At 62.8% G+C, this 57,671-nt stretch carries 54 protein-coding genes and 1 tRNA gene (2 of these 55 only partly in view); 16 read left to right on the top strand and 39 right to left on the bottom strand.

Going from position 1 to position 57,671, the window contains the following annotated elements:
* Positions 1–185, bottom strand: partial view of a glutathione S-transferase family protein gene (locus tag ACYVNQ_RS29815; protein WP_460907679.1) — the 5' portion only. It extends 487 nt beyond the left edge of the window; only the first 185 of its 672 coding nucleotides appear in the window; the start codon lies at positions 183–185; its stop codon lies off the left edge, out of view.
* Between the two features lie 215 nt (positions 186–400).
* On the opposite strand from ACYVNQ_RS29815, the gene ACYVNQ_RS29810 reads away from it, so the two are divergent.
* From ACYVNQ_RS29810 to ACYVNQ_RS29790, 5 genes are read left to right on the top strand one after another with little or no spacing between them, the layout of a single operon-like run.
* Positions 401–2,029: a 3-hydroxyacyl-CoA dehydrogenase gene (locus ACYVNQ_RS29810; RefSeq protein WP_460907677.1), complete on the top strand. Its 1,629-nt coding sequence runs from the start codon at positions 401–403 to the stop codon at positions 2,027–2,029.
* Positions 2,026–2,814, top strand: a complete 789-nt coding sequence (locus tag ACYVNQ_RS29805) for an oxepin-CoA hydrolase, alternative type (protein ID WP_460907675.1) — start codon at positions 2,026–2,028, stop codon at positions 2,812–2,814. Before ACYVNQ_RS29810 ends, ACYVNQ_RS29805 begins: the two co-directional genes overlap by 4 nt.
* An 11-nt stretch (positions 2,815–2,825) precedes the next feature.
* Positions 2,826–3,542: a histidine phosphatase family protein gene (locus ACYVNQ_RS29800; protein WP_460907765.1), complete on the top strand. Its 717-nt coding sequence runs from the start codon at positions 2,826–2,828 to the stop codon at positions 3,540–3,542.
* Between the two features lie 34 nt (positions 3,543–3,576).
* On the top strand, positions 3,577–4,701 hold the full coding sequence (locus ACYVNQ_RS29795; protein ID WP_460907673.1) for a phosphotransferase: 1,125 nt from the start codon (positions 3,577–3,579) through the stop codon (positions 4,699–4,701).
* A 37-nt stretch (positions 4,702–4,738) separates the two neighbouring features.
* A complete protein-coding gene (locus tag ACYVNQ_RS29790) occupies positions 4,739–5,977 on the top strand; it encodes an acyl-CoA dehydrogenase family protein (protein WP_460907671.1) in 1,239 nt (412 codons plus the stop codon).
* Positions 5,978–6,249: 272 nt separating this feature from the next.
* Here the strand turns inward: ACYVNQ_RS29790 and ACYVNQ_RS29785 are convergent, their stop codons facing one another.
* The 27 genes from ACYVNQ_RS29785 to rpsO all read right to left on the bottom strand — a co-directional run bounded on the left by ACYVNQ_RS29785 (position 6,250) and on the right by rpsO (position 32,631).
* The gene (locus tag ACYVNQ_RS29785) at positions 6,250–6,702 is read right to left on the bottom strand and encodes a MaoC family dehydratase (protein WP_460907763.1); all 453 of its coding nucleotides are present in this window, start codon (positions 6,700–6,702) and stop codon (positions 6,250–6,252) included.
* A 53-nt stretch (positions 6,703–6,755) separates the two neighbouring features.
* Positions 6,756–7,211: a MaoC family dehydratase gene (locus tag ACYVNQ_RS29780; RefSeq protein WP_460907669.1), complete on the bottom strand. Its 456-nt coding sequence runs from the start codon at positions 7,209–7,211 to the stop codon at positions 6,756–6,758.
* A gap of 57 nt (positions 7,212–7,268) precedes the next feature.
* Entirely contained in the window at positions 7,269–8,465 is a 1,197-nt protein-coding gene (locus ACYVNQ_RS29775; RefSeq protein ID WP_460907667.1) for an acyl-CoA dehydrogenase family protein, read from the bottom strand.
* 13 nt (positions 8,466–8,478) lie between these two features.
* Positions 8,479–9,675 carry an acyl-CoA dehydrogenase family protein gene (locus tag ACYVNQ_RS29770; protein WP_460907666.1) on the bottom strand — a complete coding sequence of 399 codons (1,197 nt, stop codon included), beginning with the start codon at positions 9,673–9,675 and terminating at the stop codon, positions 8,479–8,481.
* 85 nt (positions 9,676–9,760) lie between these two features.
* Positions 9,761–10,219: a DUF1178 family protein gene (locus ACYVNQ_RS29765; RefSeq protein ID WP_460907664.1), complete on the bottom strand. Its 459-nt coding sequence runs from the start codon at positions 10,217–10,219 to the stop codon at positions 9,761–9,763.
* A gap of 372 nt (positions 10,220–10,591) precedes the next feature.
* On the bottom strand, positions 10,592–11,194 hold the full coding sequence (locus ACYVNQ_RS29760; RefSeq protein WP_460907662.1) for an NUDIX domain-containing protein: 603 nt from the start codon (positions 11,192–11,194) through the stop codon (positions 10,592–10,594).
* A 42-nt stretch (positions 11,195–11,236) separates the two neighbouring features.
* The gene (locus ACYVNQ_RS29755) at positions 11,237–11,533 is read right to left on the bottom strand and encodes a DUF2818 family protein (RefSeq protein ID WP_460907660.1); all 297 of its coding nucleotides are present in this window, start codon (positions 11,531–11,533) and stop codon (positions 11,237–11,239) included.
* A 4-nt stretch (positions 11,534–11,537) separates the two neighbouring features.
* Positions 11,538–13,010, bottom strand: coding sequence for an NADH-quinone oxidoreductase subunit NuoN (nuoN, locus tag ACYVNQ_RS29750; protein ID WP_460907658.1), 1,473 nt, complete (start codon positions 13,008–13,010; stop codon positions 11,538–11,540).
* Positions 13,011–13,033: 23 nt separating this feature from the next.
* Positions 13,034–14,524, bottom strand: a complete 1,491-nt coding sequence (locus tag ACYVNQ_RS29745; RefSeq protein WP_460907656.1) for an NADH-quinone oxidoreductase subunit M — start codon at positions 14,522–14,524, stop codon at positions 13,034–13,036.
* Between the two features lie 18 nt (positions 14,525–14,542).
* Entirely contained in the window at positions 14,543–16,615 is a 2,073-nt protein-coding gene (nuoL, locus tag ACYVNQ_RS29740) for an NADH-quinone oxidoreductase subunit L (protein WP_460907654.1), read from the bottom strand.
* Between the two features lie 17 nt (positions 16,616–16,632).
* Positions 16,633–16,938, bottom strand: a complete 306-nt coding sequence (nuoK, locus tag ACYVNQ_RS29735) for an NADH-quinone oxidoreductase subunit NuoK (protein WP_007588140.1) — start codon at positions 16,936–16,938, stop codon at positions 16,633–16,635.
* Between the two features lie 19 nt (positions 16,939–16,957).
* A complete protein-coding gene (locus tag ACYVNQ_RS29730) occupies positions 16,958–17,641 on the bottom strand; it encodes an NADH-quinone oxidoreductase subunit J (protein ID WP_460907652.1) in 684 nt (227 codons plus the stop codon).
* A 168-nt stretch (positions 17,642–17,809) separates the two neighbouring features.
* Entirely contained in the window at positions 17,810–18,298 is a 489-nt protein-coding gene (nuoI, locus tag ACYVNQ_RS29725) for an NADH-quinone oxidoreductase subunit NuoI (RefSeq protein WP_460907650.1), read from the bottom strand.
* 14 nt (positions 18,299–18,312) lie between these two features.
* Positions 18,313–19,377, bottom strand: coding sequence for an NADH-quinone oxidoreductase subunit NuoH (nuoH, locus tag ACYVNQ_RS29720; protein ID WP_460907648.1), 1,065 nt, complete (start codon positions 19,375–19,377; stop codon positions 18,313–18,315).
* The gene (gene nuoG, locus ACYVNQ_RS29715) at positions 19,378–21,720 is read right to left on the bottom strand and encodes an NADH-quinone oxidoreductase subunit NuoG (protein ID WP_460907646.1); all 2,343 of its coding nucleotides are present in this window, start codon (positions 21,718–21,720) and stop codon (positions 19,378–19,380) included.
* 105 nt (positions 21,721–21,825) lie between these two features.
* Positions 21,826–23,154 carry an NADH-quinone oxidoreductase subunit NuoF gene (gene nuoF / locus ACYVNQ_RS29710; protein ID WP_460907644.1) on the bottom strand — a complete coding sequence of 443 codons (1,329 nt, stop codon included), beginning with the start codon at positions 23,152–23,154 and terminating at the stop codon, positions 21,826–21,828.
* Complete coding sequence (gene nuoE / locus ACYVNQ_RS29705; RefSeq protein WP_460907642.1) at positions 23,151–23,636, bottom strand: NADH-quinone oxidoreductase subunit NuoE; 486 nt, start codon at positions 23,634–23,636, stop codon at positions 23,151–23,153. Before nuoE ends, nuoF begins: the two co-directional genes overlap by 4 nt.
* 197 nt (positions 23,637–23,833) lie before the next feature.
* A complete protein-coding gene (locus ACYVNQ_RS29700; RefSeq protein WP_460907640.1) occupies positions 23,834–25,087 on the bottom strand; it encodes an NADH-quinone oxidoreductase subunit D in 1,254 nt (417 codons plus the stop codon).
* 9 nt (positions 25,088–25,096) lie between these two features.
* Entirely contained in the window at positions 25,097–25,699 is a 603-nt protein-coding gene (locus tag ACYVNQ_RS29695) for an NADH-quinone oxidoreductase subunit C (RefSeq protein ID WP_460907638.1), read from the bottom strand.
* A gap of 19 nt (positions 25,700–25,718) precedes the next feature.
* Positions 25,719–26,198, bottom strand: a complete 480-nt coding sequence (locus tag ACYVNQ_RS29690; protein WP_006052903.1) for a NuoB/complex I 20 kDa subunit family protein — start codon at positions 26,196–26,198, stop codon at positions 25,719–25,721.
* 61 nt (positions 26,199–26,259) lie between these two features.
* Entirely contained in the window at positions 26,260–26,619 is a 360-nt protein-coding gene (locus tag ACYVNQ_RS29685) for an NADH-quinone oxidoreductase subunit A (RefSeq protein WP_460907635.1), read from the bottom strand.
* A gap of 179 nt (positions 26,620–26,798) precedes the next feature.
* Positions 26,799–26,883 (bottom strand) — tRNA-Leu (locus ACYVNQ_RS29680).
* A 113-nt stretch (positions 26,884–26,996) separates the two neighbouring features.
* Positions 26,997–27,404 (bottom strand): preprotein translocase subunit SecG, encoded by a 408-nt coding sequence (gene secG, locus ACYVNQ_RS29675; protein ID WP_460907633.1) that lies wholly within the window; start codon positions 27,402–27,404, stop codon positions 26,997–26,999.
* Between the two features lie 57 nt (positions 27,405–27,461).
* A complete protein-coding gene (gene tpiA / locus ACYVNQ_RS29670; RefSeq protein WP_460907631.1) occupies positions 27,462–28,250 on the bottom strand; it encodes a triose-phosphate isomerase in 789 nt (262 codons plus the stop codon).
* 247 nt (positions 28,251–28,497) lie between these two features.
* A complete protein-coding gene (locus ACYVNQ_RS29665; protein WP_460907629.1) occupies positions 28,498–29,514 on the bottom strand; it encodes an NAD(P)H-quinone oxidoreductase in 1,017 nt (338 codons plus the stop codon).
* Positions 29,515–29,643: 129 nt separating this feature from the next.
* Complete coding sequence (gene pnp, locus ACYVNQ_RS29660; RefSeq protein WP_460907627.1) at positions 29,644–31,788, bottom strand: polyribonucleotide nucleotidyltransferase; 2,145 nt, start codon at positions 31,786–31,788, stop codon at positions 29,644–29,646.
* 573 nt (positions 31,789–32,361) lie between these two features.
* Entirely contained in the window at positions 32,362–32,631 is a 270-nt protein-coding gene (gene rpsO, locus ACYVNQ_RS29655; protein ID WP_460907625.1) for a 30S ribosomal protein S15, read from the bottom strand.
* A gap of 237 nt (positions 32,632–32,868) precedes the next feature.
* Between rpsO and ACYVNQ_RS29650 the strand changes: the two genes are divergently transcribed.
* A complete protein-coding gene (locus ACYVNQ_RS29650) occupies positions 32,869–33,414 on the top strand; it encodes a hypothetical protein (protein WP_460907623.1) in 546 nt (181 codons plus the stop codon).
* A gap of 91 nt (positions 33,415–33,505) precedes the next feature.
* Here ACYVNQ_RS29650 and ACYVNQ_RS29645 read toward each other — a convergent pair whose 3' ends face one another.
* From ACYVNQ_RS29645 to ACYVNQ_RS29615, 7 genes are all read right to left on the bottom strand, one after another.
* Entirely contained in the window at positions 33,506–35,047 is a 1,542-nt protein-coding gene (locus tag ACYVNQ_RS29645; RefSeq protein ID WP_460907620.1) for a 2-isopropylmalate synthase, read from the bottom strand.
* Positions 35,048–35,438: 391 nt separating this feature from the next.
* A complete protein-coding gene (pssA, locus tag ACYVNQ_RS29640) occupies positions 35,439–36,320 on the bottom strand; it encodes a CDP-diacylglycerol--serine O-phosphatidyltransferase (RefSeq protein WP_460907618.1) in 882 nt (293 codons plus the stop codon).
* Positions 36,321–36,338: 18 nt separating this feature from the next.
* Positions 36,339–36,977 carry a phosphatidylserine decarboxylase gene (locus ACYVNQ_RS29635; RefSeq protein ID WP_460907616.1) on the bottom strand — a complete coding sequence of 213 codons (639 nt, stop codon included), beginning with the start codon at positions 36,975–36,977 and terminating at the stop codon, positions 36,339–36,341.
* A 116-nt stretch (positions 36,978–37,093) separates the two neighbouring features.
* Complete coding sequence (ltrA, locus tag ACYVNQ_RS29630; protein WP_460907614.1) at positions 37,094–38,794, bottom strand: group II intron reverse transcriptase/maturase; 1,701 nt, start codon at positions 38,792–38,794, stop codon at positions 37,094–37,096.
* Positions 38,795–39,967: 1,173 nt separating this feature from the next.
* A complete protein-coding gene (ilvC, locus tag ACYVNQ_RS29625) occupies positions 39,968–40,984 on the bottom strand; it encodes a ketol-acid reductoisomerase (RefSeq protein ID WP_460907612.1) in 1,017 nt (338 codons plus the stop codon).
* Positions 40,985–41,098: 114 nt separating this feature from the next.
* Complete coding sequence (ilvN, locus tag ACYVNQ_RS29620; RefSeq protein WP_007588180.1) at positions 41,099–41,590, bottom strand: acetolactate synthase small subunit; 492 nt, start codon at positions 41,588–41,590, stop codon at positions 41,099–41,101.
* A 112-nt stretch (positions 41,591–41,702) separates the two neighbouring features.
* Positions 41,703–43,466 carry an acetolactate synthase 3 catalytic subunit gene (locus tag ACYVNQ_RS29615; RefSeq protein WP_460907609.1) on the bottom strand — a complete coding sequence of 588 codons (1,764 nt, stop codon included), beginning with the start codon at positions 43,464–43,466 and terminating at the stop codon, positions 41,703–41,705.
* A gap of 369 nt (positions 43,467–43,835) precedes the next feature.
* On the opposite strand from ACYVNQ_RS29615, the gene ACYVNQ_RS29610 reads away from it, so the two are divergent.
* The 4 genes from ACYVNQ_RS29610 (at position 43,836) to ACYVNQ_RS29595 (ending at position 46,410) form a co-directional block, all read left to right on the top strand.
* On the top strand, positions 43,836–44,399 hold the full coding sequence (locus ACYVNQ_RS29610; RefSeq protein ID WP_460907607.1) for an RNA polymerase sigma factor: 564 nt from the start codon (positions 43,836–43,838) through the stop codon (positions 44,397–44,399).
* Entirely contained in the window at positions 44,396–44,818 is a 423-nt protein-coding gene (locus ACYVNQ_RS29605; RefSeq protein WP_460907605.1) for a DUF3619 family protein, read from the top strand. The genes ACYVNQ_RS29610 and ACYVNQ_RS29605 overlap by 4 nt, the downstream gene beginning before the upstream one ends.
* Before the next feature lie 18 nt (positions 44,819–44,836).
* Positions 44,837–45,622: a DUF3106 domain-containing protein gene (locus ACYVNQ_RS29600; protein ID WP_460907603.1), complete on the top strand. Its 786-nt coding sequence runs from the start codon at positions 44,837–44,839 to the stop codon at positions 45,620–45,622.
* 194 nt (positions 45,623–45,816) lie between these two features.
* The gene (locus ACYVNQ_RS29595) at positions 45,817–46,410 is read left to right on the top strand and encodes an RDD family protein (RefSeq protein WP_460907601.1); all 594 of its coding nucleotides are present in this window, start codon (positions 45,817–45,819) and stop codon (positions 46,408–46,410) included.
* A 15-nt stretch (positions 46,411–46,425) separates the two neighbouring features.
* Here the strand turns inward: ACYVNQ_RS29595 and ACYVNQ_RS29590 are convergent, their stop codons facing one another.
* From ACYVNQ_RS29590 to ACYVNQ_RS29575, 4 genes are all read right to left on the bottom strand, one after another.
* Positions 46,426–48,027: an ABC transporter permease gene (locus tag ACYVNQ_RS29590; RefSeq protein WP_460907599.1), complete on the bottom strand. Its 1,602-nt coding sequence runs from the start codon at positions 48,025–48,027 to the stop codon at positions 46,426–46,428.
* A 15-nt stretch (positions 48,028–48,042) separates the two neighbouring features.
* Positions 48,043–49,653 carry a sugar ABC transporter ATP-binding protein gene (locus tag ACYVNQ_RS29585; RefSeq protein WP_460907597.1) on the bottom strand — a complete coding sequence of 537 codons (1,611 nt, stop codon included), beginning with the start codon at positions 49,651–49,653 and terminating at the stop codon, positions 48,043–48,045.
* A 106-nt stretch (positions 49,654–49,759) separates the two neighbouring features.
* On the bottom strand, positions 49,760–50,716 hold the full coding sequence (locus ACYVNQ_RS29580) for a substrate-binding domain-containing protein (RefSeq protein ID WP_460907595.1): 957 nt from the start codon (positions 50,714–50,716) through the stop codon (positions 49,760–49,762).
* An 84-nt stretch (positions 50,717–50,800) separates the two neighbouring features.
* Complete coding sequence (locus ACYVNQ_RS29575; RefSeq protein ID WP_460907593.1) at positions 50,801–51,865, bottom strand: LacI family DNA-binding transcriptional regulator; 1,065 nt, start codon at positions 51,863–51,865, stop codon at positions 50,801–50,803.
* Positions 51,866–52,194: 329 nt separating this feature from the next.
* On the opposite strand from ACYVNQ_RS29575, the gene ACYVNQ_RS29570 reads away from it, so the two are divergent.
* From ACYVNQ_RS29570 to ACYVNQ_RS29545, 6 genes are all read left to right on the top strand, one after another.
* Positions 52,195–53,136 (top strand): UDP-2,3-diacylglucosamine diphosphatase, encoded by a 942-nt coding sequence (locus tag ACYVNQ_RS29570; RefSeq protein ID WP_460907591.1) that lies wholly within the window; start codon positions 52,195–52,197, stop codon positions 53,134–53,136.
* Between the two features lie 103 nt (positions 53,137–53,239).
* Positions 53,240–54,274 carry a glycosyltransferase family 4 protein gene (locus ACYVNQ_RS29565; RefSeq protein ID WP_460907589.1) on the top strand — a complete coding sequence of 345 codons (1,035 nt, stop codon included), beginning with the start codon at positions 53,240–53,242 and terminating at the stop codon, positions 54,272–54,274.
* A 21-nt stretch (positions 54,275–54,295) separates the two neighbouring features.
* Complete coding sequence (locus ACYVNQ_RS29560) at positions 54,296–55,183, top strand: diacylglycerol kinase (RefSeq protein ID WP_460907587.1); 888 nt, start codon at positions 54,296–54,298, stop codon at positions 55,181–55,183.
* Positions 55,184–55,617: 434 nt separating this feature from the next.
* A complete protein-coding gene (locus ACYVNQ_RS29555) occupies positions 55,618–56,358 on the top strand; it encodes a TetR/AcrR family transcriptional regulator (RefSeq protein WP_460907585.1) in 741 nt (246 codons plus the stop codon).
* A 99-nt stretch (positions 56,359–56,457) separates the two neighbouring features.
* The gene (locus ACYVNQ_RS29550; RefSeq protein WP_460907583.1) at positions 56,458–57,042 is read left to right on the top strand and encodes an LOG family protein; all 585 of its coding nucleotides are present in this window, start codon (positions 56,458–56,460) and stop codon (positions 57,040–57,042) included.
* A 91-nt stretch (positions 57,043–57,133) separates the two neighbouring features.
* Positions 57,134–57,671 carry the 5' portion of an SDR family oxidoreductase gene (locus ACYVNQ_RS29545; RefSeq protein WP_460907581.1) on the top strand. 209 nt of this gene lie beyond the right edge of the window, so the window shows 538 of its 747 coding nt (coding positions 1–538); the start codon lies at positions 57,134–57,136; the stop codon falls past the right edge of the window.

Raw genomic sequence — 57,671 nt, 5'->3', positions numbered from 1 at the left:
GATTCGCTCAGCGCGCCGTGTTCGGTCACGAGGAACGGTACCTTGCCGAGCGGCGAGTGCGCGAGCAGCGCGTCATGCTGGCCGGGCAGCACGACCACGTCGTCGAACGGTATCTGATGCTCGAGCAGCGCGAACTTGATCTTGTTGTAATAGTTGGACAACGCAAAACCGTGCAGTCTGATCATCCGATGTCTCCTTCGGATCCTGCGTGGGAAAGAACTGCCTCGTAGTCGATCCGCGTCGACGAAGAGGAACCAGCAAGCGGTGCGCCGGTTCGCTATCGCCTCCGGCTGACTCTAGCCTCCGGCTGACTCTAGCCTCCGGCTGATTCTAGCCTCGGGCTGATTCCAGCCTGCACGGTCGTGCTATTTTAAGACAATGTATGGAGCCGAGACAAATCATGCCTTTCGACACCTCTGGCCAGCTTCACATCGAAACCATCGGCATCATCGGCAGCGGTGCGATGGGCCGCGGTATCGCGCAGATCGCCGCGCTTGCCGGGCTCAAGGTGCGCCTGTTCGATAGCAATGCCGCTGCGGTCGGGGCCGCGCGCGATTACCTTGCAGAAACCTTCGCGAAACTCATCGCCAAAGGCAAGCTCGACGAGTTCCGCGCGCGTGCCGCGCTGTCGGCCGTCAGCGGCGCGCAAGCGCTCGCGGAATTCGCGGATTGCGATCTGGTGGTCGAAGCGATCGTCGAACAGCTCGACGCAAAACGCGCACTGTTTCGCGAGCTGGAGACGATCGTCAGCAGCCGCTGCGTGCTTGCGTCTAACACATCGTCGCTGTCGATCACGGCAATCGCGGCGGGCTGTGCCGATCCGGCGCGAGTGGCCGGCTTTCACTTCTTCAATCCGGTGCCGCTGATGAAGGTGGTCGAAGTGATCGACGGCTTGCGCAGCGACCCCGCGGCCGGTGACGCGCTGATGGACCTTGCACGCCGCATCGGCCATACGCCGGTGCGTGCGAAGGACATGCCGGGCTTTATCGTCAACCATGCGGGGCGCGGCATGAACACCGAGGGTCTGCGCATTGTCGACGAAGGCGTCGCGCGCTTCGTCGATATCGATCGCATCATGCGCGAGCAGGCGGGCTTCCGGCTCGGGCCGTTCGAACTGCTCGACCTGACTGCGCTCGACGTGTCGCATCCGGTGATGGAGTCGATCTATCACCAGTTCTACGAGGAGCCGCGCTTCACGCCGTCGCCGATCACTGCAACCCGGCTCGCGGGCGGCCTGATCGGCCGTAAGACGGGCGAAGGGTTCTACCGTTACGAGGACGGCAAGCAGCAGCTGCCTGCCGAAGCGCCGGCGCCTTCCGCGCTGCCGCAGCGTGTGTGGATCAGCCGCCGTCATCCGCAGGCCTACGAGGCCCTGGCGGAACTTGTCGCCAAAGCGGGCGTGCCGCTCGACAGCGTCGCCACGGCCGCCTCCGACGCACTGCTGATCGTCACGCCGTTCGGGCTCGACGCGACCAGTGCGGCCGTCGACGAACATCTCGATGCCACGCGCGTCGTAGCTGTCGACGCGCTATTCCCATTGATCGCCGCGCAACGCCGCACGCTGATGACCACGCCGGCCACCACACGCGCCGCGCGCGACGCCGCCCACGCGCTATTCGCCGCCGATGGCGTGCCGGTCACGGTGATCCGCGATTCGGCTGGCTTTGTCGCGCAGCGCGTGGTGGCGACCATCGTCAATATCGGCTGCGATATCGCGCAGCGGCAGATCGCAACGCCAGGCGACATCGATCTGGCCGTCACGCTCGGCCTCGGTTATCCGCGCGGCCCGCTCGCACTCGGCGACGCGCTCGGCGCGCAAACGATCCTGACGATCCTGCGCAACATGTCGACGCTGCTTGGCGACCCGCGCTACCGCCCGTCGCCGTGGCTCACGCGGCGCGCGCAACTCGGGCTTGCGCTGACGCAACCGGACGCCGCCGACATCGCCGATATCGCCCATGCAGCTACGGCAGCAGATCCATCCGAACCCGCTCTGCCCCACGCCGGGCCCCTGGAGAACTCGCAATGACCGCTGAACTGCTCGCTGCCCGCCCCGCCGAAAGCGAATCGACGCTGCTGCTCACGCTGTCGAATCCGGGCACGCGCAACGCGCTGCACCCCGATATGTACGCAGCTGGCATCGAAGCACTCGAAACCGCCGAGCGCGACGCGTCGGTGCGCGCGATCGTCATCACCGGCGCAGACCAGTTCTTCTGCGCCGGCGGCAATCTGAACCGTCTGCTCGAAAACCGCGCAAAAGACCCGTCGGTACAAGCCGCCAGCATCGACCTGCTCGGCGAATGGATCGCCACGCTGCAGGCGTCGTCCAAGCCGGTGATCGCCGCAGTCGAAGGCGCGGCGGCGGGCGCGGGCTTTTCGCTGGCGCTCGCGTGCGATCTGATCGTCGCCGCGCAAGACGCGAAGTTCGTGATGTCGTATGCGCGCGTCGGCCTTACACCGGACGGCGGCGGCTCGTGGTTCCTCGCACGCGCGCTGCCGCGCCAGCTCGCCACCGAAGTGCTGCTCGAAGGCAAGCCGATCGGCGCCGAGCGTCTGCACACGCTTGGCGTAGTAAACCGCCTCGCCAGGCCCGGCGCGGTACGCGACACCGCACTGGCATGGGCCGACGAACTCGGCAAGCTGTCGCCGGCCGCGAGCGCGCGCATCAAGACGTTGATCGGCGCGGCCGGCACGCAGCCGCTGTCCGATCACCTGAGCGCGGAACGCGACAGCTTCGTCGCGTCGCTGCATCAAGGCGACGCGGTCGAAGGCATCCATGCGTTCCTCGAGAAACGCCCCCCGAACTACAAGTGAAGTTGCCGACGATGCTCAACTATCCATTACCCAAGCGCCGCCGCATCTATCTGATGCGCCATGGCGACGTCACCTATTTCGACGATTCGGGTCACTCGATCGACCCGGACACCGTGCCGCTCAATGCGAACGGCCGCGAGCAGGCGAGCGCCGCGGGCCACACGTTCGCGGCGCAGCAGATCCGCTTCGACCGCGTGATCGTAAGCGGCATGCCGCGCACGATCGAAACCGCACAGCGCGTGCTGGCCGAAACCGGTCAGCACATCGACGTCGAAATCGAGCCTGCGTGGCGCGAGATTCGCGGCGGCAAGCTCGGCAGCATTCCCGATACCGATATCGAAGCCGCATTTCTCGGTGTGTTCGACGGCATCGTGCCCGAGGACATGCGCTTTCTTGGCGGCGAGACGATTGGTGAACTGTTCGACCGCGTGCTGCCCGCGCTCGCCGCGCTGCGTGCCGATCCGACATGGGACTGCGTCTTGCTGGTACTGCACGGCGGCGTGAACCGCGCGCTGCTGTCGCATGCGCTGTCGGCGGGCGGCCGGACTTTCTTCGGGCATCTGGCGCAGGCGACCGGCTGCATCAACGCACTCGACGTCGGCGCGGCGCCGCGCGACTGGGTGCTGCGCCTGATCAATCACTCGCCGAGCTCGCCGCTGCATCGCGATGTGCGCAATACGACGATGGAAATGCTCTACGCGCAATATATCCAGTACAAGCGCAGCTAGCCGACACAAGCGGTACCCCTGCAAGGAGGAGACAATGCCGCAAACCAGAACTGAAGCGCACGCCAGCGCCGCGGCGCAAACCGCGGCTCATACCGACTACTCCGCCTTCATCGGCACGCGCCCCGTCAGCGACCGGCAGCGCGTCGACGTCGACGCGCTCACCGCCTGGCTGGCCGCGCACATCGACGCCTTCGCCGGCCCGCTCACCCTCGAACAGTTTGCCGGCGGCCAGTCGAACCCCACCTTCAAGCTAAACACCCCATCGCGCGCCTACGTGATGCGCACAAAGCCCGGCCCCGCCGCGAAGCTACTGCCATCCGCGCACGCGATCGAACGCGAGTACCGCGTGATGCATGCACTCGGTAGCACCGACGTACCGGTCGCCCGCATGCTCGCGCTATGCGAGGACGAAAGCGTAATCGGCCGCGCGTTCTACGTAATGGAGTTCGTCGAGGGCCGCGTACTGTGGGATCCGTCGCTACCCGGCATGACAACCGGCCAGCGCGCCGCCATCTACGACGAAACAAACCGCGTGATCGCCGCCTTGCACACCGTCGAGCCGGCCGCCGTCGGTCTCGCGGACTACGGCAAGCCCGGCAATTACTTCGCGCGGCAGATCGGCCGCTGGAGCAAACAATACCTGGCGTCCGAAACCGAGCCGATCGACGCGATGCAGCGCCTGATCGACTGGTTGCCGCAGCATATGCCGAACCAACCGGGCGAACGCGTGTCGATCGTGCATGGCGACTTCCGGCTCGACAACCTGATCTTCGATGCGCACGAACCGCGCGTACTGGCGGTACTCGATTGGGAACTGTCGACGCTCGGCGACCCGCTCGCCGACTTCGCCTATCACTGCATGGCATGGCACGTCGACCCCGCGCAGTTTCGCGGCATCGCCGGGCTCGACTGGGCCGCGCTCGGCATTCCCGACGAGGCGCAGTACGTCGCACGCTACTGCGCGCGCACCGGCTTTGAAATCCGCGGCGACTGGAATTTCTACCTGGCGTACAACATGTTCCGCATCGCGGCGATTCTGCAGGGAATCATGAAGCGCGTGGTCGACGGCACGGCGGCCAGCGCACAGGCGCTCGACGCCGGCCGGCGCGCGCGGCCGATGGCCGAACTGGCCTGGCGTTATGCGCAAAAAGTCCGCTGACCGGTTTCGATCACATTCACGTTTCACGAGGGCACTGATGAATTTCGACTACACCCCGAAGGTTCAGGCGCTGCGCGAACGCTTGCTCGCGTTCGTCGACGAGCATATCTATCCGAACGAGCAGGCGTTCGCTGCCGAGATCGCGCGCAACCGGCAGCAAGGCAACGCGTGGGTGCCGACCGAACTGGTCGAGACGCTCAAGCAGCGGGCTCGCGACGCGGGCCTGTGGAATCTGTTCCTGCCGGATTCGCAACGCGGTGCGGGGCTGACCAATCTCGAATATGCGCCGCTATGCGAGATCATGGGCCGTGTGCCGTGGGCGCCCGAAGTGTTCAACTGCAACGCACCGGACACCGGCAACATGGAAACCATCGAACGCTACGGCAACGTCGACCACAAGCGCGAATGGCTGGAGCCGATGCTGCAGGGGCAGATCCGCTCGGCGTTTCTGATGACGGAGCCGGAAGTGGCGTCATCGGATGCGACCAACATCCAGACCCGCATCGTGCGCGACGGCGACAGCTACGTGATCGACGGCCACAAATGGTGGTCGTCGGGTGCGGGCGACCCGCGCTGCAAGCTGTTTATCGTGATGGGCAAGACCGATCCGGATGCGCCGCGCCATCAGCAGCAGTCGATGATCCTGGTGCCGGCCGACGCGACCGGCATCACCGTGCATCGGCCGCTGACCGTGTTCGGCTATGACGACGCGCCGCATGGCCATATGGAGATCACGCTCGATCGCGTGCGGGTGCCGGCGTCGAACCTGCTGCTCGGCGAAGGGCGCGGTTTCGAGATCGCGCAAGGACGTCTCGGGCCGGGCCGCATTCATCATTGCATGCGGCTGATCGGTCTGGCGGAGCGCGCGCTCGAACTGATGTGCAAGCGCGTGCTGCAGCGGGTCGCGTTCGGCAAGCCGATTGCCGCGCAGACGGTCACGCAGGAGCGCGTCGCCGAGGCGCGCTGTCTGATCGATCAGGCGCGCCTGCTGACGCTGAAGACCGCATACATGATGGACACCGTCGGCAACAAGGGCGCGCGCGGCGAGATCGCGATGATCAAGGTGGTCGCGCCGAACATGGCTTGCCAGGTGATCGACTGGGCGATCCAGGCGCACGGCGCGGCCGGCATGAGCGACGATTTCCCGCTCGCCTATGCGTACACGACGGCGCGCTGGCTGCGCTTTGCGGATGGGCCCGATGAAGTGCATCGCAATGCGATCGCGAAGCTGGAGTTTGCGAAGTATGCGGACGATGCGTCGTCTTCAAAGCCGTAAGACGGAGCGGCTCGCACGCGGCCATGCTGCGTGCGAGCACGAGATGCCGTCGACGACGGCATTGCGGTATGACGGGCTTAGCCAGTCTGCGTCGACAGGTGCCGGGTGTGCGTTCACAACACACGCCGACGCGCCCACTGCAGAACAGCGTATGGCGTGTCTTCGCGCCAACGCACTCACGCAGCTTCTCTGCCGCTCCGGCAGCAGCGTATCGCGCGCCTTCTCCGACGCGCTCGCGCGGGTTCTCAGCGTTTCCGCCAGAACCAGCAGCGCTAGAAATAGTGCCGCGTAATAAACTCCGCGATACACACCGGCCGCTCGCTCCCCTGCCGCTCCAGCGTCACTCTCCACGTCACCTGCACACCGCCTTCGTCGACTTCCGTGGCGTTCGCCACCGCAAAGGTCGCGCGCACCTGCGAGCCGACCGGCACCGGCGCGGTAAAGCGCACGCGATTCAAGCCATAGTTCACGCCGAGCCGCTGTTCAAACGATACCGTCTGCACCAGCAACGCCGGAATCAGCGACAGCGTCAGAAAGCCATGCGCGATCGGTCCGCCAAACGGCGACTCACGCCGCGCGCGTTCGGGATCGACGTGAATCCACTGATGATCGCCGGTCGCATCGGCGAAGCGATCGACGCTCGCCTGATCGATGTCGACCCATGCGCTGACGCGCGCGGGCGCGCCGACCAGCGCGCGCAACGCATCGGCGCTTGCGATCGGCATCGGCTCGGGCGGAGGTTCGGTGGGCCGATCCGGCGTCGACTCAGGTGATTGCGTCACGCCGCCTCCGGATGACGCAAACCGAAAATGTTCTTCGAGCGCACCGTGATCACCGTGTCGCCATCCTGATTGACGCCGTCCCACTGCGTCGACACGATGCCGCGGTCCGGCTTGCTGGCCGACACGCGCTTGTCGAGCACGACCAGCGTCATGCGCAGCGTGTCGCCAACGCGCACCGGCTTGATCCAGCGAATGTCGTCGATACCGGGCGAGCCCATCGACGTCGAATCTGCCAGCGCGCCGCGCACCAGCAGCGCCATCATCACCGAGCAGGTGTGCCAGCCGCTCGCGATCAGCGTGCCGAACGGCGAGGCAGCGGCCGCCGCGTCGTCGATGTGGAACGGCTGCGGATCGAACTGCTGGGCGAACGTGACGATCTGTTCGCGTGTGAACGTATGCTCGCCGACCTCGTAGCGCTTGCCGACTTCCATATCTTCGTAGCTAAAGCCCATCTCGTCTCCTTGCAGAATCCAGAGTTATTTGACCCGCGACCGCGACGTCGGCAGAACCTACGCGGCACTGCGCGCAAAGCCGGGCAGCGCCGCGAAGCGCGCCAGATGATGATCGACGTCGCCCAGCGTGGTCTCGATGATCGACAGACGCTTGAACAGATGCGCTGCCATCACTTCGTCGGTCATGCCCATGCCGCCGTGCAACTGGATCGCCTGCTGGCCGACGAAGCGCGCCGCCTGACCGATGCGCACTTTCGCCGCCGATACCGCGCGGCGCCGTGCGTCGGCGCGTGCGTCGGCGCGTGCGTCGGCGTGTGCGTCCGCGTGGGCGTCGGCCAGCTCGTCCGCTGCTTCGTCCGCATAACGCACGGCGGCGAGATAAGTCAGCGAACGCGCCTGCTCCGCGTGAATCATCATGTCGACCATCCGGTGCTGCAGCGCCTGGAAGCGCGCGATCGGCGCGCCGAACTGCTGGCGCGTCTTCGTATAGTCGACCGTCGCGTGGTTCAGCGCATCGAGTGCACCGAGCGCTTCCGCGCACAGCAGCAGCGTACCGTAATCCGCAATGCGTTCGAGCGTCGCTGCGCCCGCGTGCGCGCCACCCAGCCGCCGCGCAGGCGCCTGCGAGAACTTTAGCGTCGCGGCGCGCTGACCGTCGATGGTGCGATAGTCGCTGGTCTCCACACCAGACGCATCGTGCGCGACCACAAACAGCGCGATCTCGCCGTCCAGACGCGCGGGCACGATCCACTGCTGCGCCTGCGCACCGTGCTGCACGACTGATTTAACGCCGCTTAGCTGACAGGCACCGCCCGGCTGCGCAGTTGCAGCCGCTGTCGTTTCGACCGAGAAAATATCGTAGCGCGCGCCGGGTTCATGAAACGCCACCGCCAGCTTCAATGAACCCTGCGCAGCCTGTTCGAGCAGCGCCGCATCGTCGCCCTGCCCGCTGCCGGCGAGGCGCAGCGCCTCGATGCCGACCACCGTCGCCCAATACGGCTCGACCACCAGCGCACGGCCCAGCGCCTGCATGACGACCAGCATATCCACCGCGCCGCCGCTGAATCCGCCCTGCGCTTCCGGCACCGGCAGCGCCGTGATGCCGAGCTCGGCAAGTCCGCTCCAGTGCGCATCCGATACACCGCTTGCCGAATGGACGACCGCGCGGCGCGCGTCGAACGCGTATTGCTTGTCCAGATAACGGCGCAACGCGTCGGCCAGTTGTTGCTGTTCGTCGGTAAAAGCGAAGTTCATACGCCGCGCCTCATCAAAGCCCGAGCATCATCTGCGCGATGATGTTCTTCTGGATTTCGTTCGAGCCGCCGTAGATCGACGTCTTGCGGATATTGAAGTAATGCGCGGCGAGCGGCGCAGCCGCGTCGTCGCCCGTTACGCTGTGCGGGTGCTCGCCTTCGAGGAACGGCACATCGAACGGCGCCGCCAGCGGGCCGGCCGCTTCGAACATCAGTTCGGTCAGCGCCTGCTGGATTTCGGTGCCCTTGATCTTCAGCATCGACGCTTCCGGTCCCGGTCCGCGTCCTTGCGCTTCGCTCGCGACCACACGCAGCACGGTCACGTCGAGCGCCATCAGTTCGATTTCGAGGCTCGCGACCTTCGCGGCGAACACCGGATCGTCGAGCAACGGCTTGCCGTGCTTGCGTTGCGCCGAAGCGAACTGCTTCAGAAACGCCAGCTCGCGCTTCGAATGCGCGACGCGCGCAATGCCGGTGCGCTCGTGGCCCAGCAGATACTTCGCGTAGGTCCAGCCACGATTTTCTTCGCCGACCAGATTGGCCACCGGCACCTTCACATCGTCGAAGAACACTTCGTTGACTTCGTGATCTTCGTCGAGCGTGATGATCGGCCGCACCGTGATGCCGGGCGTCTTCATGTCGATCAGCAGGAACGAGATGCCCTCCTGCTTCTTCGCTTCGCCGTCGGTACGTACGAGACAGAACATCAGGTCCGCGTGCTGGCCGAGCGTGGTCCAGGTTTTCTGGCCGTTCACCACGTAGTGGTCGCCGACGCGTTCGGCGCGCGTGCGCAGCGACGCGAGATCCGAGCCCGCGCCCGGCTCCGAGTAGCCCTGGCACCACCAGTCGGTACCGGCAAGGATGCGCGGCAGGTAGTAGCGCTGCTGCGCCTCGTTGCCGTACTTCATCAGCACGGGAGCCACCATCGATACGCCGAACGGCAGCACGATCGGCGCACCGGCACGCGCGCACTCTTCGTCCCAGATATGCCGCTGCGTCGCGTTCCAGCCCGGGCCGCCATATTCGACCGGCCACGCGGGCGCAGACCAGCCGCGCGCGCCGATCAGCGCGTGCCAGCTCGCGTAGTCGTCGCGATTCAGACGTTTGTGTTGCAGAACCTTGTCGCGCAGCGTCGCAGGCAGATTCGCTGCGAGCCACGCGCGGATGTCGGCGCGAAATGCGTCGTCGGCGCTCGTGTAGTTCAGATCCATGCGCAGTCACTCCTCGCCGCGGCCACCCCGCCGCCGCCAGGAAACCGCCGCACGCGAGACCACGCTTGCGGCGGTCAGCGCAACTTCATTGCAGCGGCTCTTTCAGCGCAGCAGGAATCGGCAACGGCATCACGTCGATGCCTTCTTCGACAAGGGCTTTCGCATCTTCGGGCGTGGTGACACCGCGAATATTGCGAGCCGGCGCTTCGTTGTAGTGAATGCGCCGCGCTTCCTCGGCGAAGCGGTCGCCCACGTTCTCGGTCTTCTCCAGCACCTCGCGCAACGCACGCATCGCACGCGCCTGCAGCGAATCGGGGTTGGCGCTTGCGGCAGCGGAAGCGGCGGCGCCTGCAGCGCCTGCCGACGCTTCGCTCGCACCGGACAGATTCAGCCGCGGCGCCGACGGCAGGCGACTCACTTCAGTCGCGTTGCACACCGGACACGCAACCAGCTTCTTCGACAGTTGCGCTTCGAAGTCGTCGGCTGATGCGAACCAGCCTTCGAACCGGTGGCCGTGCGGGCACTGTAAATCTAGGACCTTCATGGAATCAGGGCTTGCGTAGGAGTTTAGCGCAAAACAGGTATTTGTGAACGGTCGTTCGCTTGATCGTTCGTTTGAACGTTCGCTTGATCGTTCATTACTAATCGGCGGCGTTTCAACTGCGCAATCGATTCGTCATGACATCGGATCGATGCGATGGACGGCCGCCGCCTATGCGCTTTCGATGAAAAATTCAATCGCGCTGCGCAATGGTACACCGTGCGCGTCGGACCTCGTTACGCGTCTGGTCGGGGCAACGTGATTCGTTGCGTCAGGCAATGTCGCCGCAGGTGCCGGCAAGACATGAAAAACGCGAGTGCCAGCGATGCCGCGTGGCATCGCATGACACTTCGCAGCGTATCGTCGGAGCCGCGCCTAGCGGCCCACCGGCGCGGGCAACTCCCACGCACCGGACAAGAATTTCTCGAGCCAGAACGTACCGATGATCGTCTTCACATCGCTGACCTTGCCCGTGCGTATCCATTCGGACAGTTCGGCCACATCCGCGGTGAACAGTTCGATGAATTCGCCTTCGTCGAGTTTCTGCCGGCCGGATGTCAGGCCACGCGCAAGATAGATATCGATGAACTCGGTCGAGTACGAGATGATCGGGTGGATGCGCGTCAGAAAGATGTACTCGCTCGCGGAGTAACCGGTTTCTTCTTCCAGCTCGCGTTGCGCGCAGGTCAATTCGTCTTCGTTCGGATCGAGCTTGCCGGCCGGGTATTCGATCATCACCTTGCCGGTCGCATAACGATACTGACGCTCGAGCAGCACGCGGTTGTTGTCGAGCAGCGGAATCACCATCACCGCGCCGGCGTGCACCACATATTCGCGCGTTGCCTGCTTACCGTCCGGCAAGCGCACGGTATCGCAGTTGATCTTCATGAACGGTCCCTCGTACACACGCTTGCTTTCGACCAGCGTTTCGGTGAGACCTTCGTGATGCTCGAGTTGCTGCTTCGGAATTCCAGCCATCTGCGACCTCTATGCGACGATGAAGCGCCGCGGCCGGAACCGTTAGCGCCGTTTGACGAGATATTGAAACGCGAAGCCTGGGAAGGCGAACACGACGAACAGGCTAAAGGTGATCGCGTAAAACTGCCAGCCCTGTTCGAAGCGGTTGCCGGCGCGCGCTTCGAGCATGAAGCCGAACGCTCCGACCACCAGATACAGCACGATCATTTCGCCGATCCTGAGCCACGCGCTTTTCTTGACGGCCTTCATCGGCACGACAGCGAACAGGCGCTGATTCAGGAACGGCAGGTTGGCGCCCGCGAGCGCCAACAACACGATAAACCAACCGGCCGCTGACATCTAATTAAAGCGGCAAGGTATGCGAGATCGCCTGCAGGCAGATCGTCATCAGCGGGCCTGGCACAATGCCGAGCAGCAGCACCGCAACGCCGTTCAGCGTCAGCAGCAGACGCTTGCTCGAATCGGCGACGATCGCGCTCGTATCTTGCGGCTCGTCGAAGTACATCAGCTTGACGATACGCAGGTAGTAGAACGCGCCGAACAGCGACGTGATCACCGCCAGCACCGCCAGCCACGTGAGGCCGGCGTTCATCGTCGCTTCGAGCACGGCCAGCTTCGCGTAGAAGCCGACCGTCGGCGGAATGCCGGCGAGCGAGAACATCATCACCATCATCACGAATGCGTACACCGGGTTGCGCTGGTTCAGGCCCTTGAAGTCGTCGAGCGTTTCGGCTTCGAAGTCCTTGCGGCCGAGCAGCATCACCACGCCGAACGAGCCGAGCGTCGTGATCAGGTAGACGATGCTGTAGAACATCGCCGAACCGTATGCGCTCGCGGCCGCGTTGGTCTTGCCGTCCACCACGCCGGACAGCAGGCCGAGCAGCACGAAGCCCATGTTCGAGATCGCCGAGTACGCGAGCATCCGCTTCACGTTACGCTGCACGATACCGGTGATGTTGCCGACGATCAGCGACAGCGCCGCGAGAATCACCAGCATTTCCTGCCAGTCCACGGCCAGCGGCAGCAGGCCCATCACGAGGAAGCGCAGGCCCCACGCGAATGCCGCGACCTTCGGGCCACCGCCGACGATCAGCGTCATCGCGGTCGGCGCGCCCTGGTACACGTCGGGCACCCACATATGGAACGGCACCGCACCCATCTTGAACGCGATACCCGCGACGATGAAGATCACGCCGAACAGCAGCACGACGTCGTTGATGCGGCCCGAAGCGACAGCCTTCAGCACTTCGTTCAGTTCGAGCGAACCGGTCGCGCCGTAGATCATCGAGATGCCGTACAGCAGGAAGCCCGAAGCCAGCGCGCCCAGCACGTAGTACTTCATCGCCGCTTCATTCGACTGCGCGGCGTCGCGGCGCAGCGCGATCAGCGCGTACAGCGACAGCGACATCAGTTCCAGACCGAGATACAGCGTCAGGAAGTTATTGCCCGAGATCATGATCAGCTGGCCGAGCAGCGAGAACATGCCGAGCAGGTAGAAGTCGCCGCGGAAGATGCCGCGGTCTTCCAGATACTTGCGCGAGTACAGGATCGACACCGCGTAGCCGAACGACACGACGGCCTTCATCACGCTCGCGAACGAATCGACCACGTACATCCGCGAGAAGTAGTAATGCTGCGCCGGGTCGAGCGCGAGCGCCGAGAACCAGACGCCGGCGACCACCGTCGAGATGACCGCGATCAGATACGTGACGCGGCGGCCGGCGGGACCCGCGAAGGTCTCGTTCAGCCACGCGACGACCACCGCGGCCATCAGCAGCGCGTCGGGTAGCAGAGCACTAATAGGGGCGTTTTGCATGATTTTGTGTTTCCTCCGCTCTGCTACTGGGACAGCGGCAGCTTCGACTGCGATACGTGGGTAAGGAGGTTCTCCACGGACGCGTGCATCACTGAAGAGAAAGGCTTCGGGTACAGGCCCATGAACAGCGTCAGCGCGGCAAGCACGATCAGCATGAAGAACTCACGGCCGTTGATGTCGATCAGCTTCTTCACGTGGTCGTTGGCGACCGCGCCGAAGTACACGCGCTTGTACATCCACAGCGTGTAGCCGGCACCGAGAATCAGCGTGAACGCGGCGCCGAACGCAATCCAGAAGTTGTACTGGACCGCGGCCAGAATCACCATGAACTCGCCGACAAAACCGGAAGTGCCCGGCAGGCCGCAGTTCGCCATCGAGAACAGCATCACCAGCGCGGCGAACTTTGGCATCGTGTTGACCACACCGCCGTAATCGGCGATCTGGCGCGTATGCATGCGGTCGTACAGCACGCCGATGCACAGGAACATCGCGCCCGACACGAAGCCGTGCGAGATCATCTGCACGATCGCGCCTTCCACGCCGAGCTGGTTGAAGATGAAGAAGCCGAGCGTGACGAAGCCCATGTGCGCAATCGACGAATACGCGACCAGCTTCTTCATGTCGGCCTGCACCATCGCGACGAGGCCGATATAGATCACCGCGATCAGCGACAGCGTGATCACCACCGGCGCGAGAAAGTGGCTTGCGTCCGGTGCGATCGGCAGCGAGAAGCGCAGGAAACCGTACGCGCCGAGCTTCAGCATGATCGCCGCCAGCACCACCGAGCCGCCGGTCGGCGCTTCGACGTGTGCGTCAGGCAACCACGTGTGAACCGGCCACATCGGCACCTTCACCGCGAACGCGAGGAAGAACGCGATAAACAGCAGCACCTGCGGCGTCATCGGAATCTGCGCGGCATGCCATGCGGCGAGCTCGAACGTGCCCGTCTGCGTGTACAGATAGATCAGGCCGACCAGCATCAGCAGCGAACCCATCAGCGTGTACAGGAAGAACTTGAACGCCGCGTACACGCGGTTCGCCCCGCCCCACATGCCGATGATGATGTACATCGGGATCAGCGTCGCTTCGAAGAACACGTAGAACAGCATGCCGTCAGCCGACGAGAACACGCCGACCATGATGCCCGACAGGATCAGGAATGCCGCCAGATACTGCGACACGTTCTTCTTGATCACTTCCCATGCGGCGATCACGACGATGATCGTGATCAGCGCGGTCAGCACGACAAACCACATCGAGATGCCGTCGACGCCGAGGTAATACGTGATGTTGAAGCGTTCGATCCACTTCGCGTGCTCGACGAACTGCAGCTTGGCCGTGTTCGTGTCGAAATCCGTCATCAACGGAATCGTCACGATGAAACTGAGGATCGAGCCGACCAGCGCGATCCAGCGCGCCGGAGCCGGATTGCGGTCGTTGCCCACCGCCAGCACCACGAGGCCGAACACGATCGGCATCCAGATGGCGATACTTAGAATCGGGTAGTTATACATGGTGTCTCCTCGCGTTCCTTATTTTCCGCCGAGCGTAACGAACAGCGTCAGGAGGCCCAACATCCCGATGATCATCGCAAACGCGTAGTGGTAGATATAACCGGACTGCAGGAAGCGGATCACACCGGCGAACCAGCCGATGAAGCGCGCGCTGCCGTTGACGATACCGTCGATCACCACCACGTCGCCTTCCTTCCACAGGCCGCGGCCGATCGCCACCGCACCGCGTGCGAAGACGATCTCGTTGATCTTGTCCATGTAGTACTTGTTGTCGAGCAGCGTGTAGATCGGCGAGAACGTCTGGCGGATCTTGGCCGGCAGTTCCGGACGCACGATGTACAGGAACCACGCGACGATCACACCGGCGAGCGACAGCCACACCGGCAGACCCGCGAACGAGTGGATGCCCATCTCGAACCAGCCGTGGAATTCCTCGGCCATTTCGCGCAGTGCCGGATGGTTGTCGGCGATGTAGATCACCTTGTCGAACGCGACGCCGTGCGAGAAGAAATCGCCGTACAGCATCGGGCCGATGCCGATCGCACCGATGATCACCGACGGAATCGCCAGCAGCACCAGCGGCACCCACACTACCCACGGCGTTTCGTGCGGCACGTGCTCGTGGCCATGGCCGTGATCGTCATGACCGTGGCCGTGGCCATGGTCTTCGTCATGCGCGTGTGCGGCGGCTTCCTTCGCCATCGGCGAGTCGGGGTGCTTCGGACCGCGGAAGCGCTCCTTGCCGTGGAACACGAGGAAGTACATACGGAACGAGTACAGCGCCGTGACGAACACGCTGGCGGCGACCGCGAAGTACGCGAAGCCCGAACCCGGCAGATGCGACAGCTTGGCCGCATCGATGATCGAATCTTTCGAGTAGAAGCCGGCGAAGAACGGCGTACCGATCAGCGCGAGCGAACCGATCAGCGACGTGATCCACGTGATCGGCATGTACTTCCACAGGCCGCCCATGTTGCGCATGTCCTGGTCGTGGTGCATGCCGATGATCACCGAGCCGGCGCCGAGGAACAGCAGCGCCTTGAAGAACGCGTGCGTCATCAGGTGGAACACGGCGACCGGGTAAGCCGACGCGCCGAGCGCGACCGTCATGTAACCGAGCTGCGACAGCGTCGAGTACGCGACCACGCGCTTGATGTCGTTCTGGACGATGCCGAGGAAACCCATGAACAGCGCGGTAATCGCGCCGATCACCATGATGAACGACAGCGCGGCGTCCGACAGTTCGAACAGCGGCGACATGCGCGCCACCATGAAGATGCCGGCGGTCACCATGGTTGCCGCGTGGATCAGTGCGGAAATCGGCGTCGGGCCTTCCATCGAATCCGGCAGCCACACGTGCAGCGGGAACTGCGCCGACTTACCCATCGCGCCGATGAAGAGGCAAATACACGCAACCGTCAGCAGGTTCCAGTCGGTGCCCGGGAAGGTCAGCGAAGCCAGCTCGTGGTTCTTCGAGAAGATCTCGCCGTAGTTCATCGAGCCGCCGTACGCGAGCAGCAGGCCGATACCGAGCAGGAACCCGAAGTCGCCGATGCGGTTCACGATGAACGCCTTCATGTTCGCGTAGATCGCACTCTCACGCGTGAAGTAGAAGCCGATCAGCAGGTACGACACCAGACCCACCGCTTCCCAGCCGAAGAACAGCTGCAGGAAGTTGTTGCTCATCACGAGCATCAGCATCGAGAACGTGAACAGCGAGATGTACGAGAAGAAGCGCTGGTAGCCGTCGTCTTCCGCCATGTAGCCGATCGTGTAGATGTGCACCATCAGCGACACGAAGGTCACCACGCACATCATCATCGCGGTCAGCGAATCGACGAGGAAGCCGACTTCGAACTTCAGTTTGCCGACCGTCATCCATTCGTAGATCGTCGCGTTGAAGCTCCCGCCGTTCTGCACGTCGAGAAACACCATCGCCGACAGGATGAACGAGATCGCCACCCCGAGGATCGTCACCGTATGGGCGCCTGCGCGCCCTACCGTCTTGCCGAACAGACCTGCGATCAGCGAGCCGGCGAGCGGTGCGAGAGGAACGGCCAGCAGCAGGTTTTCGTTGATTGTCGTGGACATAACCGTCTTACCTGAAATTAACCTTTGAGCTGATCCAGATCCTCGACGTTGATCGTGTCGAGGCTACGGAACAGGGTCACCAGAATCGCGAGGCCGATGGCCGCTTCGGCCGCGGCGACGGTCAGCACAAAAAACACGAAGATCTGGCCGTGCACGTCGCCCAGATAGTGCGAGAACGCGACGAAATTGGTATTGACCGCCAGCAGCATCAACTCGATCGCCATCAGGATGATGATCACGTTGCGGCGGTTCAGGAAAATGCCGACGATGCTGATCGCAAACAGGATCGCACCGAGCACGAGGTAATGGGCAAGACTCAACATGGTTTTATCTCCTCTGCGCTCAGGCCTTGGTGCTCGGGGCCGAGCTGGGTGCCGCCGCCGCTGGCGCCGCGGTTTCGAGCGTCTCCGGCTCGGCTTTCTCGGATTGCATCTTCACGATGCGCACGCGGTCTTCGCGGCGCACGGCCACCTGGTCGGAAATGCGCTGGCGCTTGCTGTCTTTCTGGTGACGCGTGGTCAGCGCGATCGCCGCGATGATCGCGACCAGCAGCACGAGACCGGCCACTTCGAACGCGAAGATGTAATCGGTGTAGATCACCTTGCCGATCAGACGCGTGTTCGACCAGCCGGCGGTGCCGCCGATCGCTGCGGTGGTATCGCGCACCGGCTGTACCGTCGCGCCGTAGCCGTGCCACAGGATCAACGCCGTTTCGATCACGATGATCGCGCCGACGATGGTCGCCATCGGCACGAAGCGCTTGAAGTCGCGCCGCAGCACGTCGAGATTGATGTCCAGCATCATCACGACGAACAGGAACAGCACCATCACCGCGCCGACATACACCAGCACCAGCAGGATCGCGAGGAACTCGGCCTGCAGCAGCATCCAGATCGCGGCGGCGTTGAAGAACGCCAGCACGAGGAACAGCGCGGACGCGACGGGGTTGCGCGAAGTGATCACCTTCAGCCCCGACAGCGTCAGGAGCACAGCGAAGATGTAGAACAGTACGGTGGTGAATTCCATGATTACCGGTTCTTCGTTAGGCCATCGTCAGGCATGGTCCTTTGCCTCGCCATCCGCGCGCGCCGCGCATGAACACGATCATGCTTGCAGCTTGCGTTCGAACGACAGTCAAGGAACGGCGCACCGCGTGCTAACGGGCGATGCGGCTTGCTTCGAATTGCAGTTACATCAACGGTACGGTGCGTCCGCTGCCTTGTTCGCCGCGATTTCCGCTTCGTAGCGGTCGCCGACGGCCAGCAGCATGTCCTTCGTGAAGTACAGGTCGCCGCGCTTCTCGCCGTGATACTCGAGGATGTGCGTCTCGACGATCGAATCGACCGGGCAGCTTTCTTCGCAGAAACCGCAGAAGATGCACTTGGTCAGGTCGATGTCGTAACGCGTCGTGCGGCGCGTGTTGTCCGCGCGCGTTTCCGATTCGATCGTGATCGCCAGTGCCGGGCACACCGCTTCGCACAGCTTGCACGCGATGCAGCGCTCTTCGCCATTCTCATAGCGGCGCAGTGCGTGCAGACCGCGAAAACGCGGCGAGATCGGCGTCTTTTCTTCCGGGAACTGCACGGTGATCTTGCGCTGGAACGTATAGCGTCCGGTCAGCGCGAGACCTTTCAGCAGCTCGGTCAGGAAGAACGTCTTGAAGAAGTTTTGAATCGAGGTCATGGTCGTCCGCCCTCTTATTTCCAGATATTCAACGGTGACATGATCCAGAAGCCGACCACCACCAGCCACACCACGGTGACCGGAATGAACACCTTCCAGCCCAGACGCATGATCTGGTCATAGCGGTAGCGCGGGAACGTCGCACGCACCCAGATGAATATCGACAACAACATGAATACCTTCAGCACCAGCCAGAAGACACCCGGAATGAAGGTCAGGAAACCAAACGGTGCGTCCCAGCCGCCGAGGAACAGGATCGTGGCCAGCGCCGAGATCACGATCATGTTGATGTACTCGCCGAGGAAGAACAGCGCAAACGCCATCCCCGAGTAATCGATCATGTGACCTGCGACGATTTCCGACTCGCCTTCCACCACGTCGAACGGGTGGCGGTTCGTTTCCGCGATGCCCGACACGAAGTAGACGACGAACATCGGCAGCAGCGGCAGCCAGTTCCACGACAGGAAGTGGATGCCGTAACTCGCGAACATGCCGCGCATCTGCGAACCGACGATGTCCGACAGGTTCAGGCTGCCGGCGGTCATCAGCACGACGACCAGCGCGAAGCCCATCGAGATTTCGTACGACACCATCTGCGCCGCGGCGCGCATCGCGCCGAGGAACGCGTACTTCGAGTTCGACGCCCAGCCGGCCAGAATCACGCCGTACACGCCGATCGACGAAATCGCCATTGCGTACAGCAGGCCCGCGTTGATGTCGCCGAGCACCGCGCCGGCCTGGAACGGAATCACCGCCCACACCGCGAAGGCCGGCACCACCACCATCACCGGCGCGATCAGGTAGATCCAGCGGCTGGCTTGCGCCGGCTGGATCACCTCCTTCAGCAGCAGCTTCAGCACGTCGGCGATCGGTTGCAGCGAGCCGCCGGGGCCGACCCGGTTCGGGCCGAGACGCACGTGCATCCAGCCGATCAGCTTACGCTCCCACAGGATCAGGTAAGCCACGCACAGCAGGATCACCACGGCCACCACGAGGATGCGCACCAGCGCCCATATCGTGGGCCAGGCCACGCCGAGAAGCTGGCTGCCGCCGGCGTTGATCGAATCGAACAGGGTCATTTACGCCTTCTCCACCAGCAGTTCACCGAACAGGCTGCCCAGCGCAGCACCGGCAGGCGTAGCCGCCGATACGCGGACCACCGTCTCCGCAAGATTCGCATCGCGCACGGCCGGAATCTGCACCGAGCGCTCGCCCTGGCGCACGCGCACGGCGTCGCCATCTTTCAAACCGAGTTTGTCGAACAGCGCGGCCGGCAGGCCGATCGTGTTCGCCGCGCGGGCAGCCGCCGTCAGATGCAGCGACGGCGCGCGGCGCACCAGTGCGTCGGCGTGGTAGATCGGTACGTCGGCGATGCGTTCGAAGGAACCGTTGGCGGCCTTCGCACCGTTGCCGTTGCTGCGTGCGATTGCGACGCTCGTCTTGTTCGACAGGCGCGGCGTGAGGTCCACGTCGCCGAGTGCCGCGGTGCGCACTTCTTCAGCCGTGTCGTAACTGAAGGTTTTCGCATCGACCAGGCTGCCCAGCACACGCAGCACCTTCCATGCGGGACGCGCGTCGCCAAGCGGACGCACCACACCGTTGAAGGTTTGCACCGTGCCTTCTGCGTTGACGAAGGTGCCGGCCGTTTCCGTGAACGGCGCGATCGGCAGCAACACGTCCGCGTATTCGGTGCCGGTCTTGAACGGCGACATCACGACGACCATTTCCGCCTGGTTCAGCGCGGCCAGCGCTTGCGCCGGATTAGCGGTGTCGAATTCGGGTTCGATGTTCAGCAACAGGTAGCCCTTGCGCGGCTGCTCGAACGCTTCACGTGCGTTCAGGCCGCCGGCAGCCGGCAGTGCGCCGACCAGATGCGCGCCAACCGTGTTGGCCGCTTCGGTCAGGAAGCCGAGCGCGGCGCCCGTGCTATCTGCGATCCATTGGGCCGCAGCGTGAATCCGCGCGAACTCCGGATGCTGTACCGCTGCGTTGCCGATCAGCACGACGCGCTTGTCGCCGGCGGCGAGCGAGGCGGCGATCTGCTTGGCTGCATCGGTAGCGGTCGTGCCTGCGAAGGCTTCGGGCAGTGCCACGCCACTCGCTTCCGATACCGCAGCGGCGATCGCTGCGAGTTCGTCGAGCCATGCGGACGGCGCTGCCGAGATCACTTGTGCTTTCGGGATCAGCGAGTTGTCGCGTGAAGCCTGCAGCAGCGACACCTTCGCGCCGGCCTTCGACGACAGACGCAGACGCGCGGCAAACAGCGGATGATCGCGGCGCAGCGACGAAGCGCCTACCACGAAGGCCGCGTCGATGTTCGACAGATCCGCGATCTTCATGCCGAGCCACGGCGTGCCGTTGAGAGGCGCCGAGAAATCGGTCTGACGCAGACGAAAGTCAACGTTCGGCGTGCCCACCGCTTGCGCGAGCTGCTTCAGCAGGAACAGTTCTTCGACCGTGCTGTGCGCGCTGCCCAGTGCGGCAATCGCGTTCGCGCCGTGCTGGCCCTTGATGCCGTTGAGGCCCTTCAACACATACTCGAGCGCGGTCTGCCAGTCGGTTTCGACCCACTTGCCGCCTTGCTTGAGCATCGGCGTGGTCAGGCGCTCTTCGCTATTCAGACCTTCGTACGAGAAGCGGTCCTTGTCCGAGATCCAGCATTCGTTGATTGCTTCATTCTCGAACGGCAGCACGCGCATCACGCGGTTGTTCTTGACCTGCACCACCAGATTCGCACCCACCGAATCATGCGGGCTCACCGACTTGCGGCGCGACAGTTCCCACGTGCGGGCGCTGTAGCGGAACGGCTTGCTGGTCAGCGCGCCGACCGGGCACAGGTCGATCATGTTGCCCGACAGTTCCGAATCGACCGTCTTGCCGACGAACGACGTGATTTCCGAATGCTCGCCGCGGCCCAGCATGCCGAGTTCCATCACGCCGGCAACTTCCTGGCCGAAACGCACACAGCGCGTGCAGTGAATGCAGCGCGACATTTCTTCCATCGAGATCAGCGGGCCCACGTTCTTGTGGAACACCACCCGCTTCTCTTCGCTGTAACGCGACGACGACTTGCCGTAACCGACCGCCAGATCCTGCAGCTGACACTCGCCGCCCTGATCGCAGATCGGGCAATCGAGCGGGTGGTTGATCAGCAGGAATTCCATCACCGACTGCTGCGCCTTGATGGCCTTGTCCGACTTGGTGCGCACGATCATGCCTTGCGAAACCGGCGTCGCACAGGCGGGCACGGCCTTCGGCATCTTCTCGACGTCGACCAGACACATCCGGCAGTTCGCCGCGATCGACAGTTTCTTGTGATAGCAGAAGTGCGGAACGTACCTGTCGACCTGATGCGCAGCCTGGATCACCATGCTGCCTTCAGGGACCTCGACCTTCTTGCCGTCTATTTCGAGTTCAACCATGATGGTCAATCTTCCTTAACCTGATACCGCTCAATCGTTCGCCCGCTCACCCGCCGGGCCCATGCGGCCCGCTCGCGATGACGTGTCTGCGGCGTTGGGGCTTTGTTATGCAGCGACTGTTTCCGACACCGCTGCCGCACCGGCGTGCCCGCCGACGAGGCAACGCTTGTTGGCAACGTGGTATTCGAACTCGTCCCAGTAATGCTTCAGCATGCCGCGCACCGGCATCGCCGCCGCATCGCCGAGCGCGCAGATCGTGCGGCCCATGATGTTCTCGGCAACCGAGTTCAGCAGATCCAGATCTTCCTGGCGGCCCAGACCGTGCTCGATACGATGCACCACGCGATACAGCCAGCCGGTACCTTCGCGGCACGGCGTGCACTGGCCGCACGACTCTTCGTAATAGAAGTACGACAGGCGCATCAGCGAGCGCACCATGCAACGCGTTTCGTCCATCACGATCACCGCGCCCGAACCGAGCATCGATCCGGCCTTCGCGATCGAATCGTAGTCCATGTCGGTTTGCATCATCATGTCACCGGGGATCACCGGCGCCGACGAACCGCCCGGAATCACTGCCTTGATCTTCTTGCCGCCGCGCATGCCGCCGGCGAGTTCCATCAGCGTCGCGAACGGCGTGCCGAGCGGAATTTCGTAGTTGCCCGGACGCTCGACGTCGCCCGAGATCGAAAAGATCTTGGTGCCGCCGTTGTTCGGCTTGCCGATTTCCAGATACGCCTGCGGTCCGATTTCCAGGAGGAACGGCACGGCAGCGAAGGTTTCGGTGTTGTTGATCGTGGTCGGCTTGCCGTACACGCCGAAGCTCGCCGGGAACGGCGGCTTGAAACGCGGCTGGCCTTTCTTGCCTTCCAGCGATTCGAGCAGCGCAGTTTCTTCGCCGCAGATGTACGCGCCGTAACCATGGTGCGCGTGCAGCTGGAACGAGAAGCCGGAGCCCATGATGTTGTCGCCGAGGAAGCCCGCGCGGCGTGCTTCTTCGAGCGCTTCTTCAAAGCGCCGATACTCGGCGAAAATTTCGCCGTGAATATAGTTGTAGCCGACCGTGATGCCCATCGCATACGCGCCGATCGCCATGCCTTCGATCAGCGAATGCGGGTTCCAGCGCAGGATGTCGCGGTCTTTGAACGTGCCCGGCTCGCCTTCGTCCGAATTGCAGACGAGGTACTTCTGCCCCGGGAACTGACGCGGCATGAAGCTCCACTTCAGGCCGGTCGGGAAGCCTGCACCGCCACGGCCACGCAGGCCCGACGCCTTGACGTCGGCAATCACCTGCTCGGGCGGAATCTTTTCTTCCAGGATGCGGCGCAGCTGCTTGTAGCCGCCGCGCGCGACGTAATCTTCGAGATGCCAGTTCTCGCCGTTCAGGCCGGCGAGGATCAGTGGCTTGATGTGACGGTCGTGTAGTGACGTCATTTCGAAAGCTCCTCGAGCAACTGGTCGATCTTGGCGCGGCTCATAAAGCTGCACATGCGGTGATTGTTCACCAGCAGCACCGGCGCATCGCCGCACGAACCCATGCACTCGCCCTCTTTGAGCGTGAACTTGCCGTCCGTGGTGGTTTCGCCGAAATCGATTCCGAGTTTCTGCTTCAGATAGTCGGCCGCGCTCTCCGAGCCGCCGTCCGGGCCAAGCTGGCACGGCAGGTTGGTGCAGAGCGTGATCTTGTATTTGCCGACCGGCGACGTCTCGTACATCGTGTAGAACGTCGCGACTTCCTGCACGGCCACGGCCGGCATCTGCAGGTAGTCCGCCACGAACTGCATCAGTTCCGGCGACAGCCAGCCATGCTCTTCCTGACCAACGGCCAGCGCCGCCATCACGGCGGACTGTTTCTGATCCGCGGGGTACTTCGCGACCGCGCGATCGATTTCTTTCAGGCCTTCAGCTGAGATCATTTTCAGACACGACTCTTTCAATTCCTACCGAACGAACACCTGCCGCGGGCGTGCTGCCTGATGCTGCACTTGCGTTGCACCTGCTGCTTGCCGCCTGCGACAGACCCGGCGTTCCTTTGCGTAGCGCGCGCTGTGGGATCACATTGTTATCTTGATGCGCGCGCCGCGATGATACTTGCTTGTCTAGCGGTTCACTTCTAGCGATCCACTTCGCCGAACACGATGTCCTGCGTCCCGATGATCGTCACGGCGTCGGCGATCATGTGGCCGCGCGCCATTTCGTCGAGCGCGGACAGGTGCGCATAGCCCGGTGCGCGGATCTTCAGGCGGTACGGCTTGTTTGCACCGTCCGAAATCAGATAGATGCCGAACTCGCCCTTCGGATGCTCGACTGCCGCATATGCTTCGCCTTCGGGCACATGGAAGCCTTCGGTGAACAGCTTGAAGTGGTGAATCAGCTCTTCCATGTTCGACTTCATGCCGACGCGCGACGGCGGCGCAACCTTGTGATTGTCGACCATCACCGGGCCGGAATTCTTACGAAGCCAGTCAATACATTGCTTCGCAATACGCGTGGATTGGCGCATTTCTTCGACACGCACCAGATAGCGGTCGTAGCAATCGCCGTTCACGCCGACCGGGATGTCGAAGTCGAGCTGATCGTACACTTCGTACGGCTGCTTCTTGCGCAGATCCCATTCGATGCCCGAGCCGCGCAGCATCGCGCCGGTGAGGCCAAGCTGCAGCGCGCGCTCCGGCGTCACCACGCCGATGCCGACCAGACGCTGCTTCCAGATGCGGTTGTCGGTGAGCAGCGTTTCGTACTCGTCGACGCACTTCGGGAAACGGTTAAAAAAGTCTTCGATGAAATCGAGCAGCGAACCCTGGCGGCTCTCGTTCATCTTCGACAGCGCCTTCGCGTTGCGGATCTTCGATGCCTTGTACTGCGGCATCGCTTCCGGCAGATCGCGATACACGCCGCCCGGACGGTAGTACGCAGCGTGCATCCGCGCGCCCGATACCGCCTCGTACACGTCCATCAGATCTTCGCGCTCGCGGAATGCATACAGAAACACCGCCATCGCGCCGACGTCGAGTGCGTGTGCGCCGATCCACATCAGGTGGTTCAGCACGCGCGTCACTTCGTCGAACAGCACGCGGATGTATTTCGCGCGCACCGGCACGTCGATGCCTAGCAGCTTTTCAATCGCGAGCACATAGCCGTGCTCGTTGACCATCATCGACACGTAGTCGAGACGGTCCATATACGGCACCGACTGGATAAACGTCTTGGTTTCGGCGAGCTTTTCGGTCGCGCGGTGCAGCAGGCCGATGTGCGGGTCGGCGCGCTGGATCACTTCGCCGTCGAGTTCGAGCACGAGGCGCAGCACACCGTGCGCTGCCGGGTGCTGCGGGCCGAAGTTCAGCGTGTAGTTCTTGATCTCTGCCATGGCGTTCCCTTAGTGTTTCAGACCGCCATAGCGATCCTCGCGGATCACGCGCGGCGTGATTTCGCGCGGCTCGATCGTCACCGGCTGGTAGACGACGCGCTTCTCTTCCGGGTCGTAGCGCATCTCGACATAGCCGGAAACCGGGAAATCCTTGCGGAACGGGTGACCGATGAAACCGTAGTCGGTCAGAATGCGGCGCAGGTCGGGGTGGCCTTCGAACACGATGCCGTACAGATCGAATGCTTCGCGCTCGTACCAGTTGGCCGAACTCCACACATCGACCACCGATGCGACGAGCGGAACGTCGTCGTCCGGTGCGAACACGCGCACGCGCAGCCGCCAGTTGTTCGCAATCGACAGCAGATGCAGCACCGCCGCAAAGCGCGGGCCTTCATACGCGCCGTCGCCGTACGTCTGATAGTCGACGCCGCACAGATCCATCAGCTGTTCGAATTTCAGCGAAGGATCGTCGCGCAGTTGCTGCACGACCTGAAGGTAATCGCTCGCCTTCACGACGATCGTCAGTTCGCCGATCGATTCCGTGATGCTCGCCAGGCGGCCGCCGAAGGCCGCCTCGAGATTCGCTTTGAGGGTCTCGAGTTTGCTTGCCATATTGTGGGAGGCTTAGATCTTATTGACGGGCGATGGTGTTGGTGCGGCGGATCTTCGCCTGCAGCTGGATCACGCCATACACCAGCGCTTCAGCCGTCGGCGGGCAACCCGGCACATACACGTCCACCGGCACGATGCGATCGCAACCCCGCACCACCGAGTACGAATAGTGATAGTAGCCACCACCATTCGCGCACGAACCCATCGAAATCACCCAGCGCGGCTCGGCCATCTGGTCGTACACCTTACGCAGCGCGGGTGCCATCTTGTTGCACAGCGTGCCGGCGACGATCATCACGTCCGACTGGCGCGGACTCGGACGAAACACCACGCCGAAACGGTCGAGGTCATAACGGGCGGCGCCCGCATGCATCATCTCGACCGCGCAACACGCGAGACCGAACGTCATCGGCCACAGCGAGCCGGTGCGCGTCCAGTTGATCAGTTTGTCAGCGGTCGTCGTGACAAACCCTTCCTTCAAGACCCCTTCAATACTCATTTGCTTTCCACTCCAGACGGGCAGCTAGCATAGGCCGCCCTGCAAACCGGCGATTGACCCGTCATTCCCAGTCGAGGCCGCCTTTCTTCCAGATATAGGCGAAGCCCAGCAGGAATTCGAGCAGAAAAATCATCATCGAGATGAAGCCCGGCCAGCCGATATCGCGCAACGCAACGCCCCACGGAAACAGGAACGCGGTTTCAAGATCGAAAATGATGAACAGGATGGCGACCAGGTAGTAGCGTACGTCGAACTTCATACGCGCGTCTTCGAAGGCTTCGAAACCGCACTCGTACGGGGCGTTCTTCGCGTTGTCTGGCCGATTGGGACCGAGGATCTTGCCGATACTGACCAGTGCTACGCCTAAACCGGTGCCCACGATGAGGAACAACAATACGGGGAAATAGGCTGCGAGGTTCAAGACTATCCTCTTTCGGTTGGTTCTGCAGGCCACCAGATGCCGGGAACAGACCCCTCCCGACGCGTATCACTTCGGCGTGCTAGTTGTTGTAAGCGTACGGCAAGCAGCACACTAAACGTGAAAATGCCAGCCGAAAGCGAAGCAAGCGGCTGGCATTAGAATAACGTCCTGATTAACATTGGTGCCGACGGCGAGACTCGAACTCGCACAGCTTTCGCCACTACCCCCTCAAGATAGCGTGTCTACCAATTTCACCACGTCGGCACTGTCTGCAATCCGGGAAATCAACTTATAAAAGCCGCGAATCGCTTCAAGACTTGAATTGTAACTGGTTTAAACAGTTTGTTCAACGCACAAAAGCAGGCAAACCGAAAAATTTACTTCGGCACGTTCTGGCCCGGCGCAGATGCCGCCGGCGCTGCTGCAGCGGCAGCAGATGCACCTGAAGCAGCGACGCTAGCCGATGCATTCGACGTCGCTGCTGCACCCGATGCAACCACCGGTGCAGTGGGCACGTCGCCGAGCACGCCTGCTGAAGGCTTGGCGTGGTAAGCGCCGAGATAGGTCAGCGCGAGTGTCGTGACGAAAAACACCGCGGCAAGCACCGCGGTCGTGCGCGACAGGAAGTTGGCCGAACCGGTCGCACCAAACAGGCTGCCCGATGCGCCGCTGCCGAAGGCCGCGCCCATGTCGGCGCCCTTGCCGTGCTGCAACAGCACGAGGCCGATTACCCCAAGCGCCGACAGCAACTGGACGACGATGATCAACGTTTTCAAATACAGCATTCCACTCACCTGAGTCTTTATTTAATGCGCAATGTGACAGACATTGCGCTCAATCCGTTATGCCCGCGCTGCCGCGACGGCCGCCGCGCAGATCGCGAGGAAATCACCCTGCTTTAACGACGCGCCGCCAATCAGGCCGCCGTCGATGTCGCGCTGGCGGAACAACTCTTCCGCGTTGTCGGGTTTCACACTACCGCCATACAACAGTGGCACATCGGCCACTGCATCGCCCTTGGCTGCCAGACGCGCACGCAAGAAAGCATGCACCGCCTGCGCCTGTTCCGAGCTTGCACTCTTGCCGGTGCCGATCGCCCAGACGGGCTCATAGGCCACGACAATACGCGCCGCATCCTCTACCGACAACTTCGTCAGCACTTCATCCAGTTGCTCGCCCACTACCTGCTCGGTTGCACCGGCTTCACGCTGCTCGAGCGTTTCACCGACACAGACGATCGGCGTCAAACCTGCTTCGAGCACTCGCTGCGTCTTGATGCCGACCAGCCCCGCGCTTTCCTGATGGTAAGCACGACGCTCCGAATGGCCGACGATCGCCAGTTGCGCACCGAATTCCGCAGCCATCGCAGCCGCCACTTCGCCGGTGAACGCGCCTTGCGGATGCGCCGATACGTCCTGCACGCCCCACGCGACCCGCGAGCCGTTCAGCAACACTTGCGCCTGCGAAAGATAAACGCACGGCACGCATACACCGACCCGCACGCTTTCCGGCAAGCTGCCGGCGCCCTGCGACACCGCCGTGAGAAGCACACTGTTTTCAGCGAGCCGGCCGTGCATCTTCCAGTTACCGACTACCAGCTTGGCTCGTTGCTTTGCTTGCTGTTCTGCCATCGTCTTGCCTATTGCTCTCATGTCGTGAGTGGTGGGCGAAGTCCGCTTCGTCGTTCGCCCCTCTTTTAGCCAAGATTCTTCGAACCTTCGACCGAAACCTACCCGCAGCACGCGCAAAACACGCGATTTTACTTTGAGCGGCGCAATCGGGTCAAACTCGACCGATCATGCCGCGATACAGCCGTCAAGCAGGCCACCGGGGGGCGGCCATCGACCGTGTATCCAACCTGCGCAGTCAGGCGCGCAGTTAAGCGTTATCGCCCCAATTCAGCACGAGCTTGCCGACGTGCACGCTACTTTCCATCAATGCATGCGCCTGCGCCGCATCGGCGGCCGCGAATACCTGATGCACGACCGGCTTGATGCTGCCGTCTTCGAGATGCGGCCACACATGCTCTTTCAGCTGCGCGGCGAGCTTCGCCTTGAACTCGACCGGTCGCGCACGCAGCGTCGAACCGGTGATGGTCAGGCGGCGGCGCAGCACTTCGCTCATGTTCACTTCGGCCTTCGCGCCACCGAGCAACGCGATGATCACGATGCGCCCGCCGTCGGCGAGTGCGCTTAGCTCGCGCGAGATATAGCTGCCTGCCACCATATCGAGAATCACGTCGACACCGCGATCGTTGGTCAACGACTTCACGACTTCGACGAAATCTTCGGTCTTGTAGTTGATCGCACGCTCGGCGCCGAGCGCTTCGCACGCGCGGCATTTATCGTCGGAACCCGCGGTGGCGAACACGCGAAACCCGAGCGCATGCGCAACCTGGATCGCCGTCACGCCGATGCCGCTCGAACCGCCCTGCACGAGGAACGTTTCGTTCGCCCCACCCTCGCCCTTGCCGAGCAGCGCGCGGTCGAACACGTTGCTCCACACGGTGAAGAAGGTTTCCGGCAGCGATGCTGCTTCGATATCCGACAAACCCTTCGGCACCGGCAGACACTGCGCAAGCGGCGCAGCCGCATATTCCGCATACCCGCCGCCGGCAAGCAACGCACACACGCGATCGCCGATCTTCAAACCAAACGGATTATGCTTCTCATCGATCGAGCCGCCGACGATCTCGCCCGCCACTTCCAGCCCGGGCAGATCCGACGCGCCCGGCGGCGGCGCATACGAACCCTTGCGTTGAAACACATCGGGCCGGTTCACACCCGACGCCGCTACCTTGATCAGCACTTCGCCCGCTTTCAGCTCCGGCATCGGCCGCTCGGCAAGTTTCAACACTTCCGGCGCACCGAATTCGGTGATTTCGATCGCTTTCATCGCTGTCGTCTCCAAGGGGGGATTGCGTTGAAAACTGCGCGCTGAAACCGCGGGTTCGCAATGCGATCCACCCTACATGAAAAACGGCCGGCGCGCATTCACGCTGCCGGCCGTTGGTTCGTCGCCGCGTTACTGCTGCGGCGTCGATTCAGGCTGCGATGCTGCGCCGTCGTTCAACAGCGCCTTGGCCGACAAACGCACGCGACCCTTCTCGTCCGTCTGGATGACCTTGACCTTCACCTGCTGGCCTTCCTTCAGATAGTCGTTGATATCCTTGATACGCTCGTTCGCGATCTCGGAAATATGCAGCAGACCATCCTTGCCCGGCAGGATATTCACGATTGCACCGAAGTCGAGCAGCTTGAGGATCGTGCCTTCGTACACCTGACCCACTTCGACTTCCATCGTGATGTTCTCGATGCGCTTCTTCGCTTCGGCCATGCCTTCGGAGCTGGTGCTCGCGATCGTCACGACGCCGTCGTCGGAGATGTCGATCGTGGTGCCGGTTTCTTCGGTCAGCGCGCGGATCACCGAGCCACCCTTGCCGATCACATCGCGGATCTTTTCCGGGTTGATCTTGATCGTGATCATGCGCGGAGCGAATTCGGACAGCGTCGTGTTCGCGCCGGACACCGCCGAGGTCATCTTGCCGAGAATATGCAGACGGCCTTCCTTCGCCTGTGCGAGCGCGACCTGCATGATTTCCTTCGTGATGCCCTGGATCTTGATGTCCATCTGCAGCGCGGTCACGCCGTCAGCCGTGCCGGCCACCTTGAAGTCCATGTCGCCGAGGTGATCTTCGTCGCCGAGGATGTCGGTCAACACCGCGAACTTGTTGCCGTCGAGAATCAGGCCCATCGCGATACCGGCGACGTGCGCCTTCATCGGCACGCCGGCGTCCATCAGTGCGAGGCAGCCGCCGCACACCGATGCCATCGACGACGAACCGTTCGATTCGGTGATTTCCGACACCACGCGAATCGAATAGCCGAATTCGTCGGCGCTCGGCAGGCACGCCACCAGCGCGCGCTTGGCCAGACGCCCGTGACCGATTTCGCGGCGCTTCGGCGAGCCGACGCGGCCGGTTTCACCAGTCGCGAACGGCGGCATGTTGTAGTGGAGCATGAAGCGTTCGCGGTACTCGCCTTCGAGCGCGTCGATGATCTGCTCGTCGCCCTTGGTGCCGAGCGTGGCCACCACCAGCGCCTGCGTCTCACCGCGCGTGAACAGCGCGGAGCCGTGCGTGCGCGGCAGCACGCCAGTGCGGATTTCGATCGGACGCACGGTGCGGGTGTCGCGGCCGTCGATACGCGGTTCGCCGTTCAGGATCTGCGAGCGGACGATCTTCGCTTCGATATCGAACAGCACGTTGCCGACGGTAGCCTTGTCGGCCGCCGCAGCGCCCGTGCCGGCTGCGTCTGCTTCGAGCTTCGCCGACGTCGCTGCGTAGACTTCCTTCAGCTTGGCCGTGCGCGCCTGCTTGTCGCGCGTTTGATATGCGGCGAGCAGTTCGTTGTAGGCGATTTCGTTGACGCGCGAGATCAGCGCTTCGTTCTTCGGCGCCGGCTGCCACTGCCATTCCGGCTTGCCGCCTTCGCGCACCAGTTCGTGGATCGCGTCGATGGCGGTTTGCATCTGCTCGTGGCCGTACACGACTGCGCCGAGCATCACGTCTTCCGGCAGCTGGTCTGCTTCCGATTCGACCATCAGCACTGCGCGCTCAGTACCGGCCACCACCAGATCCAGGCGCGATTCCTTGATTTGCGAACGGGTCGGGTTCAGCACGTACTCGTTGTTGATGTACGCGACGCGCGCCGCGCCCACCGGGCCGTTGAACGGCAGACCCGATACGGCGAGCGCCGCCGACGCGCCGATCAGCGCTGCGATGTCGGCCGGCACTTCCGGGTTGATCGACATCACGTGGATGACGACTTGCACTTCGTTGTAGAAGCCTTCCGGGAACAGCGGACGCAGCGGACGGTCGATCAGGCGCGAGATCAGCGTTTCGCCTTCGGACGGACGGCCTTCGCGACGGAAGAAACCGCCGGGAATCTTGCCTGCGGAGTAGGTTTTCTCGATGTAATCGACGGTCAGCGGGAAGAAGTCCTGACCCGGCTTCGCGGTTTTCGCACCGACCACGGTGGCGAGCACGACGGTGTCTTCGATGTCGACCAGCACGGCGCCGCCTGCCTGGCGAGCGATTTCACCCGTCTCGAGGCGAACCGTGTGCTGCCCCCACTTGAATTCTTTGACGATCTTGTTAAACATAGACATATTTGTCCTCCGTTGATCTTTTGTTGTGCCACACGGCCTGCGGCTGCGCGGCACATACCCAAACCGGAGCCGCATGGAAGAGGAGTGTTATGCCATTCCAGCGAATCGCTCGGCCTGATCGAGCCTCACGCGCGACCTTCGCGCGCGAACCGCTGGAATGACACAGCGCCCTTCCCTGAAGCCCGGCTGTTATTGACTGCGGCCCTGACTGCGACCGCGACTGCAGTTCGGTTGACTGCGGCACTGGCAGCAGCCTCGACTGCGTCCCGACTTCGCCCCGACTTTCGTCTTGTTACGCGCGCCTGCCGCCGCCTGCTATCCCATACTGGCTGCGGCAGCCTCGATCGCCTGCGCGGCCACTTGCGAACCGGCCGCGCCGCAACTTTATTTCACGACGTTTTAAGCGCACCGTAACGAGCGGTTCCAAAAACGACTACGGGCGCCCTGCCGATGCCCAACTCACGAAACCGTACGCGGTTACCCTCGTACAACCCGCACCGTTGCGCACCGTTCAAAAACAAAATGCCTGCATCAGAGGACTGACACAGGCACTTTGCTGAAAAGACGACCCGCTTACTTACGCAGACCCAGCTTCTCGATCAGCGAGCGATAACGATCCGCATCCTTGCCCTTCAGGTAGTCGAGCAGCTTACGACGGCGGCTCACCATGCGCAGCAGACCGCGGCGGCTGTGATGGTCTTTCGTGTGGGCTTTGAAGTGACCGGTCAGCTCGTTGATGCGCGACGTTAGCAGCGCAACCTGGACTTCGGGAGAACCGGTGTCGTTAGCGCCGCGAGCGAATTGCGCGACGACGTCCGACTTCTTGATTTCAGCAACAGTCATGTGATTTCCTTTAAATCTTGACGGGCGGTCACGGAAGAAAGGCCGTGCCGTGGGGTGCAGCGAAGCGCGTATTGTAGCACAGCCCGAAAGCCCGGAGAACTCAGGCCGTTCGGACAGGTTGGGCGGGCTTTCAAGCGCCGAATCACTGCACGGTTTGAAAATCTTTCAGCGCATCACGTGTCAAAATAAGGCCTCTCCACGATAGAAATAACCGTGAAAACGCTTTCGGAGACATTCATGTTCGATCGCCTCCCCTCCGCGCTTGCGGCCATCGCGCCGCGCGCACGTCTGCGCCGCGCGCTTGTCGCGTGCACCGGCGCCGTCGTACTGGCTGGCTGCGCGCAGCCGTGGCAAGGCTACGCGCCTGGTGCGGACCAATCCACCGTGCTGTCGCGCCTCGGGCCGCCGCGCGAAGTCTACGACCTGCCGAACGGCGGCAAGCGGTTGATGTGGCCGACCCAGCCGATGGGCGAATACACCACCGCCGCCGATATCGACGCCTCCGGCAAGATCCTGAACGTGCGTCAGGTGTTGCAGGTGAACGAGTTCTACAAGGCGGAAATCGGCAAATGGACGCGCACTGACGTGCTGGTCAACTTCGGGCGCCCGGAGGAAACCTCGTACTTCCCGCTGATGAAGCGCGAAGTCTGGACCTACCGGTACTACGAAGACAATGTCTGGTACATGCTGTACAGCTTCTATTTCGACGATCAGGGCATTTTGCGTCTGACGCAGAAAACGCCGGATCCGCTGCACGATCCGGATCGGCGCAGCTTGTTCTAGGCGTGAGCCACACCTGAGTTGAACCGGTATCGAAAGCAATAAACCCCGTGCGGCCTTGAGCCACACGGGGTTTATTTTTGGCGTTACTGCCTCACGAACGTTGCGGATTCAGCTTGTCGACGCCCAACCGGTTCAGCGCCGCGATATATGCCTTCGCCGATGCCGCGACGATGTCCGGATCCGTACCGACACCATTCACGATACGTCCCGCTTTCGACAGCCGCACCGTCACTTCGCCTTGCGCCTGCGTACCGGTGGTGATCGCGTTCACCGAATACAACAGGAACTCCGCGCCGCTACCCACTTCGCTTTCGATTGCGTTCAGCGTGGCATCGACCGGGCCGTTACCGCGCGCTTCCGCACGGATTTCCTTGCCCTCGACCGAGAACACGATCCGCGCATGCGGCTGCTCGCCGGTTTCCGAATGCTGCGACAGCGACACGAACTTGTAGTGTTCCTTCTGCTGCGCTTCTGCGGATTCTTCGGTGACGATCGCGATGATGTCTTCGTCGAATATCTCGGCCTTGCGGTCTGCCAGTTCCTTGAAGCGCGTGAACGCCTCGTTCACCTCGCTCTCGCTGTCGAGCGTAATGCCCAGCTCCTGCAGACGCTGCTTGAACGCATTGCGCCCCGACAGCTTGCCGAGCACGATCTTGTTCGCGGTCCAGCCCACATCTTCGGCCCGCATGATTTCGTAGGTATCGCGCGCCTTCAGCACGCCGTCCTGGTGGATGCCCGACGCATGCGCGAACGCATTCGCGCCGACCACCGCCTTGTTCGGCTGTACGACGAAACCGGTAATTTGCGAAACGAGCTTCGAAGCCGGCACGATCTGCGTCGTATCGATGCCGAGATCGAGGCCGAAGTAGTCTTTGCGGGTTTTCACCGCCATCACGATTTCTTCGAGCGACGTGTTCCCCGCGCGCTCGCCGAGACCATTGATCGTGCACTCCACCTGACGCGCACCGCCGATCTGCACGCCGGCCAGCGAGTTCGCCACCGCCATGCCGAGGTCGTTATGGCAATGCACGGAGAACACCGCCTTGTCCGAATTCGGAATGCGTTCGCGCAAGGTCTTGACGAGGTTGCCGTACAGCTCCGGCACGCCGTAGCCGACCGTATCGGCGATATTGATGGTGGTGGCACCTTCGGCGATCACCGCTTCGAGCACGCGGCACAGGAAGTCCAGATCCGAGCGGCTGCCGTCTTCCGGCGAAAACTCCACATCATTGGTGAACTTGCGCGCAAAACGCACCGCCAGCTTCGCCTGCTCGAACACCTGGTCCGGCGTCATGCGCAGCTTCTTCTCCATATGCAGCGGGGAAGTGGCGATAAAGGTGTGGATGCGGAAATGATCGGCGGGCTTCAGTGCATCGGCGGCGCGCTGGATGTCCTTGTCGTTCGCGCGGGCCAGCGAACAGACCGTGCTGTCCTTGATGGTCGATGCGATCGTGTGGATCGCGTCGAAGTCGCCGTTCGAACTGGCGGCAAAGCCGGCTTCGATCACGTCGACCTTGAGCCGCTCGAGCTGCTTCGCGATACGGATTTTTTCTTCCTTCGTCATCGACGCACCGGGCGATTGCTCACCGTCACGCAACGTCGTGTCGAAAATAATCAGCTTGTTGTCTGCCATGTCAGGTCTCCGGGGACGATCTGGATTTGGTTCTGGATCGAAAGAAAACAGGAATACGGGTGTTTGCGCCACCGGCTGGCGACGCTAACGACGTACGAGGCAGACGGAGGGCGAAAACGGTTAGCGCGACACGCGCGCTAGAGCTAGCGAGCCTAGTAGCGCGCCGGCTTGAAGAGTCAGGAAGGGGAACTTGAAAAGTGCCATGCCAGCGACTATAGCGGCATTCCGGATTTCCTGCAATTCGCGGCAACGGCAAACCGGCCGCCGCCGGGCGCCTGCGCGCGGCTTGCGCGCCCACCCGCGCGCAGCAGCCTGTGTTCACGCGCAAGCCGCATGCGAAAACGGCAGCCCGAAGGCTGCCGCTCACTGTGACACGCACACATGACACTGCTTATGGCACCGAGCGCGCCGGGTTGGCGCGGCCGCGCAACGCGCGATACGCCCAGAACACATAGCCCGACAGCCCATACAGCACGAACAGGCCGAACAGCATCAGCGGCGGATCGGACGACACCAGCACGAACAGCACGACGACCAGCAGCGTCGCCGCGAACGGCACGCGATGCCGCACGTCGAGCGCCTTGCCGCTATAGAACGGCGCGTTCGACACCATCGTGACGCCGGCATAGATGGTCAGCGCGAACGCCACCCACGGCAGCCACACGAGTTTTAGCGGCACGCGGTTATCGGTGGCGAGCCACACGAAGCCGGCGATCAGCGCGGCCGCCGCCGGGCTGGGCATACCCTGGAAGAAGCGCTTGTCGACCACACCGATGTTCGTATTGAAACGCGCGAGCCGCAGCGCCGCGCCCGAACAATAGACAAAGGCGGCGAGCCAGCCCCAGCGGCCGAGGTCTTTCAGCACCCATTCGTACATCACGAGCGCCGGCGCGACGCCGAACGACACCATGTCCGACAGGCTGTCGAACTGCTCGCCGAATGCGCTTTGCGTATGCGTGATACGTGCGACGCGCCCATCCATGCCGTCGAGCACCATCGCGACAAAGATGGCGATCGCGGCGACTTCGAAGCGCACGTTCATCGCCTGCACGACGGCGAAGAACCCGCAAAACAGCGCCGCGGTGGTGAACGCGTTCGGCAGCAGATAAATGCCGCGCTTGCGCAGAAACTGCTGACGCGCCGCGCGCCGGCTGTCGATCACGCCCGGCACCGCATCGGTGACCGGCTTGTTGCGGCGAAACGGACGCGGCGGACGCGGTTGCGGCTGCGGCGTGGCGCTCGGACGGGGACGACGCGGTTTGAGTGCGGCCATAGGGTCTCCTGTGCCGCTTTACAGTTCGGCCAGAATGGTCGACGAAGCGGACACTTTCTCGCCGATCGACACCCGCGGACGGCTGCCCATCGGCAGATAGACGTCGACGCGCGAACCGAAGCGGATAAAGCCATAACGCTGGCCGCGCGTCAGCGGTTCTCCTGCCCGTACGTAGCAAAGAATGCGCCGCGCGATCAGGCCGGCGATCTGCACCGACGTCACCGTCGCGCCACCGGCGGTTTCGATCACCAGCGCATTGCGCTCGTTCTCGGTCGACGCCTTATCGACTGCAGCATTCAGATAGAGCCCCGGAAAGTACTGCACCTTCGAGATCGCGCCATCGACCGGCGAGCGCTGCGAGTGCACGTTGAACACGTTCATGAACACGCTGATCTTCAGCGCTTCGCGGTTCGCGTACGGATCGTGCGCGGTTTCGACCGCGACGATGCGGCCATCGGCTGGACACAGCACCGCATTGGGCTGGGTGGGAATCGGTCGCGCCGGGTCGCGGAAGAACTGCACGACGAAGATCAGCAGCAGCCAGAATAGCCATGCAATGCCGAACCCGAGGATTGCATGAACCAATATCGCCACGACGGCAGCGATCGCAATGAACGGCCAGCCTTCGCGTGCGATGATCGGATGAGGGTAATTCATGGATGGCTTCAGTATTCTTGGAGGGTAGCCCCCCTTCCTCGCGGAAGAAGGGCCCCCTAAGAACCGTACGTGCGAGTTTCCCCGCATACGGCTCAAATCTACAAACAAAGCCCGGTCTACGACCGGGCCGGCTTAGTCAGCGCGATTTTACCTGCGTGCACTTGCCGATGGCAGTCTGGATGAAGCAACACTCGATTCGAGAGAGCATCTGACCCGCCATGCATCCGGTATTCGAGATGATGGTCATGCCAGCCTGTCTCCCGCGTCAAAGCGCAGCCACAATGCGCGCAAAGCCCGCTTTGTGACATGAACAACGATACCCACTGCTTTCGGTAGCGCATTGAGGCTTCCAAACGCTCCTGCCGCAGTTGCTCGCCATACTGCTCCCACATCGGATCAAAAGGATTGAAGTCGCCCTTGATCTTCTTGTGCCGCTTGATCTCTGTATCGCGTAGCTGATACAGCTCAAGTAGTCCAGTGCTGCCGTCGTCACGAACCGAGGACACGGCAAATACCCAATGCCGACCGCCGTTCGAGTGAAAGTATTTCTGCTTCACCCAATCGCCGTTCTTGTTCGGATGCCGCCGTTTCGACCACCGCCAGAGTTTCCGAAATACCAGAGACTCCATGCGGCTGTACGCCTGCTTGGCAACCACGGGGCGGTGGTATTGCGCCCAACCCCGTAGCATCGGGTTCAGCAAGCGGATCAGATCCTCTTGCTTCACCGCCTTATGACCACTGATCGTGTCCGCCACCTTGCGGTAGAACGTCTGCACGTTCTTCCGGCTCGGTTTGATGAGCAGCTTTCCCGAGTACTTGCGGAAATTCCACCCAAGGAAATCAAAGCCGTCGTCGATGTGGGTGATGCGCGTTTTCTCCTCCGACAGTTGCAGTCCCCGAACAGCAAGGAACGCCTCCACCCAAGGCCTAACCTCGCTTTCCAGTATCTCTTTCGAGTCACCGGTAATCACGAAATCATCCGCGTACCGCACCACATTCACCTTCAGCTTCTTCGCCTTTGCGACCCCGAATTTCGCACCAAGGTGCGCAATCAGTTCCCGCTCCAGCCCGTTCAGCGTCACGTTTGCCAGCGTCGGGGAGATAATTCCTCCCTGTGGCGTACCGGCCTCAGTCGCCTGTAGCTGCCCCTTGTAAATCAGGCCAGCCTTCAACCACTTGCGCAGGATCTCCCTGTCCATCAGGACATGGTTCTCCAGCCAGTCGTGGCTGATGTGATCGAAGCACCCCTTGATATCCGCCTCCATTACCCATCGGGCAGAGCCCTTCTGGGACATGGCAACGAAGATCTGGGACATGGCGTCGGCCGTCGAGCGGTTAATCCTGAACCCATACGAGTTCGGGTCGCTCGCCGATTCCGCCACAGGCTCCAGTGCCAGCAGATACAGGGCCTGCATCGCCCTGTCCCGCATGGTCGGAATGCCCAGAGGGCGCTCCTTCCCGTTGGCCTTGGGGATAAAGACTCTCCGTAATGGCAGAGGCCTGTATCCGCGCCGCTTCAATCCGCCGACAGCAAGCCATCGGCTTTCAGGCGAATCCCATAGTTCGCGATCGACTCCAGCCGTTCGCGCACCCTGGTTCTGCGTAACACGTCGCACCGCGTACAACTTTGCGGACAACGTGCGGGTCAGCATGCGTTGCAGGGCTTTCACCCTGCGCCAGTCACTTTCCCGCGTCGCCTTCGCAATTCGTATCTGCATCCCTCTCACGTTCCGCTCAACTCGACGCCAATCCACCGCGTACCAGTTGTCCGGCCCGTGGGAGAGCGCAGACCCGTCTTTCTGGACAAGTTCTCTCATGCTGCTCTCCGACTCGAAGAAATGAATCCCGCGTGGAGAGCAACACGTCCCTTGCGGGAGCGTTTTGCTCCCACTAGGGATGAATACAAACACTGATGACCAAGAGGCCACCAGCAATCACCATTTCCGCTAGAGGTTAGTCAGCCGTCTTGCGACGGTAGACCAGACGGAAGTCTGCCCGCTTTCGCGTGGAGTGATATTCCAACTCCTATCCGCGCCGTTACAGCACGGCATTCGCTTTTTCCGTCATCCCATACCCGCACAGCCAATAGCGTTCCTTGCGGTTCGCCTGCCAGCCATACCGCGCTGGCGACCATACGGGCTTACCACGTTCCCGGCATGTCACAAGACTGACGTAGGTTCTGCCTATTCCCCAGCGATCTCACGACGACGTAACCCGAATTTACAGCGGGCTATCCGACCGCACACCGTTTGGTTGATGCCTGTCAGCAGCTTTGGCACCGTCCTACTTACGAGGTTTATCAGCAGTTCACTTCCGTTAACCCTATCAGCCAGCCAGCTCCTTGACCCCCTTGCTGCTAGGAGTCTCCAGATGTCGACCTCGCGGCCAAGATCTGCCCGAAACATCCGGGGGCTACCTTGTCAGAAGAGCTTCACACCCCACCGTTACCAGTGACGCATGTCTTCCTAGGCTACTGCTGGTCGTACAGCAGGTTCTCTACACTCACCCGTACTGCAGGTGAGCCCGAACAATGACGCGCCGAGCTTTCGCTCGTATCTTTTCTAGCGACACCCTGGCCTGAGACCCGGGAATTGCAAACATCACCCCGCCCTGTCGGCGGAGATGAAGCCGCTGACTGGGCGGGACCTGACGGTAATCAGGTCAATGCAATGTGGAAACCGACAGACGGCGTCGATTCCTACGTTCACTACACAGGCGTGCCCCGAAGGACACATCTACTACTTAAAGTGCGGCTCACAAGGGAGCCGCCTGCGGAGGGCATGGTGAGTCGGGCCGAAGCCCTTCCCAATAACCCTCAAGGTCGATGCCTCGTAACGTGAGGCGGACGGACACGAGCGTGCGTGTCGCACGTAAAACCCGTAGGATAGCAAAAGCCGTCCAGGGTTCAGCACACCTGGACGGCTTTATGAGGGTGCCGGCGCCAAGCCGCGCGCCGGGCAGCGAAAACCGGGCGAACCCGGCCACGCGTTTTAGTTCTTCGACTGGTCGACCAGTTTGTTCTTCGCGATCCACGGCATCATCGCGCGCAGCTTCGCACCGACCTGTTCGATCTGGTGTTCAGCCGTGATGCGGCGACGCGATTGCAGCGTCGGCGCGCCAGCGCGGTTTTCGATGATGAAGCTCTTCGCGTACTCGCCGGTCTGGATGTCCTTCAGCACATCCTTCATCACCTTCTTGGTTTCGTCGGTGATGATGCGCGGGCCCGTCACGTACTCGCCGTATTCGGCGTTGTTCGAGATCGAGTAGTTCATGTTCGCGATGCCGCCTTCGTAGATCAGGTCGACGATCAGCTTCAGTTCGTGCAGGCACTCGAAGTACGCCATTTCCGGCGCGTAGCCGGCTTCCACCAGCGTTTCGAAGCCAGCCTTGATCAGGTCGACGGTACCGCCGCACAGCACGGCCTGTTCGCCGAACAGGTCGGTTTCGGTTTCTTCGCGGAAGTTCGTTTCGATGATGCCGGCGCGGCCGCCGCCGTTCGCTGCTGCGTACGACAGCGCGATGTCGCGTGCTGCGCCCGACTTGTCTTGCGCGACTGCGACCAGGTGCGGCACGCCGCCACCTTGCGAGTACGTGCTGCGCACCGTGTGACCCGGCGCCTTCGGCGCGATCATGATCACGTCCAGATCCGCACGCGGGATCACCTGGCCGTAGTGCACGTTGAAGCCGTGCGCAAAGGCCAGCGCAGCGCCTTCCTTGGCGTTGGCGTGCACTTCGTTCTTGTAGACTTCGGCGATCTGCTCGTCGGGCAGCAGCATCATCACGACGTCAGCGCCCTTCACGGCTTCGGCCACTTCCTTCACGGTCAGGCCGGCGTTCTCGGCCTTGCTCCACGAAGCGCCACCCTTGCGCAGCCCAACCGTCACCTTCACGCCGCTTTCCTTCAGGTTCAGTGCGTGGGCATGGCCTTGCGAGCCGTAGCCGATGATCGTGACCTGCTTGCCTTTGATGAGGGAGAGGTCGGCGTCCTTGTCGTAGAAAACTTTCATGTCTGTTCCTTGGCGATATACGGTGAAATCAAATGCTGCGCTTTGTTTCGTGGCCGGAACGCACGAAACGCGCGTAACCGGCCAGATCGATAACTGTAACGAAAAACAGCGGCGTCAAACCTTAAGAATGCGTTCGCCGCGCCCGATGCCCGAGCCGCCGGTGCGGACGGTTTCGAGAATCGCGGTCGCATCGAGCCCTTCGATGAACGCATCGAGCTTCTCGCTCGCGCCCGTCAACTCGATCGTGTAGGTCTTCTCGGTGACGTCGATGATGCGGCCGCGGAAAATATCCGACATCCGCTTCATCTCTTCACGCTCCTTGCCGACCGCTCTCACCTTGATCAGCATCAGCTCGCGCTCGATGTGGGCGCCCTCGGTCAGGTCGACCACTTTCACCACCTCGATCAGGCGGTTCAGATGCTTCGTGATCTGCTCGATCACGTCGTCCGAGCCAATGGAGACGATGGTCATACGCGACAGCGAGCGGTCTTCGGTCGGCGCCACCGTCAAGGTTTCGATGTTGTAGCCACGCGCCGAAAACAGACCGACGACGCGCGATAACGCGCCCGGTTCGTTCTCCAGCAGCACGGAAATAATGTGTCTCATGATCGCTTGTTCCAGATGTCGATATATCGATTTATTCGCACCGGCCCCGCCGCCCCGCCCGCCTTGCGCCTTTTTTGAAGGCGTGCGCTGCGAGGCCGGCGTAGGCCAGCCGTTATAGATCTTCCGAACCGAGCAGCATCTCGGTGATGCCCTTGCCGGCCTGTACCATCGGCCAGACGTTCTCGGTCGGATCGGTCTGGAAGTCGAGAAACACCGTGCGGTCTTTCAGGCGCAGCGCTTCCTTCAATGCGCCTTCGACGTCCGCGGTCTTCTCGATTCGCATCCCGACATGGCCATACGCTTCGGCGAGCTTCACGAAATCGGGCAGCGCATCCATGTACGAATGCGAATAGCGCTTGCTGTATTCGATCTGCTGCCACTGGCGCACCATGCCCAGATAGCGGTTGTTCAGCGAAATGATCTTGATCGGCGTTTCATACTGCTTGCACGTCGACAGTTCCTGGATGCACATCTGGATCGAGCCTTCGCCCGTGATGCACACCACTTCGTCGTCCGGGTGCGCGATCTTGACGCCCATCGCCGCCGGCAGGCCGAAGCCCATCGTGCCCAGGCCGCCCGAGTTGATCCAGCGGCGCGGCTTGTTGAAGCGGTAGAACTGCGCGGCCCACATCTGATGCTGGCCGACGTCGGAACACACGAACGCGTTGCCGTCGGTCAGTTCCCACAGCTTCTCGACCACGTACTGCGGCTTGATGATCTCGCTCTTGCGGTCGAACTTCAGGCAATCTTTCGCGCGCCAGGCTTCGATGTCCTTCCACCACGCGGCGAGCGCTTCGGTGTCCGGGCCATGCTCGGCCGTTTGCAGCTGCTCGATCAGCTCCTTCAGCACTTCCTTCACGTCGCCGACGATCGGAATATCGACCTTCACCCGCTTCGAAATCGACGAAGGGTCGATGTCGATATGGATGATCTTGCGCGGCTGCGACGTGAAGTGCGCCGGGTCGCCGATCACACGGTCGTCGAAGCGCGCGCCGATCGCGATCAGCACGTCGCAGTGCTGCATCGCCATGTTGGCTTCGTAGGTGCCGTGCATGCCTAGCATGCCGAGGAATTTCTTGTCGCTCGCGCGATAGCCGCCCAGCCCCATCAGCGTGTTGGTGACCGGATAGCCGAGCAGATCGGCGAACTGGTTCAGCTCACGCGCCGCATCCGCGAGGATGATGCCGCCGCCGGTGTAGATGTACGGGCGCTTTGCGCCGAGCAGCAGCGAGACCGCCTTGCGGATCTGGCCGGAATGCCCTTTCGTTACCGGGTTGTACGAGCGCAGCGTGACGCTCTTGAGCGGCTCGTAGGCACACGGTGTTTTCGACACGTCTTTCGGAATGTCGATCAGCACCGGGCCGGGCCGGCCGGTACGGGCAATGTAAAACGCTTTCTTGACGGTAGCGGCGAGATCGCGCACGTCCTTCACGAGGAAGTTGTGCTTCACGCAGGGACGCGTGATGCCAACCGTGTCGCACTCCTGGAACGCATCCTGGCCGATCGCCGCAGTGGGCACCTGGCCGGTGATGATCACGATCGGAATCGAGTCCATGTACGCGGTGGCAATGCCGGTAACCGCGTTGGTGACGCCCGGGCCGGAGGTCACGAGACAGACGCCGACCTTGCCGGTCGAGCGCGAATAGGCATCGGCGGCATGCACCGCGGCCTGTTCGTGACGCACGAGAACGTGCTGGAACTTGTCCTGCTTGTACAGCTCGTCGTAGATGTAGAGTACCGAGCCGCCGGGATAGCCCCAGACGAACTCGACGTCTTCGTCGGCCAGTGCGCGCATGAGCACGGTGGCGCCGATCGACTCAGCTTCGTGTTGGGGTGTGGTATCCGACGTGGAGAATTCCGCGCTGGGCATGTTCATTATTCACCTTTCGAATTTTCGGCAAAAAATTGATCGGGTGCTCTCTGCCGGGCTTGTGGCTCGGGTTCAAGCGGCGCGTCCAGTTTGACCGGCGGACTTCTTGGGCCCGCCTCAAATGAGACTAGTCACTTATAATGCGAACCTGCGAAGATATCGTTAAGGTAACGCGCCGTCAAGCAATAATTGCCTTACGCATCAACGCGCAAGACCCTTGCGGAATTATTTTCGGGATGCATCGATCTGCCGGTTTTCCCCAGGCGGACGCCAAATTTTGTTAGCATCCGCGAGTTTTACGATATTTTTCGGCGGCTTCCTGCGCCGCACCTTTTGACCGACCCGCCGCATTAATGCGGCGCCGACCCAGCACGGATGGCATCAGACAAGGAACTCGCCGATTTTCTGGCGGGCGTCGAAAGACGCGCGTTCAAGCAGACGGTCTACGCTGTGCGGGACGACGACGCTGCGCTCGACATCGTGCAGGATGCGATGATCAAGCTCGCCGAAAAATATGGCGATCGCCCGCCCTCTGAGCTGCCGCTTTTGTTTCAGCGTATTCTCCAGAATGCGACGCACGACTATTTCCGCCGCCAGAAGGTGAGAAACACGTGGGTCAGCCTGTTCTCGTCGCTGACCAACGCCGACGACGAAGAGTTCGACCTGCTTGAAAGCTTCGACGCGCAGGACGGCACGACCGCCGCGGAGAGCGGTGAAACAAGGCTGGAGCGGGAACAGGTTTTACAGCTGATCGACGAAGAAATCCAACGGTTACCGGCACGTCAACGGGAGGCGTTTCTCATGCGTTATTGGGAAGATATGGATGTCGCCGAGACTGCCGCCGCGATGGGCTGCTCCGAAGGCAGTGTGAAAACACATTGCTCGCGGGCCACCCACACGCTGGCACACGCGCTCAAGGCCAAAGGAATCACGCTATGAGCTCCACTCCCGATAAAGAACTCGAGTTCGCGCGGCAGCTACGCCGCGCGCTCGACGAAAACGCCGCCCGCATACCGTCAGCCACCACCGACCGGCTCGCCGCCGCGCGCCAGGCCGCGCTCGCGCGCAAGAAGCCGGAGCCGGCGCGCAAGTTCGTGCCGGTGCTGGTGCCGGCCGGCATGGCCGGCGCGGGCACGCTGGCCACCGCACCGGGGCCGCACCGCTCGAAGCTGCGGCGCTTTGCGCTGGCGTGGCCGCTTGCCGCGCTGGTGATCAGCCTGGTCGGGATCGCGTACTGGGAAGACCAGCAGCGCACCGCCGAACTGGCCGACATCGACGCCGCGATGCTGAGCGACGATCTGCCGCTCACCGCCTACCTCGATCACGGGTTCAACGCTTACCTGTCGCGCGCGCGCTAAATCGGGGAGAGTTTTCGGGTGAGTTACAAGCGCGGCCTCGCCGTTGTCTCCGGATGTGTGATTGCGGCCGTGGTGGCGTTTGCCGCGACCTATCCGCGCTTCTATCCGCCGGCTCACGCGCCGGCGTCGGCGTCGCCTGCGGGCGCTGCCGCACCCGCGCCGGCCAAGGCGGCTGCGCCGGGCCTGACGGTCGATATTCCGGGGTTGCAGAAAGCCGATCCGCTCGCATGGTCGCGGCTGTCGAATGCGGAGCACGTGGCGCTCGCGCCCTATGCCGGCGTGTGGGATACGTTCAGCACCGAGCGTAAGCGGAAATGGCTGAAGATCGCCGCACGTTACCCGAAAATGGCGCCAGAATTACAGAAAAGACTGCACGAGCAAATGGACGAATGGGTCCGCATGACGCCCGAGCAGCGACGCATTGCGCGCGAGAATTACCAGATCTCGAAGAACCTGCCGCGCGAGACGCGGCAGAACGCGTGGAAGGCGTATCAGCAGTTGCCTGAGGAACAGAAGGAAAAGCTGGCCGCAAGCGAGCACAAGCGGCGGCCGACGGTGGTCAGCGCGCCGCCTTCCGGCAAGACCGAGATCAAGGACATCAACCGGCTGGTCAACGCGAAGGAACGCGCGGCGAGCGCGCCGCATACGTCGGGTGCGGCGGCCGGCGTGTCCGAGACCGCGGCGGCATCGCTACCGGTACCGCCGGCGGCGGTGCCGGCGATTCCGTCGCCGGCGAGCTTCGTGCCGGCGCCACGGACGCCCGTGTCGCCGTCCGAGGCGCCTTCGGTGTATCAAGGGTCCTGAGCGGGCCGGGCAAACCACGGCTGCACCTGAGGCCGGCGATCGGCGACAATAGCCCACCGCCACGGGTCTGACGCCGGGCGTAGCGCAAAAACCGGCGGCGCCCATGCGCGATGCGCCGGCTACAACGACCGCCGCACCGGCTACGTCCATCGCGACGCGCAGACCGGATGCGCCAGGAGACAGCCGAGATACCGATGACAACCGACGCGCCATCCGCCACGCCGCCTTCCACGTCGTCCCGATCGTCCCGCGCGGCCGCGCCGGGCACCGCATCCAGTTCCGCACTGCCCGCTACGCCCGACGCGCCCGCTGCACCGCCGTCGGTACGCCGACGCGTCGCGACGCTCATTTACGAAGCCGTCATCCTGTTCGGCATCGTTTTTATCGCCGGCTATCTGTTCAGCACACTGACGCAACAGCGCAACGGCCTCGTCCACCATCAATGGCTCGCCGCGTGGATCGGGCTGGTCGTCGGGGTGTACTTCGCGTGGTGCTGGACGCACGGCGGCCAGACACTGCCGATGAAAACCTGGCGCCTGCGCGTGGTGCGCGCGAAAGACGGCGCGACGCTATCGTGGCCGCGCGCGATCGTCCGTTATCTGCTGGCGTGGCTGTGGTTTTTGCCGCCGCTTGTGTTGCATCCGCTGCTCGGCTTGAGCGTGCCGCAAACGCTCTGCGTGGCGTGCGTGTGGCTGGTCGCATGGGCCGCAAGCGCCAGGCTGTTCGACGACCGGCAATTCCCGCACGACAAACTGGCGGGCACGCGGATCGTCGCGGTTACGCGTTGAAGCGGCCGCAGCGCCTCATTCCCTCTGCGCCGCATCCCCGGACCCCGACGGCGCGGGCGGCGCCTGCAGCGTCACGCGCCGCCCGCGCAACCGCGCGAGCATCGTCTGCGGGTTCATGCGGGTCTGCTGCAGGAACACCGCAATCACGATGATCAGCCCCTTCAGCACCAGTTGCGTATTGCTGTCGATATTGTTGAGCAGCAGGATATTGCCGAGAAACCCGAAGATCAGCACCCCGGCCACCGTGCCCGCGATGCGCCCGACACCTCCCATCAAGCTCGTACCGCCGATCACGACAGCGGCAATCGCATCGAGCTCCCAGCCGACACCCGCATCGGCCTTGCCTTGCCGGTACTGCGCCGCATAGAGCACGCCGACCAGCGCAGCGAGCATTCCGGAAATCGCATACGCGGCGATCTTGTGGCGATCCACCTTTAGCCCCGAGATGCGCGCGCATTTTTCATTGCCGCCGATCGCGTACAGATACTTGCCGAACACGGTGCGATTCAGCACGAAATCCGCGATCAGCGCGATCACGATGAAAAACAGCGTCGGCACCGGCACCACACCGAACAGCAGCGCGCGCAGATATTCGATGTCGGTGGTGGCGTTGCTGCCGCTGTAGATCGAGTACACGGCGGTGTCCTGCCCCGCGACGAGACGCGCGACGCCCATCACGCCGACCATCGCCGCGAGCGTCACGATAAACGGCTGCATGCGGCCGCGCGTGATGATCCAGCCGTTCAATGCGCCGATCGCCAGACCGGCGAGCGGCACCATCCACAGCACGGTGAGCAGCGAGACTTTGGCCGGCAGCTGATGCCATGCCGATGCGCACAGCGCGAATGTTATGACCAGCGCGATGCCGGCGCGCAAACCGACGCGGCCCGGTGCGCGCGCGCCGATCGTGCGAGGCGATGCAAAGCCGCTGGGCGAGGTCGCGATCGAACTCGCGCGGGGCATGGCCGAAGACGCAGCATGCGAAACGCCCTCCTCGGTTGCCACTAGCGGCGCTGCGTATAAATCGCCTGCGCCAGTAGCACGCAGAGATGCATCGACCGCGCCGCCGTCCCCCACCGTATCACGCACACTTCCGCCAGCGGTCATGCCTGAACTACCCGCAGCCCCAAACGCCGTCCCCTGCAACGCGCCGCTCCCGCTCGCCCGCCTTGCACGCCGCACCACGCGCCCCGTCAACGCAAACACGATCACGAAGATGCTGAGCGCATCCAGCGCCAGCGCCGTCCACGACGCCGTATTGCTGCCCGCCGTAGTCAGCAGGATTGCAGTCAGCACACTGCCGAACCCCATCACCGAGCCCACCGACAGATCGATGCCCGCAGTGATGATCACTAGCGTCATGCCGACCGACAACACGCCGACGTTCGCGACCTGCCGGAACACATCCGAAAAATTCGCCGCCGACAGAAAGATATTGCTGCCATCGGCCGCATGCGGCGAGCTCAGTGCGCCGAGCACAAGCAGCACGATCAGCCCGAGGTAGTACTTCACGTTCGTGAGCCATGCGCGCAACCGCTGTTGCCGACGGTCCGGCACGAGATCGAGGGCGGCCTCGTTCACCACGCGATCGGCCGGGTGATCCGTTGTTTGCATCATCGATTGTCTCCGCAATCAGGGGGACGCCAGCTTCACAAGCTGTTCGGCAGAAAACGCGCTGCGCTCGAGCACACCCGCCGCGCGACCTTCGCACAGCACGAGGATGCGGTCGCACATCAGCATCAGCTCGTCGATTTCCGAACTTGCGACCACCACCGTCAGCCCCGCACGCGCCGCCTGCAGAATCTGGTTGTAGATCTCCGCTTTCGCGGCCACGTCGACGCCGCGCGTCGGCTCGTCGAGCAGCAGGATCGCGGGCTGCGTCATCAACCATTTGCCGATGATCAGCTTCTGCTGATTCCCGCCCGACAGCGTCGCAACCGGCTCGCTAGCGCCACCATGCTTGACGTTCGATGCGCGGCTTTGCGCGGCGACGCGCCGTGCCGCCACCCTTCGCCGATAAAACGGGAACCCTTCGATATGCGCGAGGCTCGGCAGCATCAGATTCGCCTCGACCGACTGGTCGACCAGCAGCCCGTCTTTCTTGCGATCTTCGGTGACAAACGCGACGCCCGCCTCCACCGCTTCGGCCGGCGTGCGAAACATCCGACGCGCCGCGCCGATCTCGATCGTGCCAGCCACGCGATACGACGACACGCCATACAGCGTTTCGAGAATCTCGGTCTTGCCTGCGCCGAGCAGCCCGGAGAGCCCGAATACCTCGCCGCGCCGCACGTCGAACGACACGCGGTCCACCACCGGCCGATGCTCGCCGGCAAGCGTCAGCTCACGCACGGAAATCATCGCGCCGGCCGCCGCGCGCACCGCGCCGGCCTCGCGCTGCGGCGCGACGAAGTGCTTGCCGATCATCATCGATACCAGCTGCTCGGCCGATTCGACCTGGCTAATCGGCAGCGTCGCGATATGGCGGCCGTCGCGCAGCACCGTCACGCGGTCGGCCAGATCGAACACTTCCTGCAACCGGTGGCTGATCAGCACGATGCCCATGCCGCGCTCGCGCAGCGCGCGCACCAGCCGCTCGAGCGCCTGGGTTTCGGTATCGGACAGCGCGGAAGTCGGCTCGTCCATGATCAGCACGCGCGCGTCGGCGAGCAGCGCCTTGGCGATCTCGATCAATTGCTTCTCGCCGATCCGCAACGCGCCGACCAGCGCATCCGGCGATGGCTTGAAGCCGAGCTGCGCGAGCACCCCACGCGCCTGCGCGCGCATCGCCTTGTGATCCGGGAAGCCGAAGCGCGTGGTGATTTCCTTGCCGAGGAACAGGTTGTCGACCACCGTCAGGCTGTCGACCAGATTCAGTTCCTGATGAATGATCGCGATGCCCGCATCGATCGCATCGGCGCTGGTGCGAAATGCAACCGGCGCGCCGGCGACCGAGATCGCGCCGGCGTCGGGCAGATACAGGCCGCCGAGTATCTTCATCAGGCTCGACTTGCCGGCGCCGTTTTCGCCGACCAGCGCATGCACCTCGCCGGCGGCGACGTCGAAATCGACGTCGGTCAGCGCGGCGCTGCCGTTGAACGCGATCGACACGTGCGCGGCGGCTACCAGCGCAGGTGTGCCGCGGCCCGACGCGCGCGGCTGCGCCGACCGCACATCAGATATCGAATCAGCCGATAACTCAGCCGACGCGCCAGCATGGTTGCCTGCAGCGGATAGCGTCATAGATAGGATTCCGTGCTGATGCAGCGCGCGGCGGCATGGCTTGCATCAACAGCCCTGCGCCGTGCGCGCTGTGCGCCGTATGCCCTGCTCCGTATGCCCCGTGCGGTCAACCAACGAACTGCTTCGCGTTGTCCGCAAAAATTCCCTGGGTCGGCAGAATCACCTGCTTCGGAATCTTCTGGCCGGCCAGCATCTTCAGCGATTGCCGCAGCGCTTCGGCGCCCGGCGTCGGATACACGAAGGTCGCGGTCAGAATGCCCTTTTCGACCCACACCGCGCCCTCATTCGGCAGCCCGTCCGCGCCGACGAACTTGATCTTCTTCTCGACGCCCGCATCCTTTGCCGCCAGATACGCGCCATAGGCCATCGGGTCGTTATGCGCGAACACGAGGTCGACCTGCGGATTCACCCGCAGCACGGTCTTCATGTAGTCGTAGGCCTTGTCCTGCTTCCAGTCGCAGTCGACCCGCTGCCCGACGATCTTCAGCCCCGGCTGCTTGCCGACCGACTGCATCATGCCGTCGTGCCGGTCGTGCGAAGCCTGGGTGCCGAAGCCGCCCCACACTTCGACGATATTGCCCTTCGCCGCGCCCGCGCCGCCCTGGGTCTTCACGATGAATTCGCCGACGCCCTTGCCGATCAGCGTATTGTCGCCGCCGACGAATTGCGTGAACGCGTCGCCATTCACCGCGCGGTCGAGCACGAACACCGGAATGCCCGCCTTGTATGCCTTTTCGACCACGCCGGTCAGTCCAGCCGACTCCTTCGGCGAGATGAAAATCACGTCCATCTTCTGCGCGATGAAGTTCTCCATGTCGGCGTTCTGCTTGTCGGTGCGATCGTTCGCATCGGCGATCACCAGTTCGATGTTCGGATGCTTCGCGGCCTCGGCCTTCATGTCCTTGTTGAACTGCACGCGCCACGGTTCGACGGTGGTGACCTGCGAGAAACCGAAGCGATATTTCTTGTCCTGTTGCGCGTGCACATAGCCGGCCTTCACGATCATCCCGGCGAACGGCGCCGCGACGAGTGCGCCGGTAATCAAGCGGCGATTGCGGTTCATCGAATGTCTCCTATCTTTGTCAGCGCGCATTACGTGATGCGACGTTGTGTTTAGTGACGATGCCTCGGTGCTGCAGTGCTGCTACTACGAATACGCATGTCGGGTAGCCCGTTCGGCTAGCGGCGCCGCCGGCGCCTGAGCCGTGCTCTCGCGCACCAGCAATTCCGCCTTGAAAGCGAGATGCACCGGCTCGCCGCGCTCGCCGTTCAAGAGCTTCAGCATCAGTTGCCAGATGGCGTGGCCGATTGCCTCGACCGGCTGCCGGATCGAACTCAGATAAGGCCGCAGTACCGACATCCACGGCGCATCGTCGAACGAAAGCAGGGAGATGTCTTCCGGCAGCCGCAAGTCCGCATCGCGGATCGCACGCAATGCACCCAGGGTGGTGACGTTGCCGCCGGCGAACAGCGCGGTCGGCCGCCCGGCACCGCGGCTCAGCACGTCGAGCGTCGACGCGTGAATCTCGGCCGCCGTCATCCCGCATTCGATCACCCGGATGTGATCGTCGAGCCCCGCGCGGCGCATCGCATCGATATAGCCGTCGGCGCGCTCGCGCGAGTTGACGAGGTCGAGCGTATTGACGAGAAACACGATGCGCCGGTGCCCCAGCGCGATCAGATGATCGGTACCGCTGAGCGACGCGCCGTGGCTGTCGGTGGTCACCGTATGCGCGGGAAAGGTTTCGTCGACGCGATCCGCCATCACGAGCGGCACATGGCATTCGCGCACTTCGTCGATCGCGTGATCGTAGCCGCGGCACGGAATGATGATCATCCCCGCCACCTGGCGCGACAACACGAAGCGGATCCGCTCGAGTTCGCGTTGCGGGTCTTCGTCCGCGTGCGCCATGATCAGCTGGTAGCCATGCTCGAGCGCATGGTTTTCCAGCGCGCGCGCCATATCGACGAAAAACTGGTTGGTCAGATCGGGCAGCACGAAGCCGATCGACGTGGGCCGCCCGCGCCGCAAGTCGGCGGCGATGCCGTTGCGCCGGTAGCCGAGCCGGCGCGCCGCGTCCCACACGCGCTGCGCGCGCGCCGCACTGACCCCGCCGCCGCCCGACAGCACCTTTGACGCCGTGCCGACCGACACGTCCGCCGCATTCGCGACGTCGCGCAGCGTAGGCAACAACCTGTCGGGTATGCCCATCGTCGGCAGCCTCGTGCATCGGTTGGCGATTGAAACGTTTCAGAGCATATGCAATCGTTTTCAGTGCTGCAAGATGCACAAGCCTGGGGCTTTCCCGACGCATTCGTGCACATTCGTGCGCATCCGTGTGCCGGTCGGTTCGGATTGCTGCGCGCTTTGCGCTGCGCATTGCACTGATACACCGCTGTGTCGCCGTCATGACCGCGAAAAGTCGCGCCTGTGTCGCGTCAACCACAACACAATTCGCGTAATAAGAAATTCTCGTGAATGTCACGGCTCCGTCATCCGGCGATGGCGCAATGCGGGTAATGCAACCAGACGCGTGAGCCATGGCCTCGAAGACGTCCGTGACTTCCCTGTTCCGCCAGACTGGCCCGAGCGTCGACACCGTCGGCTTCGGCCCCAACGCCCCCGCCGGCGGCTCGTTGCCACTGCCCAACCTGCCCGAAATACCCGACACCGGCGACGCACCGCACGACGACAATCCCGACGAAGTGCATCGCTACCGGACCATCTGGCTGTCCGACATTCACCTCGGATCGAGCGGTTGTCAGGCATCCTATCTGCTCGATTTTCTGCGCCACAACGACTCGGAATACATGTACCTGGTCGGCGACATCATCGATGGCTGGCAGCTGAAAAAGGGCTGGTACTGGCCGCAGGCGCACAACGACGTGGTGCAGAAAATCCTGCGCAAGGCGCGCAAGGGCACCCAGGTCATCTACATTCCGGGCAATCACGACGAAGGCGCGCGGCAGTTCTGCGACCTTGCGTTCGGCGACATCCACGTGCGCGGCGAAGCGTTTCACACCACGCTCGCCGGCCAGCGGCTGTGGATCGTGCACGGCGACCTGTTCGACGGCGTGATCCAGCACGCCAAGTGGCTCGCCTACCTCGGCGACACGCTGTACACGCTGATCCTCGTGCTGAACCGCTGGTTCAACCGGATTCGCAGCCGGCTCGGTTTTCAGTACTGGTCGCTGTCGCAGTACCTGAAGCACCAGGTGAAGAATGCGGTGAACTTCATCTCGTCGTTCGAGCGCGTGATGACCGACGAAGCGCGCCGCCGCGGCTGCGACGGCGTGGTGTGCGGCCATATCCACAAGGCCGAGATCCGCGATATCGACGGCGTGCTGTACTGCAACGACGGCGACTGGGTGGAAAGCCTGTCGGCGCTCGTCGAAACCTACGAAGGCGAACTGAAGGTGATCTACTGGACCGTGATGCAGGCGCCGCCGGTACGCGCGCAGAAAGCCCGCGCCACCGCATGACGACCACGCCGGCGCACGCCCGCCCGCGCCTCCAGATCGCCGCATAGCCGCCGCATTGTCACGATTCCCTGCTGCTTCACTTCTTTCGACAAGGGCTACACCGATGAAGATCATGATCGTCACCGATGCATGGGAGCCGCAAGTCAACGGCGTCGTACGGACGCTGAAGAACACGACGCGCGAACTCACCGCGCTAGGCCACCAGATCGAGATGCTGACCCCTCTCGAGTTCAAGACGATTCCGTGCCCGACGTATCCGGAGATCCGGCTGTCGCTGTTGCCCAGGCGCCATCTGCGCCAGCGCATCGACGAGTTCGCCCCGGATGCGCTGCATATCGCGACCGAAGGGCCGCTCGGCCTCGCGGCTCGCTCGTATGCGATCAAACACAAGCTGCCGTTCACGACCGCGTATCACACGCGCTTTCCGGAGTACGTGCAGGCGCGCTTCGGCATTCCGGTGGCGTTCACGTATCGCTTTCTGCACTGGTTCCACAAGGCTTCGCTGGCAGTGATGGCGCCCACGCCGGTGGTGAAGACCGACCTCGAAAAATTCGGCTTCACGAACGTGGTGCTGTGGACGCGCGGCGTCGATCTCGACATCTTCCACCAGATGGATTCGAAGGTGCTGAACACGGTGCGGCCGATCTTCCTGTATGTGGGACGCGTGGCGGTCGAGAAGAATGTCGAGGCGTTTCTGAAACTCGATCTGCCCGGCTCGAAGTGGGTGGCGGGCGAAGGCCCGGCGCTGGGGGAACTCAAGTCGCGCTATCCGAAGGCGAACTATCTGGGCGTGCTATCGCAACCTGAGCTGGCGAAGGTCTATGCGGCCGCCGACGTGTTCGTGTTCCCGAGCCGCACCGATACCTTCGGCCTCGTGCTGCTCGAAGCGCTTGCGTGCGGCACGCCGGTGGCGGCCTACCCGGTGACCGGCCCGATCGACGTGCTCGGCGACGGCGGTGCCGGCGCGATGCACGAAGACCTGCGCGAAGCCTGCCTCGAAGCGCTGAAGATCGATCGCAACCATGCTCGCGCATGGGCCGAGCGCTTCTCGTGGCAAGCGGCTTCCGAGCAGTTCGCGGCGCATCTGAAGCCGCTGCCGCGCAGCACGTATCAGCGCGAAGAAAACGCGCCCGCGTAACGCGCACGAGGCTAGCCTTTTATGCGAGCCAGACCATCGAATGTGCTGCGCGCATTGCCCCGCGCGCAGCACCATGACGACACTCATCATGCCGGCGACGATCCGTTCGCCGACATTCACGACGATCAGGCGGACGCCCGGGCCGATGCTGCGGCAAACGATCGTGTAGACGCTGATGCGGACGGTCGGGCAAACGCCCGCACCGACGCAGCGGCAGACGCCGTTGCCGGTACCGGCGGCGGTGCCACGCCCGATGCCGAGGCCGAAGCCAATGCCGCGCATGACGGCCACGGCAGTCGCAGCCGCCCCGCCCGTCACGACGACGCGCCGCGCAACGGCGCGTCCCCACACACGCACAACGGTTCAGCGGCCGGCGCCGTACGCATGCGCTATTCTGATCATCCGATCTCGCCGAGGAAACCCGACATGCGTCCTTCGTCGTCCCCGCGCAGCGACGCACCTGACGCGCACGAACCGCTCGGCACGGACGATCCGCTCGCGCCGCTGCCGTTCAATCCGTACAAGGGCAATCGCGGCGTCACGCGCGCGTGGCACGCGATGAAGAATTCGCTGGCGGGCTTTCGCGTCGCGATCCGCGAAGAAAGTGCGTTCCGTCAGGAGCTGACGCTCGCGGCGATTCTCGTGCCGTGCGGACTCGTGGTGCCGGTCGAGCCGGTATCGCGCGTGCTGCTGCTCGGCTCGGTGCTGCTGGTGCTGATCGTCGAGTTGCTCAATTCGAGCGTCGAAGCGGCGATCGACCGCATTTCGCTCGAGCGCCACGAGCTTTCGCGGCGTGCGAAAGATCTGGGCAGCGCCGCGGTGATGGTCGCGCTGTTCATGTGCGTGATGACGTGGGCGCTGATCGTCGGCCCGCTGGTGGTGCGCTGGGTCGGCATGCTGTTGCATTAGAAGCGGGGGCTGCCCCGTTGCGCCAGTCTGCGGCTTCGGGCCGCTGCATCAGTCCTGCTGCATAACCCCGTGTCTGTGCCCCGCCGCCGGTTGCCCCGGCGGCGCCGGCGCATATTGCCTGCCGCTGCAATGACGGCCATCGCGCATCGGCCCACCGCAATGCCCTCCAGCGCAATGACGCTGCCCGCACTGCCGGCCACCGCATTGGCCCACCGTATCGACGGCCATCGCAAAAGCAACCACTTCGATGGCGACCACCGCATTGGCCGCCAGCCGACCACACGTATACCCTGAAACGCCCCCGAATGGCTGGCCGGAGATTCGAACGGTCGGTTTATAATCTTCAAATATTCTCATAAATAACCAGTCGTACCGGGCCGCCCGCATTGCATGCGGTTTTCGTGCTGGCCCGGCAACATACAGGGCAGGACGACATGGAAGCCAAACCTCCCCGCCGCACCCGCGAACGGATACTGGAGCTTTCGTTGAAGCTCTTCAACGAGATCGGCGAGCCGAACGTCACCACCACGACGATCGCCGAAGAGATGGAGATCAGTCCAGGCAACCTGTACTACCACTTCCGCAACAAAGACGACATCATCAACAGCATCTTCAGCCAGTTCGAGCAGGAGATCGAAAAGCGTCTGCGGTTTCCGGACAATCACCGCGCCACCATCGACGAGATGTGGTCGTACCTGCAGTACATGGTCGAGTTCACGTGGCGCTATCGCTTCCTGTACCGCGACCTGAACGATCTGCTCGCGCGTAACCGCATGCTCGAAACGCATTTCAAGCAGATCATCAGCCACAAGGTGCGCTTTGCCGGGCAGTTCTGCGAGCAACTGGTCGCCGACGGCGAGATGGTCGCGACGCCGGAAGAAATTCAGGTGATGTCTACCAGCATCGGCGTAATCGCGACATACTGGCTGTCGTATCAGTTCGTGATGAACCCGCGCAAATACAACGAGCCGGATTCGATCCGCGCGGAATTGCATCAGGTCAGCGTGCAGATCGTGTCGTTGATGGCGCCGTATCTGCGCGGCCGTTCGCGCGAACTGTTCGACGATCTCGTCACGGGCCGCATGCCCAAACGCGAGTTCTACGACTATCTGCCGCCGCGCGAGCCCGCCGGCGCTGCGGGCAGCGCGCGCAGCGAGGCGAAGCGCTCGAACTAGCAGCACCGCTGCCGGTCGGGCGCGGCGTAGCCGTACCTGGGCTCACGCCCGGGCCGGCCGGCGGCAGCGACCCGCCATCCGCATCAAGGAAGCAAATTCATGAAAGCAGTCTGTGTCTATTGCGGCTCCTCGAATGGAGCCAAACCGCTTTATGCGCAAGCCGCGCGCGCCTTTGGCCACGCACTGGTAGAAGCCAATCTCGCGCTGGTGTACGGCGGCGGCAAGGTCGGCCTGATGGGCGTGATCGCCGATACCGTGATGGCCGCGGGCGGCCGCGCGATCGGTGTGATTCCCGAACTGCTGGTCGACAAGGAAGTGGGCCACGTCGGCCTGACCGAATTGCATGTCGTACCCGACATGCATCAGCGCAAGAAAATGATGGCCGACCTGTCCGATGCGTTCGTCGCGATGCCGGGCGGCGCGGGCACGCTCGAAGAGCTGTTCGAGGTATTCACGTGGTCGCAGCTCGGTTATCACAAGAAGCCGGTGGCGGTGTTCAACATCGACGGCTTCTACGATCCGCTGATCGGCATGCTTCAGCACACGGTGCAGGAAGGCTTCATGCAGCAGAAGTATGTCGACACGCTGCAGATCGATAGCGATCCGGCCACGCTGATCGGCAAGCTGCAGCGCTACAAGAACGTCGCGCACGATAAATGGGCGCAGCACCGCGACGCGGTGTAGGCACCGACAGGGGCGCAACGCAAAACGCGGGCGCCCTTTTTCATTTCACGGTTTTCAGCATTCCTTCGAAACTTTGACAGCGAGGCAATTCATGGCGAAGTCGGTATTGATCACGGGCGCAAGCCGCGGCATCGGCCGCGCGACCGCGCTTTTGCTGGGCGCGCGCGGCTGGTCGGTGGGTGTCAACTACACGAGCAATGAAGCCGCGGCACGCGAAACCGCCAGCGAGGTCGAACAGGCCGGCGGCCGCGCGATTCTGCTGGCCGGCGATGTGGCCGACGAAGCCGCGGTGATCGCGATGTTCGATGCGACGGTGCAGGCGTTCGGCAAGCTCGATGCGCTGGTCAACAACGCGGGCATCGTCGCGCCGGGCATGCCGCTGGTCGACATGGATGCGGCGCGCATCCGGCGCATGTTCGAGGTGAATACGGTCGGCGCCTATCTGTGTGCGCGCGAAGCTGCGCGGCGCATGGCGAAGAATCGCGGCGGCCATGGCGGTGCGATCGTCAATGTGTCGTCGATGGCGGCCAAGCTCGGCGGGCCGAACGAGTACGTGGACTATGCCGGCTCGAAAGGCGCAATCGATACGCTGACCGTGGGCCTCGCGCGCGAACTCGGTCTGCAGGGCG

The organism is Paraburkholderia jirisanensis (genome assembly GCF_054782355.1).
The sequence above is the reverse complement of the archived record's forward strand: the minus strand, read 5'-3'. Positions and strand labels throughout refer to the sequence as shown.

Coding starts and splice junctions, on each gene's coding strand:
- ACYVNQ_RS29570 (WP_460907591.1), top strand. CDS start 52,195: ATGGCCTCGAAGACGTCCGTGACTTCCCTGTTCCGCCAGACTGGCCCG.
- ACYVNQ_RS29550 (WP_460907583.1), top strand. CDS start 56,458: ATGAAAGCAGTCTGTGTCTATTGCGGCTCCTCGAATGGAGCCAAACCG.
- ACYVNQ_RS29810 (WP_460907677.1), top strand. CDS start 401: ATGCCTTTCGACACCTCTGGCCAGCTTCACATCGAAACCATCGGCATC.
- ACYVNQ_RS29770 (WP_460907666.1), bottom strand. CDS start 9,675: ATGGATCTGAACTACACGAGCGCCGACGACGCATTTCGCGCCGACATC.
- ACYVNQ_RS29590 (WP_460907599.1), bottom strand. CDS start 48,027: ATGATGCAAACAACGGATCACCCGGCCGATCGCGTGGTGAACGAGGCC.
- nuoG (WP_460907646.1), bottom strand. CDS start 21,720: ATGGTTGAACTCGAAATAGACGGCAAGAAGGTCGAGGTCCCTGAAGGC.
- nuoL (WP_460907654.1), bottom strand. CDS start 16,615: ATGTCCACGACAATCAACGAAAACCTGCTGCTGGCCGTTCCTCTCGCA.
- ACYVNQ_RS29575 (WP_460907593.1), bottom strand. CDS start 51,865: ATGGGCATACCCGACAGGTTGTTGCCTACGCTGCGCGACGTCGCGAAT.
- pssA (WP_460907618.1), bottom strand. CDS start 36,320: ATGGCCGCACTCAAACCGCGTCGTCCCCGTCCGAGCGCCACGCCGCAG.
- ACYVNQ_RS29615 (WP_460907609.1), bottom strand. CDS start 43,466: ATGAACATGCCCAGCGCGGAATTCTCCACGTCGGATACCACACCCCAA.
- ACYVNQ_RS29800 (WP_460907765.1), top strand. CDS start 2,826: ATGCTCAACTATCCATTACCCAAGCGCCGCCGCATCTATCTGATGCGC.
- ACYVNQ_RS29665 (WP_460907629.1), bottom strand. CDS start 29,514: ATGAAAGCGATCGAAATCACCGAATTCGGTGCGCCGGAAGTGTTGAAA.
- ACYVNQ_RS29650 (WP_460907623.1), top strand. CDS start 32,869: ATGTTCGATCGCCTCCCCTCCGCGCTTGCGGCCATCGCGCCGCGCGCA.
- ACYVNQ_RS29690 (WP_006052903.1), bottom strand. CDS start 26,198: ATGAGTATTGAAGGGGTCTTGAAGGAAGGGTTTGTCACGACGACCGCT.
- ACYVNQ_RS29730 (WP_460907652.1), bottom strand. CDS start 17,641: ATGGAATTCACCACCGTACTGTTCTACATCTTCGCTGTGCTCCTGACG.
- ACYVNQ_RS29700 (WP_460907640.1), bottom strand. CDS start 25,087: ATGGCAGAGATCAAGAACTACACGCTGAACTTCGGCCCGCAGCACCCG.
- ilvC (WP_460907612.1), bottom strand. CDS start 40,984: ATGAAAGTTTTCTACGACAAGGACGCCGACCTCTCCCTCATCAAAGGC.
- ACYVNQ_RS29785 (WP_460907763.1), bottom strand. CDS start 6,702: ATGCCGATCGCAAGCGCCGATGCGTTGCGCGCGCTGGTCGGCGCGCCC.
- ACYVNQ_RS29765 (WP_460907664.1), bottom strand. CDS start 10,219: ATGAAGGTCCTAGATTTACAGTGCCCGCACGGCCACCGGTTCGAAGGC.
- ACYVNQ_RS29610 (WP_460907607.1), top strand. CDS start 43,836: ATGGCATCAGACAAGGAACTCGCCGATTTTCTGGCGGGCGTCGAAAGA.
- ACYVNQ_RS29555 (WP_460907585.1), top strand. CDS start 55,618: ATGGAAGCCAAACCTCCCCGCCGCACCCGCGAACGGATACTGGAGCTT.
- tpiA (WP_460907631.1), bottom strand. CDS start 28,250: ATGGCAGAACAGCAAGCAAAGCAACGAGCCAAGCTGGTAGTCGGTAAC.
- secG (WP_460907633.1), bottom strand. CDS start 27,404: ATGCTGTATTTGAAAACGTTGATCATCGTCGTCCAGTTGCTGTCGGCG.
- ACYVNQ_RS29695 (WP_460907638.1), bottom strand. CDS start 25,699: ATGGCAAGCAAACTCGAGACCCTCAAAGCGAATCTCGAGGCGGCCTTC.
- ACYVNQ_RS29790 (WP_460907671.1), top strand. CDS start 4,739: ATGAATTTCGACTACACCCCGAAGGTTCAGGCGCTGCGCGAACGCTTG.
- ACYVNQ_RS29585 (WP_460907597.1), bottom strand. CDS start 49,653: ATGACGCTATCCGCTGCAGGCAACCATGCTGGCGCGTCGGCTGAGTTA.
- ACYVNQ_RS29780 (WP_460907669.1), bottom strand. CDS start 7,211: ATGGGCTTTAGCTACGAAGATATGGAAGTCGGCAAGCGCTACGAGGTC.
- ACYVNQ_RS29745 (WP_460907656.1), bottom strand. CDS start 14,524: ATGTATAACTACCCGATTCTAAGTATCGCCATCTGGATGCCGATCGTG.
- pnp (WP_460907627.1), bottom strand. CDS start 31,788: ATGTCTATGTTTAACAAGATCGTCAAAGAATTCAAGTGGGGGCAGCAC.
- ilvN (WP_007588180.1), bottom strand. CDS start 41,590: ATGAGACACATTATTTCCGTGCTGCTGGAGAACGAACCGGGCGCGTTA.
- ACYVNQ_RS29580 (WP_460907595.1), bottom strand. CDS start 50,716: ATGAACCGCAATCGCCGCTTGATTACCGGCGCACTCGTCGCGGCGCCG.
- ACYVNQ_RS29605 (WP_460907605.1), top strand. CDS start 44,396: ATGAGCTCCACTCCCGATAAAGAACTCGAGTTCGCGCGGCAGCTACGC.
- nuoF (WP_460907644.1), bottom strand. CDS start 23,154: ATGACGTCACTACACGACCGTCACATCAAGCCACTGATCCTCGCCGGC.
- nuoK (WP_007588140.1), bottom strand. CDS start 16,938: ATGTTGAGTCTTGCCCATTACCTCGTGCTCGGTGCGATCCTGTTTGCG.
- ACYVNQ_RS29775 (WP_460907667.1), bottom strand. CDS start 8,465: ATGAACTTCGCTTTTACCGACGAACAGCAACAACTGGCCGACGCGTTG.
- ACYVNQ_RS29645 (WP_460907620.1), bottom strand. CDS start 35,047: ATGGCAGACAACAAGCTGATTATTTTCGACACGACGTTGCGTGACGGT.
- ACYVNQ_RS29805 (WP_460907675.1), top strand. CDS start 2,026: ATGACCGCTGAACTGCTCGCTGCCCGCCCCGCCGAAAGCGAATCGACG.
- ACYVNQ_RS29560 (WP_460907587.1), top strand. CDS start 54,296: ATGCGAGCCAGACCATCGAATGTGCTGCGCGCATTGCCCCGCGCGCAG.
- nuoN (WP_460907658.1), bottom strand. CDS start 13,010: ATGCAAAACGCCCCTATTAGTGCTCTGCTACCCGACGCGCTGCTGATG.
- nuoI (WP_460907650.1), bottom strand. CDS start 18,298: ATGACCTCGATTCAAAACTTCTTCAAGACGTTCTTCCTGACCGAGCTG.
- ACYVNQ_RS29755 (WP_460907660.1), bottom strand. CDS start 11,533: ATGTCAGCGGCCGGTTGGTTTATCGTGTTGTTGGCGCTCGCGGGCGCC.
- nuoH (WP_460907648.1), bottom strand. CDS start 19,377: ATGACCCTGTTCGATTCGATCAACGCCGGCGGCAGCCAGCTTCTCGGC.
- ACYVNQ_RS29635 (WP_460907616.1), bottom strand. CDS start 36,977: ATGAATTACCCTCATCCGATCATCGCACGCGAAGGCTGGCCGTTCATT.
- ACYVNQ_RS29795 (WP_460907673.1), top strand. CDS start 3,577: ATGCCGCAAACCAGAACTGAAGCGCACGCCAGCGCCGCGGCGCAAACC.
- rpsO (WP_460907625.1), bottom strand. CDS start 32,631: ATGACTGTTGCTGAAATCAAGAAGTCGGACGTCGTCGCGCAATTCGCT.
- nuoE (WP_460907642.1), bottom strand. CDS start 23,636: ATGATCTCAGCTGAAGGCCTGAAAGAAATCGATCGCGCGGTCGCGAAG.
- ACYVNQ_RS29565 (WP_460907589.1), top strand. CDS start 53,240: ATGAAGATCATGATCGTCACCGATGCATGGGAGCCGCAAGTCAACGGC.
- ACYVNQ_RS29760 (WP_460907662.1), bottom strand. CDS start 11,194: ATGGCTGGAATTCCGAAGCAGCAACTCGAGCATCACGAAGGTCTCACC.
- ACYVNQ_RS29595 (WP_460907601.1), top strand. CDS start 45,817: ATGACAACCGACGCGCCATCCGCCACGCCGCCTTCCACGTCGTCCCGA.
- ltrA (WP_460907614.1), bottom strand. CDS start 38,794: ATGAGAGAACTTGTCCAGAAAGACGGGTCTGCGCTCTCCCACGGGCCG.